General features: G+C 57.7%; 38 protein-coding genes, 1 tRNA gene, 2 rRNA genes and 1 pseudogene (2 of these 42 cut by a window edge). 20 read left to right on the top strand and 22 right to left on the bottom strand.

Features of this window, described 5'->3' with window-relative positions:
* The 3 genes from LKE65_RS03080 to LKE65_RS03070 form a co-directional block, all read left to right on the top strand.
* A 23S ribosomal RNA gene (locus LKE65_RS03080) occupies positions 1-1,158 on the top strand; it begins 1,583 nt to the left of the window's first position.
* Between the two features lie 112 nt (positions 1,159-1,270).
* Positions 1,271-1,386 (top strand): 5S ribosomal RNA (gene rrf, locus LKE65_RS03075).
* 54 nt (positions 1,387-1,440) lie between these two features.
* Positions 1,441-1,517, top strand: a tRNA-Met gene (locus LKE65_RS03070).
* 382 nt (positions 1,518-1,899) lie between these two features.
* Here the strand turns inward: LKE65_RS03070 and LKE65_RS03065 are convergent.
* The gene (locus tag LKE65_RS03065; RefSeq protein ID WP_086647105.1) at positions 1,900-2,271 is read right to left on the bottom strand and encodes an HdeA/HdeB family chaperone; all 372 of its coding nucleotides are present in this window, start codon (positions 2,269-2,271) and stop codon (positions 1,900-1,902) included.
* A 260-nt stretch (positions 2,272-2,531) separates the two neighbouring features.
* Between LKE65_RS03065 and LKE65_RS03060 the strand changes: the two genes are divergently transcribed.
* Positions 2,532-3,599: an NAD(P)H-dependent flavin oxidoreductase gene (locus LKE65_RS03060; RefSeq protein ID WP_278740415.1), complete on the top strand. Its 1,068-nt coding sequence runs from the start codon at positions 2,532-2,534 to the stop codon at positions 3,597-3,599.
* A gap of 29 nt (positions 3,600-3,628) precedes the next feature.
* Here the strand turns inward: LKE65_RS03060 and LKE65_RS03055 are convergent, their stop codons facing one another.
* The 4 genes from LKE65_RS03055 to exbB all read right to left on the bottom strand — a co-directional run bounded on the left by LKE65_RS03055 (position 3,629) and on the right by exbB (position 6,387).
* Positions 3,629-4,237, bottom strand: a complete 609-nt coding sequence (locus LKE65_RS03055) for a superoxide dismutase (protein ID WP_278740414.1) — start codon at positions 4,235-4,237, stop codon at positions 3,629-3,631.
* A gap of 117 nt (positions 4,238-4,354) precedes the next feature.
* Complete coding sequence (locus LKE65_RS03050) at positions 4,355-5,197, bottom strand: energy transducer TonB family protein (RefSeq protein ID WP_278740413.1); 843 nt, start codon at positions 5,195-5,197, stop codon at positions 4,355-4,357.
* Positions 5,194-5,631 carry a TonB system transport protein ExbD gene (gene exbD, locus LKE65_RS03045; protein ID WP_278740411.1) on the bottom strand — a complete coding sequence of 146 codons (438 nt, stop codon included), beginning with the start codon at positions 5,629-5,631 and terminating at the stop codon, positions 5,194-5,196. Before exbD ends, LKE65_RS03050 begins: the two co-directional genes overlap by 4 nt.
* 15 nt (positions 5,632-5,646) lie before the next feature.
* Entirely contained in the window at positions 5,647-6,387 is a 741-nt protein-coding gene (exbB, locus tag LKE65_RS03040) for a tonB-system energizer ExbB (protein WP_278740409.1), read from the bottom strand.
* Between the two features lie 469 nt (positions 6,388-6,856).
* Here exbB and LKE65_RS03035 point away from each other — a divergent pair, with 469 nt between their 5' ends.
* Together LKE65_RS03035 and LKE65_RS03030 are read left to right on the top strand one after the other, a co-directional pair.
* Positions 6,857-9,160, top strand: a complete 2,304-nt coding sequence (locus LKE65_RS03035) for a TonB-dependent receptor (RefSeq protein WP_086647100.1) — start codon at positions 6,857-6,859, stop codon at positions 9,158-9,160.
* A 76-nt stretch (positions 9,161-9,236) separates the two neighbouring features.
* Positions 9,237-9,899 carry a tetratricopeptide repeat protein gene (locus LKE65_RS03030; RefSeq protein ID WP_179290166.1) on the top strand — a complete coding sequence of 221 codons (663 nt, stop codon included), beginning with the start codon at positions 9,237-9,239 and terminating at the stop codon, positions 9,897-9,899.
* Here the strand turns inward: LKE65_RS03030 and LKE65_RS03025 are convergent.
* The 12 genes from LKE65_RS03025 to LKE65_RS02970 all read right to left on the bottom strand — a co-directional run bounded on the left by LKE65_RS03025 (position 9,896) and on the right by LKE65_RS02970 (position 27,251).
* The gene (locus LKE65_RS03025; RefSeq protein WP_278740406.1) at positions 9,896-11,173 is read right to left on the bottom strand and encodes an MFS transporter; all 1,278 of its coding nucleotides are present in this window, start codon (positions 11,171-11,173) and stop codon (positions 9,896-9,898) included. The two genes, LKE65_RS03030 and LKE65_RS03025, sit on opposite strands and share 4 nt — an antisense overlap.
* Positions 11,174-11,505: 332 nt before the next feature.
* Positions 11,506-13,194 carry an aspartate-alanine antiporter gene (gene aspT / locus LKE65_RS03020; protein WP_278740405.1) on the bottom strand — a complete coding sequence of 563 codons (1,689 nt, stop codon included), beginning with the start codon at positions 13,192-13,194 and terminating at the stop codon, positions 11,506-11,508.
* Between the two features lie 95 nt (positions 13,195-13,289).
* Entirely contained in the window at positions 13,290-16,019 is a 2,730-nt protein-coding gene (locus tag LKE65_RS03015) for a beta-eliminating lyase-related protein (protein WP_278740404.1), read from the bottom strand.
* Between the two features lie 74 nt (positions 16,020-16,093).
* Entirely contained in the window at positions 16,094-17,080 is a 987-nt protein-coding gene (locus tag LKE65_RS03010) for a hypothetical protein (protein WP_278740403.1), read from the bottom strand.
* A gap of 769 nt (positions 17,081-17,849) precedes the next feature.
* Positions 17,850-18,863, bottom strand: coding sequence for a DNA polymerase III subunit delta (holA, locus tag LKE65_RS03005; RefSeq protein ID WP_278740402.1), 1,014 nt, complete (start codon positions 18,861-18,863; stop codon positions 17,850-17,852).
* 18 nt (positions 18,864-18,881) lie between these two features.
* Complete coding sequence (locus tag LKE65_RS03000; protein WP_086647093.1) at positions 18,882-19,577, bottom strand: hypothetical protein; 696 nt, start codon at positions 19,575-19,577, stop codon at positions 18,882-18,884.
* On the bottom strand, positions 19,577-22,195 hold the full coding sequence (gene leuS, locus LKE65_RS02995; RefSeq protein WP_278740400.1) for a leucine--tRNA ligase: 2,619 nt from the start codon (positions 22,193-22,195) through the stop codon (positions 19,577-19,579). Before leuS ends, LKE65_RS03000 begins: the two co-directional genes overlap by 1 nt.
* A 71-nt stretch (positions 22,196-22,266) precedes the next feature.
* A complete protein-coding gene (locus LKE65_RS02990) occupies positions 22,267-22,803 on the bottom strand; it encodes a DUF3576 domain-containing protein (RefSeq protein WP_086647111.1) in 537 nt (178 codons plus the stop codon).
* 180 nt (positions 22,804-22,983) lie between these two features.
* Positions 22,984-24,999, bottom strand: coding sequence for an AfsR/SARP family transcriptional regulator (locus tag LKE65_RS02985; RefSeq protein WP_278740398.1), 2,016 nt, complete (start codon positions 24,997-24,999; stop codon positions 22,984-22,986).
* 141 nt (positions 25,000-25,140) lie between these two features.
* Positions 25,141-26,238: a lytic transglycosylase domain-containing protein gene (locus tag LKE65_RS02980; RefSeq protein WP_165926281.1), complete on the bottom strand. Its 1,098-nt coding sequence runs from the start codon at positions 26,236-26,238 to the stop codon at positions 25,141-25,143.
* A 71-nt stretch (positions 26,239-26,309) separates the two neighbouring features.
* On the bottom strand, positions 26,310-26,534 hold the full coding sequence (locus LKE65_RS02975) for a hypothetical protein (RefSeq protein ID WP_086647109.1): 225 nt from the start codon (positions 26,532-26,534) through the stop codon (positions 26,310-26,312).
* A gap of 165 nt (positions 26,535-26,699) precedes the next feature.
* Entirely contained in the window at positions 26,700-27,251 is a 552-nt protein-coding gene (locus tag LKE65_RS02970) for a DUF721 domain-containing protein (RefSeq protein WP_253530374.1), read from the bottom strand.
* A 10-nt stretch (positions 27,252-27,261) separates the two neighbouring features.
* On the opposite strand from LKE65_RS02970, the gene mutY reads away from it, so the two are divergent.
* Both mutY and hemH read left to right on the top strand, forming a co-directional pair.
* Complete coding sequence (mutY, locus tag LKE65_RS02965) at positions 27,262-28,329, top strand: A/G-specific adenine glycosylase (RefSeq protein WP_095350124.1); 1,068 nt, start codon at positions 27,262-27,264, stop codon at positions 28,327-28,329.
* Between the two features lie 80 nt (positions 28,330-28,409).
* On the top strand, positions 28,410-29,450 hold the full coding sequence (hemH, locus tag LKE65_RS02960; RefSeq protein WP_086647088.1) for a ferrochelatase: 1,041 nt from the start codon (positions 28,410-28,412) through the stop codon (positions 29,448-29,450).
* A gap of 105 nt (positions 29,451-29,555) precedes the next feature.
* Here hemH and nth read toward each other — a convergent pair whose 3' ends face one another.
* On the bottom strand, positions 29,556-30,221 hold the full coding sequence (gene nth, locus LKE65_RS02955; protein WP_165926293.1) for an endonuclease III: 666 nt from the start codon (positions 30,219-30,221) through the stop codon (positions 29,556-29,558).
* 448 nt (positions 30,222-30,669) lie between these two features.
* Between nth and LKE65_RS02950 the strand changes: the two genes are divergently transcribed.
* Positions 30,670-32,463, top strand: coding sequence for an ABC transporter ATP-binding protein (locus LKE65_RS02950; RefSeq protein WP_278740395.1), 1,794 nt, complete (start codon positions 30,670-30,672; stop codon positions 32,461-32,463).
* 39 nt (positions 32,464-32,502) lie between these two features.
* Here the strand turns inward: LKE65_RS02950 and LKE65_RS02945 are convergent, their stop codons facing one another.
* The gene (locus LKE65_RS02945) at positions 32,503-33,342 is read right to left on the bottom strand and encodes a phosphatase PAP2 family protein (protein ID WP_278740394.1); all 840 of its coding nucleotides are present in this window, start codon (positions 33,340-33,342) and stop codon (positions 32,503-32,505) included.
* 376 nt (positions 33,343-33,718) lie between these two features.
* Between LKE65_RS02945 and LKE65_RS02940 the strand changes: the two genes are divergently transcribed.
* Positions 33,719-34,918: a tyrosine-type recombinase/integrase gene (locus tag LKE65_RS02940; RefSeq protein WP_278740393.1), complete on the top strand. Its 1,200-nt coding sequence runs from the start codon at positions 33,719-33,721 to the stop codon at positions 34,916-34,918.
* A 260-nt stretch (positions 34,919-35,178) separates the two neighbouring features.
* Positions 35,179-35,331 (top strand): hypothetical protein, encoded by a 153-nt coding sequence (locus LKE65_RS02935; protein WP_253530359.1) that lies wholly within the window; start codon positions 35,179-35,181, stop codon positions 35,329-35,331.
* A 26-nt stretch (positions 35,332-35,357) separates the two neighbouring features.
* Here LKE65_RS02935 and LKE65_RS02930 read toward each other — a convergent pair whose 3' ends face one another.
* Positions 35,358-35,657 (bottom strand): hypothetical protein, encoded by a 300-nt coding sequence (locus LKE65_RS02930; protein WP_253530356.1) that lies wholly within the window; start codon positions 35,655-35,657, stop codon positions 35,358-35,360.
* A 455-nt stretch (positions 35,658-36,112) separates the two neighbouring features.
* Here LKE65_RS02930 and LKE65_RS02925 point away from each other — a divergent pair, with 455 nt between their 5' ends.
* The 6 genes and pseudogenes from LKE65_RS02925 to LKE65_RS02900 all read left to right on the top strand — a co-directional run bounded on the left by LKE65_RS02925 (position 36,113) and on the right by LKE65_RS02900 (position 40,729).
* Positions 36,113-37,102, top strand: a complete 990-nt coding sequence (locus tag LKE65_RS02925) for a baseplate hub protein (protein ID WP_278740392.1) — start codon at positions 36,113-36,115, stop codon at positions 37,100-37,102.
* 396 nt (positions 37,103-37,498) lie between these two features.
* Positions 37,499-38,185 (top strand): hypothetical protein, encoded by a 687-nt coding sequence (locus tag LKE65_RS02920; protein ID WP_278740391.1) that lies wholly within the window; start codon positions 37,499-37,501, stop codon positions 38,183-38,185.
* Positions 38,186-38,365: 180 nt separating this feature from the next.
* Entirely contained in the window at positions 38,366-39,196 is an 831-nt protein-coding gene (locus tag LKE65_RS02915; RefSeq protein ID WP_278741745.1) for an IS5 family transposase, read from the top strand.
* A gap of 24 nt (positions 39,197-39,220) precedes the next feature.
* Positions 39,221-39,514: pseudogene (locus LKE65_RS02910) on the top strand (hypothetical protein); the annotation flags it as partial.
* Between the two features lie 347 nt (positions 39,515-39,861).
* Positions 39,862-40,374: an ImmA/IrrE family metallo-endopeptidase gene (locus LKE65_RS02905; protein WP_278740390.1), complete on the top strand. Its 513-nt coding sequence runs from the start codon at positions 39,862-39,864 to the stop codon at positions 40,372-40,374.
* Positions 40,375-40,378: 4 nt separating this feature from the next.
* Entirely contained in the window at positions 40,379-40,729 is a 351-nt protein-coding gene (locus tag LKE65_RS02900; RefSeq protein WP_278740388.1) for a hypothetical protein, read from the top strand.
* Positions 40,730-41,122: 393 nt separating this feature from the next.
* On the opposite strand, the gene LKE65_RS02895 is transcribed toward LKE65_RS02900, so the two are convergent.
* A complete protein-coding gene (locus LKE65_RS02895; protein ID WP_278740387.1) occupies positions 41,123-42,202 on the bottom strand; it encodes an IS5 family transposase in 1,080 nt (359 codons plus the stop codon).
* 135 nt (positions 42,203-42,337) lie between these two features.
* Entirely contained in the window at positions 42,338-42,538 is a 201-nt protein-coding gene (locus tag LKE65_RS02890; protein WP_278741743.1) for an XRE family transcriptional regulator, read from the bottom strand.
* Positions 42,539-42,881: 343 nt separating this feature from the next.
* Between LKE65_RS02890 and LKE65_RS02885 the strand changes: the two genes are divergently transcribed.
* The 3 genes in view from LKE65_RS02885 to LKE65_RS02875 are tightly spaced (each overlapping or abutting the next) and all read left to right on the top strand, a layout consistent with a single transcriptional unit that may run on beyond the window.
* On the top strand, positions 42,882-43,112 hold the full coding sequence (locus LKE65_RS02885; RefSeq protein WP_278740385.1) for a hypothetical protein: 231 nt from the start codon (positions 42,882-42,884) through the stop codon (positions 43,110-43,112).
* A complete protein-coding gene (locus LKE65_RS02880; protein WP_278740384.1) occupies positions 43,109-43,378 on the top strand; it encodes a hypothetical protein in 270 nt (89 codons plus the stop codon). The genes LKE65_RS02885 and LKE65_RS02880 overlap by 4 nt, the downstream gene beginning before the upstream one ends.
* Positions 43,375-43,598 carry the 5' portion of a hypothetical protein gene (locus tag LKE65_RS02875; RefSeq protein ID WP_278740383.1) on the top strand. It continues 46 nt past the right edge of the window, so the window shows 224 of its 270 coding nt (coding positions 1-224); the start codon lies at positions 43,375-43,377; its stop codon lies off the right edge, out of view. Before LKE65_RS02880 ends, LKE65_RS02875 begins: the two co-directional genes overlap by 4 nt.

Genomic DNA, 43,598 nt, shown 5'->3' with positions numbered 1-43,598 from the left:
CGAGACCCACATTTGGGCAACCATTTGTGGGTGGCACAGACCAGGGGGTAGCGACTGTTTAGTAAAAACACAGGACTCTGCGAAGTCGAAAGACGACGTATAGGGTCTGACGCCTGCCCGGTGCCGGAAGGTTAAGAGGAGGTGTGAGAGCACTGAATTGAAGCCCCGGTAAACGGCGGCCGTAACTATAACGGTCCTAAGGTAGCGAAATTCCTTGTCGGGTAAGTTCCGACCTGCACGAATGGCGTAACGACTTCCCCGCTGTCTCCAGCATCGGCTCAGCGAAATTGAATTCCCCGTGAAGATGCGGGGTATCCGCGGTCAGACGGAAAGACCCTATGAACCTTTACTGTAGCTTTACAGTGGCATCAGAGACATTCTGTGTAGGATAGGTGGGAGGCTTTGAAGCAGGGGCGCCAGTTCTTGTGGAGCCATCCTTGAAATACCACCCTGAATTTTTCTGATGTCTAACCGCGGCCAGTAAGCCTGGTCCGGGACCCTGTATGGTGGGCAGTTTGACTGGGGCGGTCGCCTCCCAAAGTGTAACGGAGGCGCGCGATGGTGGGCTCAGGCCGGTCGGAAACCGGCTGTTGAGTGCAATGGCATAAGCCCGCCTGACTGCGAGAGTGACAGCTCGAGCAGAGACGAAAGTCGGCCATAGTGATCCGGTGGTCCCGCGTGGAAGGGCCATCGCTCAACGGATAAAAGGTACTCTAGGGATAACAGGCTGATCTCCCCCAAGAGTCCACATCGACGGGGAGGTTTGGCACCTCGATGTCGGCTCATCACATCCTGGGGCTGGAGCAGGTCCCAAGGGTTCGGCTGTTCGCCGATTAAAGTGGTACGTGAGCTGGGTTTAGAACGTCGTGAGACAGTTCGGTCCCTATCTGCCGTGGATGTTGGAGATTTGAGAGGATTTGTCCCTAGTACGAGAGGACCGGGATGAACATACCTCTGGTGCACCGGTTGTCGCGCCAGCGGCACAGCCGGGTAGCTAAGTATGGACGGGATAACCGCTGAAAGCATCTAAGCGGGAAACCCACCTCAAAACTAGATCTCCCTGAGGGTCGTGGTAGACCACCACGTTAATAGGCCAGATGTGAAAGCGTGGTAACACGTGCAGCTAACTGGTCCTAATCACCCAATAGGCTCACTCTCACACTATCCTTACGGATAGCCCGTGCACAGAAATCATCCATAACCACGTCACACACAAAACACCAAAACGCACCAACCGCATCCACACACCCTTACAGGGTAGTCTGGATGACCTGGTGGCCATGGCGGGGAGAGTTCCACCCGATCCCATCCCGAACTCGGCCGTGAAAACCCCCAGCGCCTATGATACTGCGGCTTAAGCCGCGGGAAAGTCGGTCGCCGCCAGGTCTTCCAGTCTACCCTCACAAAACTAAGCCAAAACAAAATCAGCACTCTCTCAACCGCGGGGTGGAGCAGCCCGGTAGCTCGTCAGGCTCATAACCTGAAGGCCGCAGGTTCAAATCCTGCCCCCGCAACCACGCATAAACGTCTGAAAAGACACGACGAACCCGCCCACTTGAGGCGGGTTTTTTTGTGGCCGGAAAAGGGCGGGAAAAACGGAAAATCATCACAGCCTCAGCAGCTAGATCACCGTGAAAAAATCTAGACGGGGGGGGGTATAGGCAGGGGGATTATGCCACTCAGGCTGCAGGCTTGTGGAAAAAGGGATATGGGACCGGATTTCCGCCATGTATAGGAATATGCGGAGTCGTTCCCGTTTTGGTTTATACACATTATCCACAGGGTTATTCACGGGGAATGTACCCTGGGTGTGAGTCAGGTTGAAAAGCGCTGCGCGCGGTAGCCGCAGGTCAGTAACGCAGCGCCGGTCGGGGTGGGAAAAGGGACCACCCGCGGTGATTATTCTGCGCCCTGATGTTTTTCAATGTCGTGGAAGGCGCTTTCCACGGCCGTGTAGAACTTGGATTCCGGGTTTTCGATACAGGACTGTTTTATTTTCTCGGATCCGTACGTCATGTTGCTGACAAAGTCGTTCGGATTGGAATTGGGGTTGCTTTGAGAGAGATCGTTGCTCAGCCCGCTAATATACCCCTGTGCCCAGGCCATGAACTTTTCGTCCGAGCGGGGGTTGATATCCAGAAGCTTCAGATATTTTTCACAAGAAAAATTGCCAAGCCCGATAATACTGGTTTCAGCTTTTGCCGGATGCGAGACAAATAGAGCGAGGCTTAAAAGAAAAACGGTTTTTACGGTGTTATTCCGTAGCATCATGGCTCTTTCCTTCTGGTGCTAATATGCCTGTTGGGCTTTGCAGTGTGCCCTATGGCATATTTATGTTAAAAAATCTCTATGTTCATAATGCAGAGCCGGGTCAGGTCAGGGTTTTTTCTGTTTTAGAAAGAAAACCCATACATTTTATACATAGGTAATTATTCTATCGATTTTTTTCTGATGATTGTTGGGCCGTGCTTATGGTGCGGTTACGCAGGATAAGCCGGAGTGGCCCGGCGCGCGGCAAAAGGAGGGCAGATATGTCTTTTATCGACCAGCTTGGCCTGAGTGTTCCGGTGTTACAGGCACCTATGGCCGGTGTTTCCACACCAGCTCTGGCGGCCGCAGTCAGCAATGCCGGGGCGTTGGGGGCCATTGGGCTTGGCGCAACGGATGCAGCTGGCGCACGAGGCATGATTGAACAGGTGCGCGCACGGACCGAGCGGCCTTTTAACGTCAACCTGTTTGTGCATGCCACGCCACAGCCCGACCCGCAGCGGGAGGCCGTCTGGCTGGATTGGCTACGCCCTTTGTTTGCACAGTATGGGGCATCCGCGCCAGCGGCATTGGCTGCACCTTATACCAGTTTTGAAGATGACCCGGATATGCTGGCCATGTTGCTGGCGCTCAGGCCTCCGGTCATCAGTTTTCATTTTGGTCTGCCGACTCCAGCCAAAGTGCAGGCTTTGCGCAGCACTGGCGCCATTCTGCTGGCCAGCGTGACCAGTCTGGCGGAAGCCCGCTTGGCCGAAAAGGCGGGTATGGATGCCGTAATTGCCCAAGGTGTGGAAGCAGGCGGCCACAGAGGGGTGTTTGATGCCGAAGCCCCGGATGATGCTCTGGGAGTGTTTGTCTTAACGCGTATCCTTGCCCGTCAGGGGCGTTGCCCTGTGGTGGCCGCTGGTGGCGTTATGGATGGCGCAGGTGTGGCCGCAGTGCTGGAACTGGGGGCCGTGGCGGCCCAGATGGGTACGGCGTTTGTGGCTTGCCCCGAATCTGCCGCGGACCAAGCTTACCGGCAGGCGCTGCTGGGGCCAGCCGCATACCACACCCGGTTGATCACGGGTATTTCCGGCAGACCCGCGCGTGGGCTGGCTAACCGCCTGAGCGCCTGGCTCGAGCAGGAAAATGCTCCTCTGCCGCCTGCTTACCCTATTGCCTACGCTGCCGCCAAAGCCCTGAACACCGTAGCCAGAGCTGGGGGGGAAGCAGGGTTTGGCGCGCACTGGGCGGGGCAGGGCGCACCATTGGCCAGAGCTATGCCCGCTGCCCAGTTGGTCAGTACCCTAAAGGCCGAACTGGAGCAGGCCCGCACACCGTGTGGGTGAGTGAGCCTGCGCCAGAGGTGGGTGAAGGTTCAGGCTGCTTTTAGCTGGGCTTCGGCAAACTCATAATTGGCCAGTTTGTCGAGGTAGTTTGTAATGTAATCTGGGCGGCGGTTGCGGAAATCCAGATAATACGCGTGTTCCCACACATCCAGCCCCAGCAGGGCCTGCCCCTGCCCTTCGGCCAGCGGGTTGGAGCCGTTGGCGGTTTTGGTTACGGCCAGCTTGCCCGACGGGGTCAGCACCAGCCATGCCCAACCTGACCCGAACTGCGAGATGGCGGCTTTTTTGAAGTCTTCCTTAAATGCTTCGATACTCCCCAGATCCTGCTTTATTTTTGCTTCCAGCGCGCCGGGAATGGCACCACCATTGGGGGAGAGATTGTTCCAGAACAGGATATGGTTCCAGTGCTGCCCCGCGTTGTTAAACACCGGAGCCAGATCGGCCTTGCCTTTGGCAGCCAGAATAATCTTCTCAAGTGATTTGCCCTGTAGCTCCGGTTTGCTGTCCACAAAGCCATTGAGCGCCGTAACATAGGCCTGATGGTGCTTGTCGTGGTGCAGTTCCAGAGTTTCCTGGCACATGCCTTTGCCAGCAAGGGCGTTATAGGAAAAGGGAAGAGCTGGCAGTTCAAAAGCCATAACGGTTTTCCTTTTATGTCGCGTTTTGGGTGCGCTGCCATGTGGGCGGCGTGGCGTTTGCGCCCTGTGTGGCGCAAAGCTGCTCCTGTCTGGTAACTCCCGCCCCGGCGGCTGGTTTCAGTCACTATTCTGTTTGAGGTCAAACTCTACGGGAACGGTCAGGGTAATCCGCTCACCCTGTACACTTTCTGGCGGGCTGGGCAGGGGTTCTGCCCTGTGGACAAGGGCCAGTGTTTCGGCATCCAGCAGGGCATGGCCGGAACTGCCCGCCAGTCTGGCGGACAGCACGCGGCCTTTGCGGTCCATGGTAAAAGTCAGCAGTGCTGTGCCCTGTTGAGCGTTGGCCTGTGCCTGCGCGGGGTAGCGTTTGTATTTTTCCAGCCGGCCCAGTAGCAGGCCCTGCCATGTGGCAGGCTCGTGCGTGTTCTGGGCAGAGGCCAGCCCGGGCGGGGGGGCTGCCTGCGTGCTGGCCGGGGCCGCCGCAAAGGCTGGTGGGGCGGTGGTTTGTTCCGCTGTTTTGCGCAGGTCTGGGGCGGGTGTGGGCAGGCGTGGTGCAGGTGTGTGTTTTTTAACAATCTTGTGGAGTTTTTCCGGCATCGGCACGGGCACCGGCGGGTTGGGGGCCGGTGCTGGCGGGGCGGAAACTTCCGGCGGCAGCTCGGGTGCCGGATCGGGCTGGGAGAGGGTCTGCTGCGGCCCCGGTGGTGCATCTGTCGGGGGGGCGGGGATGGAGAGCGGGCTGGGTGCTAGGTCCATGGCAATAGCGGGGGGAGCCGCATCCTGCATAGGAGCGGTGGGTGCTGGCAGCAGCAGGAGCCAGCCAAGAACACCCCCGCCAATGGCGCTGACCCCTAGAAGGGAAACCCCCCATAACCGTGCCTCGCGGCGCTGCTCCCTGCGTAGCCGCTCGGCCTTCCAGTGGTGGAAAGAGAATGGGAGGGGGGAAGCCGAGGCGCTCATGGAACCTGTGCGCCTTCTTCCTGCCCTTGCAGGTTGACCAGAGCCACCTTGAGGAACCCGGCCGTGCGCAGCTTGTCCATGACGCTCATAAGGGTTGCGTAATCCACGGTTTTGTCAGCGCGCAAAAAAATCCGCTCGTCCTTGTTCCCGTTTGCTGCGGTATTCAGGGCGGTGGGCAGGTCGTTCTGGGCAACGCTGTTCTCCCCTACAGCCAGGGTCTGGTCGGCTTTTATGGTGACAAACACAGGGTTGTCTGGCCGGGGGGCGGGCTGCTGTGTGGACGATGGCAGGTCCACGGGTACGTTTACGGTTGTCAGCGGGGTCGTGACCATAAAAATGATCAGCAGAACAAGCATGACATCAATAAACGGGGTGACGTTAATCTCGTGCGCCTCATGGAGGGTGTCATCTGTATGGCGCAGGCGGATGGCCATGGCTGTGGCTCCCTTTTATTCTGCGCCGGTCGCGCGGCTGCCAAAGCGCACCACGCGGCCCTTGTCCAGCAGGCTTTGCATCCGCCCCAGATCGCGCGAGACCAGACGCATGACAAGGGAGGCAATATCCCCCACCTGTGCCCGGCATGCGGCCGACTGGCGGGCCAGATGGTTGTAAATAACAACGGCGGGAATGGCCGCAACCAGCCCCAGAGCTGTTGCCAGCAGGGCTTCTGCAATGCCGGGTGCCACCACAGCCAGACTGGTGGCCTTGCTGGCGGCAATGCCGGTAAAGGATGTCATGATCCCCCAGACCGTGCCAAACAGCCCCACAAAAGGGGAAGTTGCCCCTATGGTGGCCAGCAGGCCGGTGCCACGCAGCAGGCGGCGGCTTTCTGTCGCTTCCAGCCGTTCAAGGTGCAGAACAATGCGTTCTTTCAGCCCTTCCGTATCGTCAGGAATATCCTGCGAGCGGGCACGCTCTGTTTCGGCTGCCATAACCAGCGTGTGGGCAATGCGGCAGTCGCGCGTATGGGCTTCGGCCCCGTCCAGCGTGTCGGCTTCTTCCAGAATGGTTTCAGCCTGTGTCAGGCCTTTTTTCGTGCGGATGAGCTCGATGGATTTGGCGAGCAGTACTGTCCAGCTGAGCAGGCTGGCCAGTATCAGAATGACCATAACGCCCTGCACAATGGGGCCTGCGCCAAGGAACATCTCCCACGGGGAAAAATTCTGCGAAAGTTGCGGGGCAGAGGGCATGGTTCCTACCTGTTCAGTAACAATCCAGATATTGGCAGTAAGGGGAAAACGCCTTTTATTTTCTGTAGTTATGGCGTTTTTTCTGTCCCCGAGCGTACCGGGACTATGGTTTTTGCGCAGCTCACCCCTGAGCGGATGAGGCCTCGCGCGGTGCCTGAGCAATGCCTAAACGCGATTTTAATTGCAAGTGAGAATCTTTATCAAATTGGAAAAATCCAGAATTAGGCCGTCTGGTCCAAAAAATGGCGTTTTGCATTTAGCCTGATTATGTAAGGGGGAACCAAAAAAACAGCACCAGATTGGTATGTATTGGTTGTGGTAAATTTAACACAATCATCATATCAAGGCAATTATCGTTATTGATAATCATTTGCATATCAGACCTGATTAAAATTATGTGGCGGTGTGTTTCAATCAGATTCTGAAAGCGTTCCGTCTCATCCCAAGGGCGGAACGGGGAGTATAGTGCATGGGTTACTCACAGCGGCCTCCAGCACAGGGCAAAACATTGCGCACCGCCATGGCCATTGGTGTTTCGGTGGGGTTTGGTTTTGCCGCAGGGGAGGCCGAGGCACAGGACCTGCCAGGTGGGGCGGAGCCATCCTCGTCTGATCATGCCATCAAACTGCCAGCCGTGCGTGTTGGTGGCCACGCCACGCAGGATGACCAGAACGGATACCAGTCTGGCAATACCAACAGTCAGATACTCAATATTTCCAGAATGCCAGATAGTGTGCGGGATACGCCGCAAACGATCAGTGTTGTCCCTCAGGAGCTGATCAAGCAGCAGCGTGCCTTTACACTGGACCAGGCCCTTAGCAACGTGCCGGGCATTACCATGTCTACCGGTGAGGGCGCAGGCGGGCTTAACGGTGACCAGTTCCGCATCCGGGGTTTGCAGGCGCGGGGTGATATGTACACCGATGGCCTGCGCGATTTTGGCACCTACACGCGCGATATGTTCAATACCGAGAGTGTAGAGGTCATCAAAGGGCCGTCGGGTGAGTATTTTGGCGCGGGCAATGTGGGCGGGGTGATCAACCAGACCCAGAAGCACGCCCATCTGGGCAAGTCCTTTAGCTATGACCAGTCTTTTGGTAGCGGCCCCCTCTTCCGCGGGGAAGGGGACATCAACTACCAGATCAATAATGACATGGCCATTCGGGTGAACGGCATGTTCAACCGGCAGGATATTGTGGACCGGAATAACGTCAGCGCCAACCGCTATGGTGCCGCGGTGGATTTTGGTGTTGGCCTGCGCAGCAAAACCTCGTGGCATCTGACATGGCAGTGGCTGGGGAGTGACAGCAACCCGGATTACGGGGTTAGCATGTTGCAGGTAAACGGCATTTACCGCCCGATTACCCAGTACGGCCTGCCGCGCAATACCAGCTACACCCGCAGTTTTGACCGCGACCAGTCCAATATTCATACCATTACATCGGTGCTGAAATCCGAGGTCAACAGCTGGTTGACCATCAGCAACGATACGCGGCTTAGTCTGTACGAGCGTGACTATGCCGCCACCACCCCCGCCGCCTGTAGTGGGGCCTGCGCAACGGCGTTCCTTAATGGGGGCAACCCGACCCTGCCTTATGGTGCGGGTGGCGGTGCTGCTTACCGCCAGCAGGGCTGGGGGGTACAGAACGTGTTTATGGGGCGGGCACGCTTTAACACCGGTTTTGTCAAACATGACCTTAAAGCCGGGGTGGATATAAACTATACAAGCGATTCCCGCTGGCCGGGCAGTTATGCCAACCGCAGCAACGACCAGAGCATTCGCAACCCGCAATATCAGGCCAGCGGCACAACGCTCCGCTTCCCCGATGCAGGGTATGGCAACGCCAATGCGCGTGATCTTGGCCTGTTTATTGCCGATAAAATCCAGTTGACCAAACAGCTTGCCCTGTTTGGCACCGGGCGGTGGGATTCCTTTGCCAGCACGTACTATTCCCGCGCCACACAGGCGAATGGCCGTGCGGAGCAGAAGTCCGACCGCTGGAGCCCATCGGGCAGTATTGTGTATTCACCTTTCAAAATTGCTTCATTCTACTTCACATTTGCCCGCTCGTATAAGCCGGTTGGCACGGATGTGTCCTCTCAGGTCACGCTCAGGGCCACCACGCATGACGTGGCGCAAAAGGGGGTTGATCTTTCCCCCCAGCGGAGTGACCTGTTCGAGTTTGGCAGCAAGGCAGACTTCCTGAACAAAAAACTTGGGACAACACTGGCCTTTTTCCAGATCAGTGAAAACAACTCCCAGTACACCGACGTCAATGGGGATCTGACGACCGGCTTCGGGGATGCCGGGAGTGGTCGCCGTATCCGTGGTGTTGAACTGAGCGCAACCGGAAAGATTACTGACGACTGGCAGGTTTTTGCATCCTACTCCTATATGGATGGCAAGGTGACCCACAGCGCAACTTCCAATGGCAAAACCGCACCGCAGGTGCCGCATAACACCATGTCGGTCTGGAGTTCGTACGACCTGTCCCGCGCACTCCTTAATCCGAACTGGGGTGACCTCAAGGTTGGGGGCGGGGTGCAGTATGCATCAGGTTACTGGGCTGGCCCGGATACGACCAATACCGCACGCATGCCGCACAACTTCAATTTTAACGGGATGTTGTCATGGGAATACAGGCATTATCGTGTTTCGTTCAATGCCAACAACATTACCAATCACCTGAACTACGCGTCGTCCTTCTCGGGGAGTCGGGCTGTGCCGGCTGCCGGGCGCACCTTTATTGGCAACGTTGGTGTTACGTTCTAACCCTATGCCAGAACGTGCAGGTCAGGGTGCTGGGGGTGTGCCACGTGCTGGGGTGAATACCCCCGGCAGGCCCCTGGTGCCGGCTACCATAAGGCCCGCGGGTGGGGGAGCTCCGTCCTCCCCCGCTATGGGGCAGCTTGTGCTGGCACAGATTTATCTGGACCGTGGGCAGATGCAGGCGGCCTTCAGTATGATTGAAGTTGCTGCCAGAAGTGGCTCTGCCCCGGCCCTGAACATGCTTGGCCGTGCCTATGAGCGGGGCTGGGGAGTAACCCCCAATCCGCTTTTGGCCATGCAGTATTTTGAAATGGCCGCACAGCAGAATTACGGCTGGGCGTTTTTTAATATGGCGGATCTGTACATGGCAGGGCATGGCCTGCCGCGTGACGTGGAGCGGGCTTATGCACTTTACGTGAGGGCAGCGCAGGCCGGTGTTGCAAAAGCCCTGAACATGATTGGACTTTTGCATGAGGATAATAACCCGCCCAGCATAGCCGTGGCCCGCCAGTATTACATGGCGGCGGCAGAGGCGGGGGATTGCTGGGGGGCGCTGAACATGGCCCGGCTGGCCTTGCAGGCAGGCGATATTCCAGCCGCACAGGCGTTTTTTTGCCAAACGCTCGAAACCGGGTTTGATGCGTGTTTTATGGCCATGCAGAAACTTCTGCCCTTCATGCCCGCCCCCTACGGAGCGGACCTGATGGAGCGCACCAACCAGCGCCTGCGCAGGCAGCCCTAGCGGCTGGTGCGGCGGCGTGGCCCCGTTTCATGCAGGAAAAAGGTCAGCACCCCTGCCAGCACAATACCCGCCAGCCCAAAGCTGAACGCCTGCGAAAACTGCACGCCAGTCAAAGCCTGCCCGTGGCCCAGATGCTGCAAAAAGGCTGCAAACAGGGGGGAGGCAATGGCGCTCATGACAAACACCAGAAAATTAATGGCTCCGGTTGCACTGCCTTTTACCTCGTCGGCGTTGACCTCCTTGATAATGGAATAGGGGATCATGGCGGCACCGGAGGACACACCCAGCATAAAGGCCAGAACATAAGGGGGGAATGTGTTGCCTGGCAGGTAAATAATGGCAGCAACTGTCAGCGCCATAACCACAATGCCACCCAGCAGCACGGGTTTGCGGCGGCCTATGCGGTCGGTCAGGTAGCCAAGGGCTGGGCAGCCCACCATCCAGCCAACCGGCACCATGGCGGCACGCATCACGGCCTCATGGTACCCAATGTGCCAGCTCTGGGTTAAAAAGGTTATGCCCCATGTCATGCTGCCAACGGTTGTTGGCAAAAACAGCAGGCCAGAACACAACCCGCACAAATAGGATTGCGGGTTGGAGAGCACGCTCCTGTAAGGCGCGAACATGGACCCTGCCGGGTGGTGCGCTGCGGTGGCACTCTTGTGCTCGCCCGGGGTCAGGAAAAAAATGAACACGGCCACAAGGGCAATTAGCCCGCCTGTATCAATCCAGAAAAAATGCCAGTTGAGCACACCATGGATCAGCCATGCCACGGTAGACTGGCCCATGGCACCCCCCATCATGCCCGCGCATTGGGTAACCCCCACGGCAGTTGCCAGATGCTGTTTGGAAAAGCCACGCGCGGCAAGGTACACGGCCCCGACAAACGCAAAGGCCGAGCCCGCACCCTGCATCAGCCGGCCCAGACCCGCCATCCACTCATTGCCCCAGCCAAACAGGCATGTGCCCGTTGCCAGCACCAGTGCCCCAAAGGAAATGGTGTATTTGGCCCCCCATCTGTCCACCGCGGCACCCGAGACAATGGAGCACAGGGAATAGGTGTAATAGTAAAGTCCCAGCAGGGAGCCCAGCCCGACGGTTGTCAGCCCAAAGGCGGACACAAGCTCGCCCACCATCACGCTGGGGGCAGAGCGGGTGGAATACTGCAACCAGTAAAACACCAGGCACAAAAACCACGCGACAACATAGGCGTTCTGGTTGGTTATGGCGGGTTTGTGCGTGGGGGAAGGAACCGGTTGCGGGGCCGAGGGCATGCGATTATTCCGTTAATTCATATTTAAATTAAGTATTTTGTGGCGCACTTATAAAAAGGATTTCCCGGGCTTTTACAAGGTAAGGCACGCTGCCCCCATCGGCCCGGCGGGGGCAACTCAACTTCGGGCGATGCACGGGCAGGTGCGCGCGCAAGGGCTGCGTGCTTGCGCGAGCTTTGTTTTATCGGGGGGAGGTGTCTGGCCGGTAAGGGGGTGCTCTGCCCGTATGGGGGCCAATATGGACCAGCCAGACACAAAAAGATTGGCGCGCACAAAGCGCGCCCGCCTGTGCCGCGCCGTATTATGTGCGGCGCGGTATGGGGGTAATATGCTCAGGCAAGCAGGAGTACTATGACCAGTCCCCACATGGTCAGCAAGGTGTTGCTGACCGCGTAAGGCACTGTGTAGCCCAGCATGGGCACGTTGCTTTTGGCCACGTCGGCCACCATTGCAACCGAGGCGGTGCTGGTGCGCGCGCCCCCACAGCACCCCAGATTGATCGCGGGGTCAAAGCGGAAGATGTATTTGCCAATAAGCGGGGCAAGCAGCATGGGCATGGCGCTGGCAAACACACCCCAGAAAAACACGCTAATCCCGGCCTCCTGCAACCCCTTGATAAAGGTTGGACCGGCAGAAATGCCTACAACCGCAATAAAGATGTTCAGGCCCACCGTGTTCATGAACCATACGGAGGCCGAAGGCACGCTCCCCAGCTTTGGGGTAACACCACGCAGCCAGCCCAGCACCAGCCCCGCGATCAGCGCCCCACCGGAGGAGGACAGGGTAATGGGCACGCCGCCCACAGGCAGCACAAGCGAGCCCAGAAGCCCCCCTACAAAAATACCGCCCCCTACCAGCACCATGCTGGTGGCATTGGTTGGGCGGTCGGCATAACCCACATTCGCGATTACGTCGGCCACATGCCTGCGGCTGCCGGTAATGTTGATAATATCCCCACGGTTGATGGCCGTCTGGGAGAGAACGGGTATTTCCACATTCATGGAGCCACGGCGGATGGCGTTAATGTAAATGCCACGCGCATACGGGGCGGTGGACAGGTCAACAAGGCGCTGGCCGCCAAGCTGCTTGCTGGTAACCACCACATCCACCGTTTCCACCGGTATTTCAATCAGTTCCTGGTCAGCCACTTCTTCGGCATGGTTGGACCAGTAAACCAGTGCATCATGTGGGCCGGATACGGCAACAATATCGCCCTCACGCAGCAGGGTTGTGGGCGTGAAGGGAATAATCCTTCCGTCCCGGCGCAGGTTTTCAAGAAAAATGCGCGTATCCTGCGCTTGTTCTGCTTCCGCTACGGTTTTGCCGGCAATCAGGCCGGTGGTTTTCAGCCTGTAAGCACGAATAATATAGTTGTGCCATGCGGTATCGGCATTCTCGTTTATGGGGCGGATGTTCATCTCGCGCTCATAGCGCTCACACTCCTGCGCCAGATTGATGCGCAGGAGCTTGGGCCCCAGAAATGCCAGCATCCAGCCCGTGCCCACCGTGCCGAACAGGTAGGTGACCGCGTAGGCAACGGGTATGGCGTTCAGTTCGGCCTGAATCTGCTCTGTTGGTAGCCCGCTACGGTTGATGGCATCGGTCGCCAGACCAATGGAGGCGGAAATGGTTTGCGAACCGGCCAAAAGCCCTTCCGCCATACCCGGCCCATAGCCCGAGACAATAGCCGCCACATACACACACACCAGACACAGGGCGGAAATGATGATGGCAAAAATAGCCTGTGGCAAACCGTCATTGGCAATGCCGCGCACAAATTGCGGGCCAACACCAAAGCCTACGGCAAACAGGAACATGATAAAAAAGACGGATTTAACTTGGGGCGAAATGGCAATGCCCAACTGCCCGACCAGCACCCCGGCCAGCAGCGTGCCCGTAACGGCCCCAAGGCTGAAACTGCCGAACTTGAGCGACCCGATCCAGAAGCCGATCGCCAGTGTCAGAAAGATTGCCAGCTCCGGAGAGGCGCGTAGCGTCTCTGCAATCCAGTGCACTGTCATGTGTAAGCTCCTTTACCCGCAAGTGCGCCTTGCAGAGCCTGTGCAAAAACCATGCTCCCGCACGTAAGGTGCGGGAGCGGGCAGGTTAGGGGGGATCAGCCTTTGTTTTTGCCGGGAACACGCTTGAGCAGCTTGAGGCCCAGAGCTTTGTTAAAGCCGTGGATTTCCTTCACATCCAGCTTGCGCATGAAATCCACAATGCCCTGCGTAATAACCTGCCCCGGCACCATGATGGGAAAACCCGGAGGGTAGGGAATAACAAAGTTGGCGGAAACAAGAGCCGGACCAGATTGCAGGCGTTTGGCAATTTCTGGGCTATCGAGCGGTATGTATTCGCACTCGGCTTCATTATACGCATCATAAAACGCGCGGCGGATGTCCCCGTGCAGGGTGGGGTCTTTGGGCTGGTCGCGGTAGCGGTCATCAAAATGACTGAAGTTGGGCAGCTCGGGCAGGTCATCCACCAGCGCGTGCACCCTGTTTTCAAACGTTTTCTGATACCCTTCGTCGTTATCGGCAATTTTTTTGTCAATGTCGGTGGCAATGTCCACCAGAACCCGGATCAGCAGGGCAATGTCGGAGCGGGTGTTGTTGATGTTGGACTGAAGCAGAACGCTGTTGCGTGACGTTTTGTTGAGCTGGATATTGAACTTGTCGGCCAGAGTGTTCTTGAATGTCGTGCCGTCAAAGCCCGCCGCCCCGCAGGACAGGGTCATGCGTGTGGGGTCAAGCAGGAACTCATCGGTCTTGATGGACTGTAGAGCCTTGTCCCAGCTTATGCTGGGGTCATTGTAATCCGTCAGCCCGGACTGGCGGAACGCTCCGGGGATCATTTCCGCACTGTTGAGCACCCGGAAGTATTTGGAAATCAGCTTGTGGCTGTTGACCTGTTTGCGAATTTCCAGTGCGATCTGCAAGGCGTTGCTGACCAGCCCGTAACCTTCAAGCTGCATCTGGCGGCGCGCAATATCCAGTGATGCAATAATCTGGAGGTTGGGGCTGGTGGAGGCGTGCGTAAACACGGCCTCATGGAACTGGGACTCCACATGTTCGAAGTCCACATCCTTGACCAGCACAATGGAGCCCTGCCGCAACGCGGACATGGATTTATGCACCGAGTTGGTCTGGTACACCCGCAGCCGCACCGCACGCGGGTCGGGTACAAGGCGTGTGTTCAGCAGGGTTTCATCATCAGGGGCGTTGCCCAGTGTGCTGGCCTGCTTGTCCCATGCCTGCTGGGCCTCTGGCCGGGTGAGGGATTCGGTCAGGGCCGCAGCGGCGCCCATGGCCGTGCGCTGGCGCAGCAGGGGTGACCAGTGGGCAAAGCCAAACCAGGCCTCGTCCCACAAAAAGATCAGGTCGGGTTTAATGGCAAGGCATTCTTCCATAACCCGGCGGGTGTCGTACACATGGCCGTCAAACGTGCAGTTGGTCAGGTCCACCATTTTTACACGGGCCAGATCACCATGCGCTTTAAGGGCCAGCAGGGCCTGCTTGATCGTGCGCAGCGGCACACCCCCATACATGGAGTATTCCACCAGCGGGAAGGCTTCCACATAATAAGGCTGTGCGCCTGCCAGCACGCACCCGTAATGGTGGGATTTGTGGCAGTTGCGGTCCAGAATAACAATGTCGCCCGGTGCCAGCAGGGCCTGAAGCACCATCTTGTTGCTGGTGGACGTGCCGTTGGTTACAAAAAAGGCGTGGTCGGCCCCAAAGGCCTGCGCCGCCATGGCCTGCGCATCCTTGATATTACCTGTCGGCTCCAGCAGGCTGTCCAGCCCGCCGGTGGTGGCGGAGCTTTCGGCCAAAAACAGGTTGGGGCCGTAAAACTCGCCCATGTCGCTGATCCAGTTGGACGTAAAGACCGACTTGCCGCGGGCTATGGGCAGGGCATGGAACGTGGCAATGGGGCGCTGGGCATAGCGTTTGAGGTTGTCAAAAAACGGCGTTTTATACCGGTTGCGTATGCCTTCCAGAATGGACAGGTGCAGTTCCAGAGGTTCTTCCATCTGGTAGAAAATACGGTTGAAAAACCGGCTCTCGGGCTTGCCTGCCAGTGTTTCGATATTTCTGTCGCTCAGCAGGTAGATGTCCATTTCCGGACGGATTTTTTTAATGGCCTGCGCAAGCTGCAACACCAGTGTTTCGTCGTCCCCAATGGTCGAGAAGTCGATCACACTCTGAAAAGCCGCCAGAAGCGGGTTTTCGGTCAGGCTTTGCGCGGTAAACCCTTCGTAAAGGACTACGGCCCCAATATCGGGGTTCAGCAAAATCCCTGTCAGGGCGTCCTGTGCGTTGCCCACAATAACCGGCTGGTAAATAAAGTCGTCTTCCGCACGGCGCACACCGCGTGCTTCTTCCTGAATAAGCGGCCAGCGCGAGCGGGCATGGGGCACCACGCTCAGGACCTCAAAATAAGGTGTGCTTTTCAGGTGCGTTATGGCCTGCGGCAGGCGGTTAAGGGGTTCATCATCATGGTCATCCATGTTCCACGCAGAGGCATCGCGGTGGTATTTGCGCGAGACAATGGTGGTGGAAATACGCTGGGCAAGGCGCAGGAAGGCCTTGTTGTCGTCATCACTCAGGCAGCTTTTCAGCCGCTCAAGCAGCTGTGCGCCCGGATAGGCAAAAAACCGCTCAACCTCATCCAGTTTTTCCAATGAACTGGAAAGACTTTTTTTAATATCTGCCGCATTGGTCGTGGACCATTTGCGAGCCAGATCAAGGACCAGAAGCCACCGGTCCGCGCGCAGGGCAGGAGTTGCCAGTGTGGTGCTGATAAGCGAACGCACAGGCTGATCGCAAGGAGTGCTGGAGGTCATGCAGATTTTTCCTGTTTTGTAAAAAACTGAAGAAAAATGGATTTATTTTGTGGATGTTAGGGCAGGGTGTCCTGTCATTTGTTGACAGGAATGGTCACCACGGCTCCGGGGTTCAGGGTTGTTTTGGACAGTTCCAGAAGCATCTGGGTAATTGTAAACGCCAGTTTGCTTTCAAAATCCCCGCGATCAATCCAGTAATAATAATGGTCGTACAGAATGGATACAAACGCGTTATCAGGCTGCTTGTGCCCCGAATGTACATTCATCAGGGGTTTGGCCCCATTATTGCCCGCCACATCAACGGATTTGCGGGTATTACCGGAGGAAACCTCATCATCAGGAATTTGAATCTGGTAGGCGATCTGGCCAAGAATACTCAGCATGCTTCTGGTCAGCATTTTGATTTGCCCCGGACTGGGGGCACCAACACCATATACAACTTCCATCCGCTCAGATTTGGGCGAAAAGTTAAGCTGTTTTTTGGTTTTTTCCGCAATGGCTGCAAGGTTTGGGTCTGCTGTTGATGAAATACTCATGAAAACACGGCTGTTTTCAATTTCTTTACCATTTGTGCCAGATGCCTGCTGGAGCTGAATGTTCAGCAGGCCCGCTGCCTGTAAAAGACGCAGGTCATGCAGAAGGCTGAAAAAATCTGCACTATGGGCATCAACCTCGGCATCAATATCCCCCGCATTGCGTGAAAATGGCCGGTTATTACTGAAAAGATCAATGGACTGCACGGACAGCCGCAACAGGACATCTATAGGCAACCCGCCCATGGCCAGCGGCAAAAGGCTGGCGGGGGGCAGCGGGCGTAAAAAATTATGGGCGTAGGCATCACCCGTTACGGGCTGAAAGGTAAAGGTCGGGCTTTCCTGCAACTGTGCGGCTATGCCCCCGTTGGGGCGAATGGGAAAAGTGTCTGATGCAACACCAAGAAAACCACTGCGCTGCAACTGGTAGCCTGAAATAAGCTGTGTTGTGTCCAAAAATCCGGGTGTATCTGCATAACGCAGGCGCACAAGGTTGGAGAGTGTCTGCCGTTTACTGGCTTCGATCATGGAACTTGCATACTGGTCCTGATCTTTTCCGAGCTTATAGCTTCCAATACTATAACAGCCACTTGTGAATAAAATAAGAGAGCAACACAATATTCTTTCAGCTACACGTTTCATGTGTCACCTTTCAGAATGCTGGATGGTCTCAAACATTCTATGACTAAGATATAATGGACTTTTTTAGAGCATTATTTCTTTTACCCGGCAAGGTGGAATGGAAGAATAACTTTTTTGTGACGATATTTTCAAATGTATTTTGTTTAGTATTTTATAACTTGTTATTTAATGCCAAACATTACTTTGCGGGTGGTCGCAGTATGCACCCCGCCATGCGGCAGGGCACGTGCGTTGATCAAAGCATAACGCACAGGGGCATGCAGGCTGACCGGGAAAAGGGGAGTGTGTGTTGGTGTCCGCGGCGGGATTCGAACCCACGGCCCCAGGATTCATCCCACTACAGCTTTCACTGCCGCTGCGTTGCCGAAGCGTTTGTGGGCTGGACTGTCCCTTTACCATAGACCTGTAAACAACAGGCCTTTAGGCACCGCCCGTCCAGTCTCTACACCTTCCGTTCCTGTGGAACGGCTTGGCTCGGGATTGGCAAGGCCCTTGCAGGCCGTAGCGTTCCCCGACTTTGAGCGGATTCACCATAATGTTTCCAGTTATGGTGCCCAATTAAATAGGAATCCTGTGCTCTATCCTACTGAGCTACGCGGACACACCGCTTTTGTATACTGAATGCCCCCTGAGCGGACAAGGGGAAAAGCAGGCGCTAGCGGCGGCTGTACAGCGCTGCGCGGGCTGCCAATGTTGCAATGTGGCGGCGGCAGAGCAGCAGGTCGGGGGCCCCGGTCTGCTTGCAGGCCAGCTCCAGTGCCTGTAGCTCTGCCAGCTCTTTGCTTAACGCTGGTAAGGACCAGAACTCCAACGCACGGCTAAAACTGGCCGTACGCTTGAAAAACACGGGGGGACGCAGGGTTTTAAGTGCGTCACTCCGGCTCTGCCCCGCCGCCATGGCGGCCCGTACCCTGCGCAGGCGGTGCATGTGGCCCATAAAAGCACGGATAATGGCAATGGGGGCAGTGCCTTCGGCCAGTGCACGCTCGAGCGCGGTATCGGTTTCTGTCCGGTTGCCCTCTGTTGCGGCAAAGGCTGCATCTTCAACCGATACGCTTCCGGCATCGCCAATGCAGGCGCGCACGTCCTCCAGCGCCAGAGTGCCGGTGTCCCCCGCGTAAAGGGCCAGTTTTTCCACCTCGCTGCGGGCTGCCGCGCGGTCCGCCCCCAAGCGGCCTGCCAGCCAGTGCAGGGCATCGCTATCAATTTGTACATGGTGGGCGCCCAGCATCTGGGTAATGGAGGATTCCAGATTACGCCCTTCTTCGGGGTAGCAGCCAATGCTGGCGCATACGGGCAGTTTTTCCATGAGCTGGCGCAGCTTGGAGCGGGAGGCAAGGCCCGGAGCTTCCAGTATAACCAGTGTGTCCGTGTTCTGGGCCAGAACATGCTCTACGGGTTTGAGCAGCGTGTCCGAGGCATCTCGCACACGCACAACCCGGCGGCCGCCCATAAGGGAGAGAGCCGTGGCTTCCTCTTCCAGTCTGTTGTGGGTTTCGCGGTCCAGCAGGGCTATGCGGAAGGGGTCGTCCAGCGTGCCAGCCAGCCGGTGCGTGGCCTGTAAGGCCCGTTCGCGGATCAGCCCCGTATCTTCCCCATGGAGCAGGATCACGCGCCACGCTCCGGGGTCGTTGAGAACACGGGCAGTGCCGCGGGCGTCTATTTTCATGACCAGCCCGCCCGGTGGCTAGAAGTTGGTATCAATGGGGGCACGCCCCGTGGCCATGTTGGGAATGGCGTCCGGGCCTTCCTGCTCCATGGGGGTGCCCTGATCGGAATCGGGAATAAGGTTGGGGGACGGGTAGAGTGCTTTGGGCTGGTTATCGGGCACATCCGCCGGGGTGGCGTGGGTTTTGAACCAGGTGGCCACCTGCTGGGTAATCTGCTCGCCCAATGCCTGCGCGATGCGGCCCATCGTGCTTTCCATGTTCAGGGTCTGGGCAAAATACTGTTCGTAGGTGTTGGTGTACCCATCCAGCGTCTGGGCGTATCCCTGCGTGATCAGCTGTGGGGTCTGCTCAATGGTGAGCAACTGCCAGTGCGCGGTGGCAAGCATACGGGTCCGCCCGGTGGTGTTGTCGCCATGAATGTCAATGGCTTCACCACTAATGGTGGGCTGGACCACCAGCTTGTATTTGCGCGGGTCTTCTGGCCCATCACCCGCCATCTGGGATTGCAGCGCCAGACGGATCTGCTGGCCAAAGCGCTGCGGAATATTGGCAACGTAAATATCTTTAAGCTCGGCTGTAACATCAACCGCGCCTTTTTCCTCCCCGTATAAAGGCTTGAAGCCGCAGCCACTCAGCAGCAGCGGAGCCGCCATAAGGGCTGTGGCGGCCAGTGTGGCCTTGCAGAGAGAAAAAAGGGAGCGGGTCCGGGTCATCAGCCTGCCGTTACAAAGTTAACAATGCGGTTGGGCACATGCACGCGTTTGACAATGCGCTTGCCCTCCAGCAGCCGCGCCACGTTGGGTTCGGCTTCTGCCCGTGCCAGTACGGCGGCGGGGTCCTCATCGGGGAGCGCTTCTACAGTGCCGCGCAGCTTGCCCAGAATCTGCACCGCTATGGTGACCTGCGTTGCCGCCAGCAGGTCAGGTTGGGGGGCAGGCCATGCCTGCGTTGCCGCAAGCCCTGCGGTGGGCTCAAGGCTTGCAAACATTTCTTCGGCCAGATGGGGCATCATCGGGGCGCAGAGCAGGCACAGAATATGCGCTGCTTCGCGCCGGGCAAAGTCCATGCCCGCAACGCTGGCCGCTTTTTCCGCATCCGCCAGAGCGGAGGTCAGTTCATGAATACGCGCAACGGCTACGTTAATGGCAAAGCTTTCCAGCGCTTCGGTCACGGCGGCAAGTGTGCGGTGCGTGGTGCGGCGCAGCGTATCGGCCTTGCGGTCAATATCAGCGGGGCAGGTGGTGGTGGCGGGCACGCTGGCGGCAACGCCACAAACCGTGCGGAACAGGCGCTGGGCAAAGCGCGCAGCCCCGGCCACACCGGCCTCGGTCCATTCCATGTCACGCTCGGGTGGGCTGTCGGACAGGACAAACCAGCGTGCGGTATCGGCCCCAAAGCGCTCGATAATAGCCACGGGGGCAACCGTGTTGCGCTTGGACTTGGACATTTTTTCCACCCGGCCCACGGTCACGGGGTCGGTGGTGCCGCGTTTGACCACACCTTCGGGCGTGCGTTCCACTTCCTCGGGGTAGAGCCAGTGGCCTGCGCTGTCCTTGTAGCTTTCGTGGCTGACCATGCCCTGAGTAAACAGGCCAGCAAATGGCTCGTCCACGTTCAGGTTGCCGGTGCGGTGCATGGCGCGGGTAAAAAAGCGTGCGTAAAGCAGGTGCAGAATGGCGTGTTCAATCCCGCCAATATACTGGTCCACGGCCAGCCAGCCATCGGCGGCATCCCGCACGGTGGGGGCTGCGGCATGGGGGGCCGTAAAGCGGGCAAAATACCACGAGCTGTCCACGAACGTGTCAAACGTATCGGTTTCACGCGTGGCGGGTTTGCCACAGCATGGGCAGGTGGTGTGCTTCCACGTGGGGTGGTGGTCCAGCGGGTTGCCCGGTTTGTCAAAGGTGACATCCTCGGGCAGTTTGACGGGGAGCTGCTCGTCGGGCACCGGCACCGCGCCGCAGGTGTCGCAATGAATGACCGGTATGGGGCAGCCCCAGTACCGCTGGCGCGAAATGCCCCAGTCGCGCAGCCGCCAGTTGACAACACCTTGGCCCACGCCAAGGTCCTGCAAACGTGCAATGGCGGATTTGCGGGCCTGTTCGGTGCTCTGTCCGTCCAGAAAACCGGAGTTGATCATGGTGCCATCGCCGGTAAAGGCATGTTCGGTAATGGCAAAGTCTGCCTGATCCTTGCCTTCTGGCAGCACCACGGGGGTCACGGGCAGGTTGTATTTGTGGGCAAAGTCGAGGTCGCGCTGGTCCCCCGACGGGCAGCCGAACAGCGCACCCGTGCCGTAGTCCATCAGCACAAAATTGGCGATCCAGATGGGAAAGCTCTTGTCCATGAACGGGTGGTTCACGCGCAGGCCCGTGTCAAACCCGCGTTTTTCAGCTGTTTCCACCGCTTCGACCGAGGTGCCAAGGCGGCGGCATTCAGCCACAAACTCCGCAGCCTGCGGGTTGCGCTCGGCAACCCACTGAGCCAGCGGGTGGTCCGGGGCAATGGCCAGAAAGGACATGCCAAACAGCGTATCCGGGCGGGTGGTAAACACTTCCACCGCGTTCAGGTTGGTATCCAGCCCCGTGGGGGGTTCATGCAGTGAGAAGGTGAGCTTGGCCCCTTCGGAGCGGCCAATCCAGCGTTCCTGCATGGTGCGCACGCGCTCGGGCCAGCGGTCGAGCGTTTTCAGCCCGTCCAGCAGGTCCTGGGCAAAGTCGGTAATGCGCAGGAACCACTGGGAGAGTTTTTTCTTTTCAATCGGTGCGCCAGAGCGCCAGCCCTTGCCATCCACCACCTGTTCGTTGGCCAGAACGGTCTGGTCCACCGGGTCCCAGTTGACCCAGCTTTCGCGCCGTTCAACCAGCCCGGCCTGCATAAAGTCGAGGAACAGCTTCTGCTGCTTGCCGTAGTAGTCGGGCAGGCAGGTTGCAATTTCACGGTCCCAGTTGAGGGAGAAGCCGAGCCGTTGCAGGGTGGCGCGCATGGCGGCAATGTTGTTGAGCGTCCATTCCTGCGGGTGCACGCCGCGTTCGCGCGCTGCGTTTTCGGCTGGCAGGCCAAAGGCATCCCACCCCATGGGGTGCAGCACGGCAAAGCCACGGGCGCGCTTGTAGCGGGCAATCACATCGCCCAGTGCGTAGTTGCGCACATGCCCCATGTGGAGCTGCCCCGATGGGTAGGGGAACATTTCCAGCACATAATATTTGGGCTTGTCCGCCGGAGGGACATCCGGAACGGTAAAAATATCGGCTTTTTCCCACGCCTTCTGCCATTTTGGCTCGACTGCGTTGAAGTCATAGGAGGGGGATGGGCTGGAAGGCTGGGACATGGAATGAGAATCTACGCTTGCAGGCTATAAGGAAAAAATAAGGACGAACACCGTGGCCAGAGCCGGGTGAGTCAGTCCTGATTGCCGTTATCGGCGCGGAGTTTGCGCGCGCGGGAGAGAATGCGCGTGGCAATGTCGGACGCGGTATTGGGGGCGGGGGGAGTATCCACCCATGTTCCGTCCTGCTTGAGCTGGCGGAACACGCTCAGGCGCAGCGCATCGGAGCGCAGGCGGCGGTCCAGCACAAAAGCGGTAATCTTGAACCGTTCGTCATGCGTGGCGGGGGGCGTGTACCAGTCTGTCAGGATAATCCCGCCTTCCGCATCGGCCGTAGCCACGGGCATGAAGGAGAGTGTGTCCAGTGCTGCGCGCCACAGATAGGCGTTTACGCCGCCTTTAAGGCTGGCTTCCCCGCCAGAGGCCCCGCGATCTTCGGCCAGCAGGTGGTTGTGCGGGGCGGCAAGGCCGGTCCGGGTCCGGTCGGAGCTGGAGCAGCCGCTTAACAGGCATATCCCCGCAACGGCTGTTGCGGCGCTCATCCATTTAAGGAGCAGCATGGGATGGGGGCGGCTGGCAGCGGCATGGCTGGGCATGAGACGGCGAAGCATGGCGTTGATGTGGCTCCTTGGCACGTGGGTATCCGTCTTTCCCGGTCCGCCGGATAAAAAAGAAGTCAGGTCTGGCTGGCGGCACAGGTGGTCCTGTCCGTCTTCATATCCTTTCAACTCTTTTCCGCCAAGCGTCTGCGTGGCCTGTCTGCTCTGGTGGTGGGGGGGGGGGGCGCGTGCTTAGGGCAGGGTCAGGTGCAGTGCGTGGCAGAGTTTCTGGCGCAGGTGCGCGGGCAGATAAGCGTAGTGCCCCTCTATGGCCGAAGCGCAGAGCGGGGTGTGCAAACGGTGCAGCCGCTGGCGGTAATCCTGCGCTAAAGACTGGTGCCCCAGCATGTTGGCCGCCGCAAGGGCGGGGACCAGAATGGCCGAACGGTCGGGCGAGGTGGCCAGAATGCCGCGGGCGTGGAGCAGGGTTTCCTCGTACTGGTCGGCTAAAAAGCACGACAGAATAAATTCCTGATCAGGGGCGCTAAAAAGCGGCACGCTGGGGGCCATGCCAAAAAATGACGTGTAAATGCGGGCCGCGGTTACGGCGTCCCCCCGGCACAGGGCGTCCAGCCCATCGGGCAGGGCCAGCATGCTTACGGGGGAATCGGTGGGCAGGGCTGCGTGCATCTGGGCCAGCAGAAAGCGCGCCTCCTCCGGCTGGTTGGCGTAAAACAGGCCAGCGGTCAGCAGGTAGCGGGTGGCAATGTTGCTGGGGAACAGGGTGAAGTTCTGCTTGAGCATGGTGACCATGGGCTGAATGTAGTCAGCCACGGGCATGTGCCATTCATCATACATGCGGATGAGCAGGTAGTGCGCATGCACAAAAAACAGAAACTGGTTTTCAGGCGCGCGTTGTTCCGCTTCCGCCATCAGCCGTTCTATCGTGTCATACAGGCGTGGGTCGGCGCGCATGCTTAAGGTTAAGGCACGCAGGCCCATCCCGAAGGGGGAAAGGGCCGCCACAGGTACGCTGGCCAGCCTGCGTGCTTCCGCCTTGAACAGGCTGAGAATAAGCACCGAGGCAAACCGGTTGGACAGGGCGCGCAGGGTTGTGGGGGTCAGGCTTATCCTGTGGCCCCATACGATTGTGTCGTTCAGCCGGGTGTCAAACGCCTGTAACAGGCAGGTGCTTTTGCCCTCGCTTACCCCGGTTATGGTAATCCCGACCAGAAAATCCCACTGCCCGCGGCTGGGGAGCGACTGGAAGGGCGTTGCTGCAAAGCATTCGGTCTGCACGCTTATGTCCAGCACGCCGTGCATGGCAATATCCAGCCCCAGCTCATCACGGAACCGCTCGGCCAGAGCCACGCTTTCTGGCGTGCTGCCGGCTGTGGGGCAGGCCAGAAACACCGTGGCCCTGAGCATGCGCAGCGGGTCATCCGCCACAGGGGAGCGGGAGAGCGCGGAAGAGGTATGGGGCAGCGGAGGCAGCGTGCCTTGGGCCCCCTGCGTGTTCTGCTGGTGTGTGGCACGCACCTTTGCAATCAGGCGCATGGTTTCCTGCCCCGGTGTGGTGGCAATGGTGTGGCGGAATGTGCGCAGGCAGTTTTCGGCCCCCAGCAGGGCGGTACCTTCCTCCTTGCTGTACATGGCGGCCTGAATATGTGCGCGCCATGCGCCTTCGTTCAGCGGGTTCAGGCGGAGCAGCCTGCGGGTTGCGGCCATAACCGTGGCGGGCTCGGTTGTGCTGGCCAGCAGGGCTTCGAGCTGTGCGGTCTTGTAGTCGAGCAGGCGGTTGCGTTCTTCCTCCAGCCATGTGGCAAAGCCGGGGTCAACCGCGCTCAGGTCTTCCAGCAACGGGGGCAGGGGGTCGGGCAGGTCCATGACCGTCTGTGGTGTGGCGCGGAATACGCGCTCGGTATCAATGTCGGTCAGGTTGGGGCGTATGGCCAGTGTGTGGCGCTGAACGTCCAGCACCTCCGGCCCAAGGGGGTGGAGGACATCCATCAGCCGGTGGATTTCCTGCCGTAGGGAGGCGCGCGCCTGCTCTGGGGCGCGCTTGCTCCATAACAGCTCGGCCAGCCGGGTGCGGGCTACGGGCCGCCGGTTGGAAAGTGCCAGAATGGCCAGCAGCGCCTTGGTTTTGGTGCCCGTAGGTAAAAGGGAAAGCCCCGTACTGGACAGGACGCGCATATGCCCGAGCAGAAAAATATGGAGCAAAGGGTTGTCTGGTGGTGCGCCTGTGGTGTCGGGGGATGCGTGCATGGGCAGAAGGTCCGTTAATTACCAGTAAGACACCGATCACGAACATTAAAGTTATTCCTGCCGGTCAGAAAAAAATGCTTTTGTATTTCCCTGTAAAAAGAAGGTTTTAGCAAACAGTAAATTTAACAGTGGTGTAATATTCTAGGGCGTTATGGCAATACATGAAAGCCCCTGCTGGCGCAGGGCAGAACATATGGTGTCTGTCTGCCCGGAGGGAAGCCCCGCCAGCCGGGTGCGCCATACCGGTGCCCGGCCTGTGGGCGTTACCTTTTCCACCCGGTTGAGGGCATGGCTGAGTGCGGGGGAGGATTGCCGCGCCAGTGCAATGGCATGCATGGCCCGTGCCGGGGTGGAAAAAGCCCCGATCTGGATAATGGCATTGCCCCCACTTCCCGCAGAACGCCAGACAATACCCGGACCGGCCAGAGGGGTGGAACTCACGCTCCGGTAAGCTGCGGGCTGGTAGCCTGCGGGCTGCGGGGTGGAGTCGCCTGCAAGCTGCATGGTGGAGCTGTCATCCTGCTGGGCAGGGCTGTCCGCTCCGGCGGAGGGTGGGGGGAGTGTCTCATCCTCCAGCGGTGGTGCGCTGGCCGGGCCATAGGGCTGGGCGGTGTTCTGGACCACCTGCACGGGGGCAATCTGCTGCGGTGCCAGGTTGGGCTCGGTTTGCACAGGCAGGGTGCTGGGGGGCACGGGGTCGTTCAGGTGGGGGGTAATGGCCGCCATGTAGGTGCGGGCGTAACCGGGTAGGGGAGCCCCGCGTGAGCGGTGGTTTTCCATGCATTGTGGCCCGCAATTGTACGCGCCCAAAAAGTCGGGGGAGCCAAAGCGGTCGTATAATTCGCGAATATAGCCGGTCCCGGCCATAATATTGTCGTGCGGGTTATAGGGGTCGGAGCCAAGGCGGTAACGCTGCGCAAGCTGGGCGTATGTATCTGGCTTGATCTGCATAAGCCCGACCGCACCATGCACGGAACGGGTAAGGTGCCCGTTCATGTACTGGTGCCCGCCCGATTCCTGCTGCATCACAGCGCGGATCCAGGACTGGGGAACGGAAAACCGGTCCGAGGCTTCGTGAATATAAGGCCCCCACGGATTAAGGGCCGACCCCGGCGCATTATACGATGTTTTACCCGGCCCCGCGCAGGCGGACAGCACAGCCAGCCCGCCTAGAGCGATAAGGGAGAAGGCCCTGCGCCAGATGCGCTGGTCCGCACAGGTAAAAACACGTGGCAGCATGGCACGCATGGTGCCCGTTCAGGCGGGCAGATGCAAATGGTCATGCTGGCCGGGGTACGCCCTGCCGGATGCTATTTGCCGTGCTGGCGCATGCCTGCGGTTATGTCGTTCATAAGGGCCGGGTTTGTGCGGCGGATCTGGCCTGCACGCAGCACGCTGGCTGCGGTGTAGCACGGCCGGGTTGTCCAGTTTTCCAGAAACTGGAGGTCAGACAGGGTTTCTGGCCCATGCTGCCGCAGTGTTTTCAGGGCGGCTGGGGTAGTAATCCCTGGCGTGGTGCCGGGTTTACGCAACATAATCATAAATCCTGTTAGTTAGGCTGCTCTGCTCTTGACTGTTGCACAGGTGCGCCACTGCGCATCGGGTGCGGGGCCTTAGAACACCCACAATGTGTCAATTTCAAGCGCTAAGCGGTTTTGTCATAAAACCATGACAATAAAAGAAATAACCCGTTATATTTGTTAGGTTTTTTTTATCGGGCTTTGTAAAATTTCCGTGCCCAGCCGCTCCAGCGCCATGCGCAGCGACTCATCACCCATGTCGGGCAGGGTGCAGGTGGGGGTGGCTCCCCTGCGGGGGGGCAGCCTGCGGCGTGTGCCTGCCGTGGGGTCCTGCACAAAGCGCAGCCGGGCAACCAGTGGCTCCCCGCACCATGTGTTGATCCGCGCCACAAGCATGTCGCCCTGATGTTGCAGTTCCATGGCGGCGGGGCCGGTGCAGGCCACGGTCAGCGTGGCGGCGCTCAGTTTGCGCGGGGAGGTAACAGCCGCATGGGCCGGGCCAACAACATCGGCCCAGCGGGCAAACAGCATGGCCCCTGTGGGGGAGCGGCGGCGGAAGGCGGGCGCTGTTACATTGGGGAGCAGGGCGCCCAGTGTGCGGGCCTTCATTACACGGCGGGGGGGCTGTGGTGGTGCTTCTTCCTTTGCGCGCGTGCGTGCGGCGGGCTTGCGGGGGGTGCTGGCCTGCCGTGCGGGGGTACCCGCCTTGCCCGAATGAAGTTCCTTCGCCATAACAGCCTCCGTGATTACGCCACCCGCCCACGCCCTGCTGCACTGGTACGACCGACACCGCCGCACCCTGCCATGGCGGTGCACGGAGGGGGAAGCACCAGACCCGTATCGTGTCTGGTTGAGCGAGATCATGCTTCAGCAGACAACGGTCAAGGCTGTCGGGCCATATTATCTCAGATTTGTGGAAAGATTTCCAACAGTTCAGGCGCTGGCCAGTGCCCCAAGGGATGATGTGCTGGCCGCCTGGGCCGGGCTTGGTTACTACTCCCGCGCGCGCAACCTGCATGCCTGCGCACAGGCCGTTGCGGCCCTTGGGAGCTTCCCCCGCACGGTAGAGGGGTTGCGCGCCCTGCCCGGCATTGGGGCCTACACGGCTGCCGCCGTGGCGGCCATAGCCTTTGGCGTGCCGGTTGTGCCGGTGGATGGCAATGTGGAGCGTGTTACGGCGCGCCTGTACAATGTGCAGGACCCGCTGCCGGCTGCCCGTAAAACGCTGGCGCAACTGGCCAGCGGGCTGAATACGGATGCCCCGGCCCGTGCCCGGCCGTCCGATTTTGCACAGGCTTTGTTTGATCTTGGGTCTTCTTTGTGTTCCCCCCGCCAGCCTGCGTGCGGGTTATGCCCGTGGCAGGGTGTGTGCGAAGGGTATGCACAGGGTACGGCGGCCACCCTGCCGCGTAAGGCCCCCAAGGCCGAACGCCCCGTGCGGTATGGTGTGCATTTTATGGTCATGGACCGGGCCGGGAACGTGCTGCTCCGCAAACGCCCCGAGACAGGCCTGCTGGCCGCCATGACCGAACTGCCCGGCACCGAATGGCGCGCAACACCATGGACTGAGGCCGAGGCACTGGCCCATGCCCCCGTTGCCGCGCAGTGGAGCAATGCGGGCGCAGTCAAACACGTGTTTACGCATTTTACGCTGAACGTGGTTGTGTATGCCGCGCAGGTGGAGCGCTTTTCCAATCAGGATGTGGGGGAAGGGTTTTTGTTGCCTGCGGCACAGACCAAAACCGCATCGCTGCCATCAATTATGCAAAAATGTATGTCAACAGGGTACAACTTCCTGCATCGTGCATGAAAAGACGGAGTGTTCTGGCGCACAGCACCCGGTAGGGCGGCCCGTGCGGGTCGGGCCGTAAAAAAGAAAAAAGAGGTTGCATGGTTTTCCACCATATTCCGCCACAGGCCCATCTGCCCGCTCAGGGCCAGCCTCCATATGGCAGGCCGGGTGTGCTGCTGCTTAACCTTGGCACGCCCGAAGGCACGGGGTACCGCGCCGTGCGCCGCTACCTGTCCGAGTTCCTGTCCGACCGCCGGGTGATCGAAGGCTCGCCCCTGTTCTGGCAGCCTCTGCTTCAGGGCGTTATTCTCACCACCCGCCCCACGCGCAGTGGCCGCGCCTATGCCCGTGTGTGGGATGCCGAACGGAATGAAAGCCCGTTGCGCACTTACACCCGCCATCAGGGTGAAAAACTGGCCAGACAGTTCGAGGCCGATGGTGTGCCAGTGGCATGGGGCATGCGCTATGGCCGCCCCAGTGTGGCGCAGGCGCTCCGCTCGCTTATGGAGCAGGGGTGTGACCGCATTGTGTGCCTGCCCCTGTACCCGCAGTACAGTGCAACCACCACGGCCACCGCCAATGACCAGCTCTTCCGGGTGTTGATGAAGCTGCGCAACCAGCCTGCCATCCGCACGGTGCCATCCTTCCCCGATGATCCGGATTTTATTACCGCCGTGGCCTCCTCCATCCGCGAGGAGCAGATACACGCGGAGCAGCCGTTCCAGATGGTGGTGGCCTCCTTCCACGGGTTGCCGCGCCAGTATGTGGATAAGGGCGATTCGTATCTGGCGGAATGTACCCGCACCGTGGCCGCCCTGCGCGCCGAACTGGGGATGGATGAAGCCACCCTGCCCATGACCTTCCAGTCCCGCTTTGGGCCAACCAAATGGCTGGAACCCTACACCGCGCCCTTTATTGCGGGCCTGCCTGCAAAGGGCATCAAGCGTATTGCGGTGGTAACCCCCTGCTTTATGGCGGACTGCTTGGAAACACTGGATGAAATTGGCCACGAAGTGCGCGAGGAGTTCATGAAGGCGGGCGGCGAGTCCTTTACTCTTGTCCCCTGCCTGAACGACAGCCCCGCCAGCATCAGCCTGCTGGAAAAACTGGTCCGGCGCGAACTACAGGGCTGGCTGTAGCGAGGGTTTGCCCCCGCGCCCCTGTCAAGGCCGGGGTGTGGTGGTTTGCCGGGCGTGGCTGCGGGGTTCTCCGCACGGGCTAGCCGTGCAGATGGGGCTTTCGTGTTATGGCGCGGCGCGTGGGGTTTTGGGGCGCGGCAGAGGGGTCTTGTCAGGGAACAGGCAGCTCTGTTGTGCCGCGCACCGCCAGCACTCGGGCTTGCGCGCCTTGCACACGTACCGCCCTTGCAGAATAAGCCAGTGGTGGGAGTCGCGCACCATGGGGAGCGGGATACGCGCTTCCAGCTTTTTTTCCACCGCCTCTACCGTGCGGCCACGGCCAAGGCCCGAGCGGTTGGCCAGCCGGAACACATGCGTATCCACGGGCACTGTGGGTTGGTTAAAGGCCACATTCAGCACCACATTGGCGGTTTTGCGGCCAACACCGGCCAGTTTTTCCAACGCCTCCCGCGTGTGGGGGATCTGCCCGTCATGCTCGGCCAGCAACTGGCGGGAGAGTTCCACAACGTTTTTGGCCTTGTTGCGCCATAGCCCGATGGTGCGGATCAACTGGCCCACCTGCTCGTCCCCCAGTGCGGCCATGGCCTGCGGGGTGGGGGCTGCGGCAAACAGGGCCGGGGTTACGCGGTTGACCGAGGCATCGGTCGCCTGAGCAGACAGCACAACAGCCACCAGCAGTGTAAAGGGTGTGGTGTAGTGCAGTTCCGTCTGGGCATCGGGCCATGCGCGCGACAGGTCGGTCAGGAACTGCTGGACCTCTGCCTTTGTCATGTCCCGCAAGGCGGTCTGGGGCGCAGTCTGGGCTTTGGGGCTGGCGGCTTTGGCGCGGGGTTTGGCTGTGGTTCCGGGGGCCGGTTTGCGGGCACGCGGGGTGCTGGCCGGTTTTGCCGTGCGCCTGCCGCTGGCCTGTGGCGCCAGTGTGGCCTGTGCGGGAGTGTCTTCTGCCGGTGCAGGTTCAGGCGTATGGCCCGGCAGAGGGGCATTCTGCCCGGCAGCATGTCGCACGGGGGCATCCTGCTTGGGGGCTGGCTGTGTGCTGACCCTGTTATGGGTGGTCTTGCGGGGGGCTTTGGGGGGCATGGGGCTGCTTGTTGCAAATGGGCTGGGGCGGCCATTTTTCCAGCCGTAGCGGGTTTGCGCAATATCGCGCCATCACGCTACAGGCTAAACACCTGCGCTGTTGGCGTGGGTGCACACGCTTTTTTCGGGTTTTTGGGTCATGGTCACTTCTGCTTCCAGCACAGCCTCTGTCGCGCGCAAAACGTCTTTGTTTGTGGACGTGCTGGGCTTTGTCATGCGCCTGTGGCTGGCTTTTCCCCGGCCTCTGGCGGTTACTGTGGGCACGGTGCTGCTGGCTACGCTGGCCGATGTGCTCATGCCCCTTGCCGCAGGCCGGCTTGTGGCCGATGTGGCCGAACCCGCCAGCCAGCCTACCCGGCTGGAAGATGCGCTGTGGATGCTGGCAGCCCTTGCCGCCTGCGGGTTTGGCAGCGTGCTAGCCAAACGCTACGCCTATCTGGGTATTACGCGGCTGACCACGCGGGTCATGCAGAAAATCGGCACGGAATCGTTTGCACATGTGCAGCGCCTGAGTACCGACTGGCACGCCAACACCTTTGCAGGCTCCACGGTCAGGCGGCTCACCCGCGGGATGTGGGCGGTGGACATGCTGGACGACACGCTCCTGCTCATGCTGCTGCCCGAGTTCTGCCTGCTGGTGCTGACAACCCTTGTGCTGGGCTGGCACTGGCCTGCCATGGGGGTGCTGCTTGGTGTTCTGTCGGTGCTGTTTGTGGCGCTGTCCTGCACCTTGACGCTGTATTATGTTGCGCCTTCCGCACAGGCCGCCAATGCGGGGGACAGCAAGGTCGGCGCAGCCCTTGCCGATGCAATGACCTGCAATGCTGTGGTCAAGGCATTCGGGGCCGAAACGCGGGAGGAAGCCCATCTGGCCCGGATACTGGACCAGTGGCGCACCGCAACCGCGCGGATGTGGATACGCGGCACGGATAGCGCCAATATTCAGGCCGCTGCCGTGGTGGTCATGCGTCTGTCTCTGGCGGCTGCGGCTATCTGGCTGTGGTGCAAGGGCCGGGCAGGGCCGGGGGATGTGGCTTATGTGCTGACCATGACCTTTCTGGTGCAGGGCTACCTGCGGGAGATCGGGCAGCAGGTTTCCGTAGTGCAACGTTCGGTGAACGAGATGGAAGAACTGCTTCTGCTCTGGCGCACCCCTGCAGGGGTGGCAGACCCCGCACAGCCGGTTGCGCTGCATGTAACACATGGGGAAATCGCGTTCGAACACGTGACATTCCAGTATCCGGGGCAGCAGACACCCCTTTTTACCGACCTGTCAGTGCATATTGCACCGGGGAGCCGGGTGGGTCTGGTCGGGCCTTCGGGGTCGGGGAAGTCCACATTTACCAAGCTGCTTTTGCGGTTATATGCCCAAAATAGCGGCCGTGTTCTGGTTGATGGCGTAGATACACAAAGGGTGCGTCAGGCCGACCTGCGCCGCCAGATTGCCCTTGTGCCGCAGGAGCCAGTTCTGTTCCATCGCTCGCTGGCCGAGAATATTGCCTATGGCAAGCCGGATGCGACGCCCGAACAGATTGTGCAGGCGGCCCGTCTGGCCAATGCGGCAGATTTTATAGAACGCCTGCCCGAAGGCTACGCAACACTGGTGGGTGAGCGGGGCATCAAGCTCTCAGGCGGGGAGCGCCAGCGTGTGGCTATAGCCCGCGCCTTTTTGGCCGATGCCCGTATTCTGGTGCTGGATGAAGCCACGGCCAGTCTGGATTCCGCATCCGAAGCTCTGGTGCAGGAGGCCATGGAACGGCTGATGGAAGGCCGCACGGTGCTGATTGTAGCACACCGCCTTTCCACCGTTGTAGGGCTGGACCGCATACTTGTGTTTGAACACGGCCAGATTGTGGAAGACGGCACCCATGCGCAACTGGTCCAGCAGGAAGGCGGGCTGTACCAGCGGCTCTATAACCTGCAAAGCCTGTAGAATGAAAAACCGGATGACATGAGGTGTGCGCTCGTCATTTCAGGCAAGTTTATTAGCTAGGGGAATGGCCACACAGGCCACAAGAGCGCCACTCAGGACATCCATCAGGTAATGCCCACCTACGGGAATGGTGGATATGGCCATAATGCAATTTACAGCAGCAAAAGGGTAAAAACTGCGTAACCCGCGGTTGTAATAAGTAAAAATAATAGCAAGAACAATATGGTAAGATGGAAAGCTATACAGGCCCTCCATGTGGTCGAGCGAGAATGTATGGGGTGCCACGCTGTCTCTAAGTGCTAGAAAAGTATAAACATATTCACTTCCCGGCACACCTTTGCTGTAATATCCGAATGCATAAAATGGCCCGAGTGATGGAAAAACTATCACGATAAAACTGGAAATAAATATCGCGGCAATAGCAGACAATAGCATTCTTCTATTTCTTTTTTGGTCCCCATAAAAAGAAAATATAAGAATGTTGATAACAATCTGAACAAGAAGAGTGCCGTAAAACAGGGCAAGAAAATTATATAAAATGGGATGAGACCGTACGAAACTAAAACAGGCGGGCCAGTCAAATCCGGCAAGGCGGTCTAGAGTGATGAGGGTTTTATCGATCGTTGGCCCCCCTGCCGTGCAAGCAAGGTAGGTCTGGATGGATCCCAGTAAGGAAAAAAGAATCCACGCCTGAACGTAAAGAATAGCTTCTACAATAATTTTGCTAGGTCGCAGAAAGGAATAAAAAATTGCGATGGGAGCAGAAACAAGACAAATAAGAAAAGGTCTTGCAAAGCCGGTAAAATCAAGTCCGGCAAAGTGGCAGCCTGCAATATCTGTCAGCGCCATGACCAGAATAAGGAATGGAATAAGAAACATTCAGAATCTAAACTATGCCATTGTGTTATAGTCTAGCCTGAATGGCATAAAAAGGCCGGAGCCTATAGGTCACAGGCCAGAAAAATCCAATCTATCAGGCCGACCTGCGGGCATACATTGTTGTTGCCACCCAACACAGACAGGCTGAGCAAGACCATACGTTTATGGTCTGCAGTAACGTTGCAGCAGAATAAATGTGATTTCAGGAAGGCTTTGGCGGAGGGGAAGTCCGCCTAACCCACGTCCCATACCGTTCCATGTCGTTCCAAAACCTATTGGTTTACCAGCGCATTACGCCCCTTTCCGTCCACGGTTGTTTCTGGACGTTCCCCCACATTCCATGTTTTAAGGGGGGTAATAAGAGGGGTAAAAGACAATGAGCCGACTCCCACCCAACCGACTGACTGCCTTGCAGGTATCCAAACACAAGAATGGCGGCCTATGCGACGGGGGCGGTCTTTGGCTCATGGTGGTGGGAGGGTCCCGCATTTGGGAGCTACGCTTCAAATCCCCCATAACAGGCACCCGCCGCCAGATGAGCCTTGGCAGCGCGCACAGTCTATCCTTGGCCGATGCACGGGTGCGGGCTTCTGAGTGCCGTAAGTTGCTGGAAAGCGGACTGGACCCCATTGCAGAGCGGGAAAAGGACAAGGCTACCCGTAAATTGGAAGTGGGTGTGACGTTCGAAGATGTAGCAAGGCGTTACATCAAGGAGCAGGCTCCAGCATGGAAAGACCGCAAGGCGGCGGACACATGGAGTGGCTCTTTGTCGTTGCATGTATTCCCTGTATTCGGAGGGAAAGCCGTCAAGATTGTGGACACGCAGGACGTGCTGGCGGCCCTCCGGCCGATCTGGACAGAAAAGACCGAAACAGCCGGGCGACTGCGTGGCCGCATTGAGCGCATTCTGGACTATGCCCGCGCCCAAGGATGGCGGGAGGGAGAAAACCCGGCTCGGTGGCGGGGGCACCTGTCTGCAACATTGCCCGCTCCCTCCAAACTGATGAAGGTGCAGCACCACAATGCAGTTGCTTGGCGGGACATTGCTGCCGTGATGGCAGCCCTACGGCCTTCAGAGGGGATCGCGGCCAAAGCTGCACGCTTCTGTTGCCTGACAGCTGCCCGGTCTGGTGAGGTCAGAAATTGCCTATGGTCGGAAATTGATGAGGCCGCGCGCCTATGGGTCATACCGGCTGAGAAGATGAAAGCAGGCCGGGAGCATCGCGTTCCTCTGTCTGATGATGCCATAGCCATTCTTGATGAGATGCGCCCCTTGCGTGATAGCGCAGGCAGCGACCTTGTGTTTCCCGGCCAACGGAGGGGCAAGCCTCTGTCTGATGTGGCCCTCTCCAAAGCCCTGCACCTTGCCGCTGGCACGAAAGACGTGACGGTGCATGGCCTGCGCTCGACCTTCCGTGACTGGGCTGCAGATACCAATGCCTGCTTGCGGGATGTGGCCGAAGCAGCCCTTGCACATGCAGTTGAGAACAAGGTGGAGGCCGCATACCGCAGGAGTGATCTGCTCGACCAGCGCCGCAGCCTTATGGAAGTATGGGCCAAGCAATGTAGAGAGTAATTCCCTCGCGCGCACGCGCTCAGCCGCGTTGTTCTGGACGAAAGCACTTTGATTAGTTTTCAAACGTTGGCAGTTTTCTGCGCTGTGCAGAGTGATTAAATCAAACCCGCCCATGAATTTCTTGAGTCCATAAAAAAGGGGAAAAGCGCTCCCCCTCGCGCGCGTATTGTGCAACTTGGGCCAGCCAGGACATTACCCGATTGCTGAACGTCTCGTGCATGCGCGTGCATTGTGTAACTTTCCGCCTACGGTATCTATCCATGACGACCAGCATTTCCTCTCCGCCCTTGTGGCGCCAAAAGAGGACGGATGATGCACTGGCAGGATCGGTCTGCCAGCCAGCCGGGAATGGTATTGCTTGGAAGGATGATGGCCAGATCGTGGGTGGTCGCCACGCTGCTACAATCAGCTGAAAGGTATTGATTGCTAAGGATCCCCTTTATCTCACGACCAGACCATAATCCAGCAAAACACCGACCAGTTCGGAGGATAAGAACACTTTCCCGTTGGGAGGAGTTTTTGAGAGCCCAGTAAGAATAATGTCCTGAATTTGTAGCAGCATGATGTAAGAGGAAATCATTTCTGATGTCTTATTATGCACCACGTTTGTATCGTATTGTGCATTTATAATATGATCTGTGTATTCTTCTATTTTTATTTTTACAAGAAACTGAGTTCTCTGGACGTTTCTAAGAAGTTGCCGAACCTTCTCTCTTTTTTTGGAAACGTCAATTTGCATATCGTATCACACGCTGCTGTTTTATTTATGGGGAAACGTTATAGGCGTCATGCGGTAACATTCGCTGTTTCGAACACCAAATATATAAGATTTTAGTATAAATTCTTTTTCAAATATCCTTCTCTGGAATAATGAAAATAACGACTTCCCAGCCCTCCGCATGGTGTTCCAAGCGTACTCCCTTGCATGTCCGATCGAAAACGGGCGTTGTTTCCCAAAAGACCCATATCCCCCCGTTACTTCACAGATCAGTAAGCACACCATAACAAGTGCAGCGGATATTTTGTGCCCTCTGAGGGGCGCAGGATTAGGCAATAAATCGCGCACCGATCGCCGAGGAAAGGTGCCTTGCTTTCTTGTACAAATGATCCCGCCACATTATGGTTCTCAAAACGTTCTTTTGCTGTTGAGGGCATGGGTTTTGTCACGAGAACTTGCATGCCGGGAGGAGATAAATGTCTGAAACCATTATTGCTACAGGCCATCATTCAGAGAGACGTCTCCACCAGCGCAAACTTGATGTGAAGTTTGACCTTGTCACCGGAGGCTTTGGCCCCGATGGCAAGGATAGCCTGATGCTGTCAGGCCACCGAGTGCGCGCTCATATCACGAATGCAGGCATGGCCGCTGGGTCGTCTCTTTCTCTGCGTATCGAGGGGATGACATTAAGCAAAATGAACCGAATGTCTGTCATCCGCGCGCGGATGACATGGCAAAATGCCAACAAAATTACTCTGCTTGCTGGAGACGATACATCTCCTAAGTCAGTGATCTTTTCCGGATACGTTACCGCTGCGTTCGTGGATTTTACTGGCGCACCAAATGTGGCCTTTCAAGTCGAGGCCAATAACCTGTGTCTATCAGCCGTTACAGCTATGCAGCCCATATCATTCAATGGCCCTGCGGCATTTCAAACTATTGCCTCCGCCATTTGCAACGCGATGGGATGGACGCTCCTAAACCATGGCGTGAAGGCCGTGTTTCCAAGCTATTATGGGTGTGGCGACCCAAGAAGCGCGATGGAGCGCCTGTGCCTGTCGGTAAAGGCGGATTTTCATTTGGATGAAGATCAGAAGACTCTTCATATTTGGCCGCATGATTACGCTTATAAAGCCGATGATGAAGGGGTTGATATGCCCTATATCAGCGCAAAAAGCGGTCTTATCGGCTACCCAGCCTACAGTGACGCGGGCGTCCTGTTCGAGTGCCTGTTCAACCCAAAAATTCGGTACAACTCCCCCCTTCAGCTCAAGAGCAATTACGCCCCTGCTGGATGGGTCAATAACCAGAATGGACAGGTTCCAGCCCAAACCTCACCTGCCAATGGCATCTGGTTGCCATACATCATCGAACACAATCTGGAATCAGAGGTGCCGGACGGCCAGTGGACAACCTTTGTGGGAGCAACGCGCGGTGACAACCCAACAAACCTCAAATTTGGGTAATGTTGACGTATTGATGAAATAGCCCGTGCCCGTGCGCACGAAGACGAGATACACGTGGGGCGTCTGGTCGCGGCTTAGCGCTGGGTATCTATTTTTGCGGTGTTCCACGTGTTCCGGTGTTCCACCGCGCTGCGCCCCTTGAGAAACTGCGGTTTTTCAGGGAGGCAGGGTGGAACACCTTGGACAGTGGTCGGTGTTCCGGGTGTTCCAGTATGGTTTTGGTGTGGGCGGAGGGGCCGTTTTCGGTCGGGCACGCAGAACGTCCGCGTTTATGGTTTATCTTGTAGAGAGAGAACCGTGTGATATACGCTGCAACCCGCCCATATTAAAACGGGACGTGTCAGGGTGCGTTGTGGTGGCGTGTCTTTAGGCCGCTTTTGCCACGAGGAGGTGCGTATGCCGGATGGCAGCAATATCATAGGCCGGGGCGTTTATCCGGTAGCTACGGCGGCAAAACTGCTGCGTATGCCTTCCGCCCGTATTCGGTCGTGGGTATATGGCAATGGCTCCTCTCCGGTGCTTGTATCCGACCTTCCCCCAGAAGGTGGCCAAGATGCCCTCAGCTTCATCAATCTCATCGAGGTTCTGTTCCTGTCAGAGTTGCGGGGGCAGGGCATAAGCCTGCAATCCATTCGCGCCATGATTGAAAAAGCCCGGAAACTGATGGGCACGGAGCACCCGTTTGCTATCCGGCAATTCCACACCGATGGGAAAGCAATCTGGATAGAAACCGCTGAGGCCACCGGAGACCGCCGCCTTGTCGATCTTACGGACGGCAATGGGGCAATGCTTGAGGTGCTTGAGAGAAGCTTCCGCAAGTCTGTCTCTTTCGATCAGCTTACGGGCACGGCAAGCCAGTGGCGGCCTAATGCCGATCAGCCGCGTGTCATTCTTGACCCTGCCCGACGATTTGGCAGGCCGATTGACGGTGGCACAGGGATACCCACCGAGGTCTTGGCTGATGCCTTGCGCGCGGAGGGCGGTGACGTCGCACGGGTGGCGAAGTTGTGGGAGGTGCCGACTGATGCTGTTGAGCAGGCGGCTGAATTTGAACTGTGGGTTAACCGTCGGGCGGCGGCTTGAGGTTCATTTTTGATGAAAACCACCCGCCCATCATGGCGCGGGTTCTGGCCCCCTTGGCGGATATGGGCGGACATATTGCCACCTCTGTCCGCCAACTTGGCTTACTGTCTGACCGAAAATGAGTTGAGTGATTTCAGCAGGTTATGATTCATGGGTTTGCGACAACCTGAAGAGATCACGATGACCTGGACTGAAATCACCCGTGCGCAGTATTGCCGGGACGACCTGGAGTATGCAAGCGACCTGCGGGACAGGGAATGGGCGTTGATAGCGCCGCTGATGCCCGAGAGAAAGCGGCTGGGCAGGCCGCGGCGCACCGATTTGCGTCGTGTCATGGAGGCGATCCTGTACATTGTTACGACCGGCTGCCAATGGCGCCAATTGCCCCGGCACTTCCCTCCCTTCACGACCGTGCAGGGCTATTTCTACCGTTGGATCCGCGAGGGACGCTGGGAAGCGATAAACCATATTCTCGTGATCCTGTCGCGGGAGCAGGACGGGCGTGATGCCACACCGACCACAGGAATTATCGATAGCCAATCGGTTAAAACCGCAGAAAACGGCGGTCCGCGCGGTTATGATGCGGGCAAGAAGATCAAGGGGCGCAAGCGGCATATCGCCACCGACACGCTGGGCCATATCATGACCGCCGTCGTACATCCCGCCGACATCCAGGATCGTGACGGGGCATTGCTGGTTGCAGCCCGGATCCGTTCGCTGTTCCCCTGGTTGCGGCACCTGATCGCCGACGGCGGCTATGCCGGTGAGAAGCTGCGAAACGGGTTGGCGCAAATCGGGCGGTGGACGATCGAGATCATCAAGCGCTCCAATCAGGCCAGGGGCTTCGTCGTCCTGCCAAAGCGCTGGATCGTCGAGCGCAGCTTTGCCTGGCTGGGACGTTGTCGCCGCCTCACCAGGGACGTCGAAGCCACAATCTCCTCATCTGAAGCTTGGCTTATGATCGCTCATATCCGCAGAGTTCTGCGGAAAATCAATCAGGTTGCTTTTTGATTCAGACAGTTAGAGAGCACCAAGGACGTGGACTTGTTCCAGATGCTCGCCAATCCTGACGCCAAGGCAGTTCTGATTACCGCAGATAAGGCCATGTCACGCCGCCAGCATGAGATAGCGGCAATCCGTGAGACTGGTGCTGTGGTTGTGCTGTGTACCAAGGTATGGAACCAGCAAAGCGATGTAGTGGAACGCACACGGATGATGGTCTGGTGGTGGCCCATGATCCTGCATTGCTCAATGGCGGCTGATCGCGGGTCGTTTCTGGAAGTGCCCTGGGCAAACACCGTGAAGGCACTGAGGCGGTGGCGGGCATGACCCGCTTGCTTTGATTCCCCTCCGCTGGAACCAGCAGAAAACCGCCACCCTTTGAAAAACTAATCAAAGGTTTGAATGTGACACGGTTTTCGGGGTTGGCCTGAGATCCCCATAGCTTGCCGCATGAGCAAGGGTGGGTCTTGGAAGAAGGGGTCTCAGCCAACATTTAATCTAGTTATAGGCTGTATACTCGCATATGGGGGGGCACATTGAAGCCTCTTGTCAGATTGATATCTGGGCCTCATAGAACGGAAAGTTACAGCAGGAGTTGATGCTTGTAAGCCGCGTTTTGTGGCTGTTTGCCGTAGAGCTTTTGTTTTTGATGCAACCCTAGCCGGAGGAAAATCATGCCAGATTATGACCGCGCCATTAGGGAAGCAAACCGTCTGGTTGCGCGATATTATTTTGAGACCCCCCCTGTTGACCCTGAAATTATAGCTGAGGGTGAGGGAGTGGACGTGTTATATGCGCGCTTTAAGCCTGCGGTTTCAAACAATCTTTCTGGCTACTTGGATATTAAAAGTCGTGAGATAGTGGTGAATAAAGAAATTTCACCCACGCGGAAGATTTTTACGATTGCGCATGAGCTGGGGCATTTCATTTTGCATCAGGATTATGCGGCGTCTCAGAATTATCTGACGCTGCCAAGACGCGATGATTACGCAGACCGCAAGCCAGATGTTGAAAAAGAAGCAGATGTTTTTGCGGCCAATCTTTTGATGCCTGAAACAATGGTGCGCAAATACATGGAAGTCGCATCGATCCCAGAAATGGCTCGTATGTTCGCAGTATCCGATGCCGCTATGCGTCACAGGGTGAGCCAGCTTTCGCGAGTAAGAACTGGCTGGTGGCGCCGATAATCGGATGCAAGTTAAACCCTTTGATCTCAATGCTGCAAAGAGTGGCCTAGATGACGACAGAAAAGAACGGGATAGAGGCAAAGGTCACGAGTTATCTGATGCGCGTCGTGAAACTGTTGAGGTAGAGGGACGCGCAAAATTTTTCTTCATGCGTTCGATATGGTCTTGGTGTATTATCGCATGGATATCTGTTTTGATTATTTTCAATTGCAGCTTGGCGTTGTTTATAGGGATAGGATATTTAGACTACACAAAATACAGGTGGTTTATTACTTCCGTGACGGTAGAAACATTTCTTCAAATCGTAGGAATGGGATATATAGCTGTAAAATTTCTGTTTTCTTCTGGCAAATAATCTACAGTTGCAGGGCTGAGTCACAGGGCGGTCTCAAATAAAACCCCTTCAGGGCGAATCCGGAATCCCTTTTCTCTTTAATTTTTTACGGATGACAAACAGTTCTGAGTAATGCCGCAAGTAACGGCTTTCCATGTTTTACCTCCAATTGCCCGACAATGTGCTCTGTCACATCACGGAGCAGTTCTTGCTGATGATCCAGCCCCTAGATACAGCTAGTCCGTAACTCTCGAATGCATTGTTCCTGCCGCTCAATAATCTGGAGGGTTCGAAGAACCGTTGATTGATTTCCCTTTTGCCTGATTTCAGGTTTTTAGCGAGTTGATTGCTGGTTCGTGGACCTGATTTTCACTCTGTGTATTGAGCAGAGTGAGGGTCTCATGCCCTGGATTGCTACGCGATCGCGTTAATCCGCTCCAGGAGGAGAAAGCGACGCATATTATAGACGATATTGGCCAGCCCGATCCTCATGGTGGCTCGCGTTATGCCAACAGTTCGTATGAACAGTCCTGTCTGCGATTTCTGATCGGCAAAGACATGCTCGACACGCGACCGGATAACGGATTTTCCTGCATTCGATTTCTGGATATGTCGTGGCATGGGCTTGAGATGAGGCTTTTTCCTGTGAACCTTCGAGACAAAGCCATGCTTTTCCATGAAGTTCTCATTGGCTTTTGAGCGGTAGGCTGTATCTGCCCAGACATCAGACGCCGTATTGCTGCGATCAAGAAGCCCCTCACGTAGTCTGGCACCATCGCTGGCAGCGGCATCCGTCGTTTTCCATTTGCGGATCAGCCGAAATTTCCGGTCGATGGAAATATGCGATTTATAGCCAAAGAAAGGGATGGCGAGATCCGTAGACGGGATCGTCCCGTCATCCTGACGCTTTGCTTTGGTGAACTTCAGCGTCCATCGCGCATGACGATCTTTATGGGACAGCTTTGACGGCTTGTCCTGCCAATCCTGTGGGATCCGTCCTTCCCGCAGATCGGCCTTCTCCTCATTGGTATTGCGCTGCTTCGGGGCCGCTACCAGTGTCGCGTCCAGGATCTGGCCTGACATGGGGAGATAACCGGCATTCCGCAGGGTCGCATCAAAGCGGTTGAACAAAACATCAATTGCTCCCGCCTGTGTCAGACGTTCCCGGAACAGCCAGACGGTCCTGGCATCAGGCACGCGGTCAGACAGCCCTAGACCAAGGAAGCGCATGAAGGACAGGCGGTCGTTGATCAGGTATTCCGTCCGTTCGTCGGACAAATTGTTCAGCGTCTGGATGACCAGAATTTTGAACATCAGCACCGGATCAAACGGAGGACGACCGCCTTTGCTGCCGTCTGAATAGGCCAGAGCCTTGTTCAGATCAGAACGGAAGACTTCAAAATCCACAGTCCGGGAAAACGCTTCAAGCTGGTCACCCAGCCCGCTCAACCGGGCAAGCCGCTCTTCAACATCAAAGAAACCCAACTGCTTCATCTTCCATACCCCCCAAATCAACGCAGAGGGAATGGAATCACACAGAGAGGCCCAAAACCAGAGGGTTTTTCGAACCCTCCAGATTCAAAAGTGGGTTCAATGGCAAAACTTGCGAATTTGCGCAAGTTTGCAAATTTATCGTTTCAACCTGACCCCAGCCCCACCACCGTTTTCAGCAATGAACTCCACGCCTGCGGTCTCTAGAGCTGTGCGAATGGCTTCGATCGTACGGGGGTAAAGTGATTCTCCGCGTTCAAGCCTAGTAATGGTGTTGGTAGAGACCTGCGCAAGCCCGGCCAAATCCCGCACACCTAGATTAAGGCCCGCGCGGGCCATCCTGCACTGTTCTGGGGTCATATAAACTTCGCTACACCGTGTCGATATTGGGTTGACCAAGAGGCAAAACTTGTGGACAGTGTAGCAACCTTGCGTTTCTTGGCAAGGTGGCCGGACGGGAAGGTGGAAGCTCCCGCGCCCGGCCTAACCACAACCGAAGCGGAGTTTCGGCAATGGCTAACCGTGCCTATAGCACGCCCATAAGCACATGGGCATTCCACATCGTATGTACAAGGCTTCCCGCTCTCATGGCCCCGGCCTTGGTTGCGCTGGCCCTGCTGGGGCTGGCAACGCCTGATCCGGTCATATCGGGCCGGGCCGTACATGCGCAGGGGGTGGCACAATGACCCCTCTGGAGCGCGCAGCCTATGGCCTGAACTGGCAGGCCGACCACCAACGCCGCGTTGCCGTGATCTGTGACGCCCTGACCGATTACCTCAGCAACAAGGCAGGCGGCCCCGATAGCGGGGACGCAGACCTGTGCGGAGGGGTGGCCCTGTTCCTGTCGGCTTATATCCGGCATGGCGCAGACGTGGCCGCAGAAGACGCCAAGCACGCGGAGGCTGGGGCATGACAAGTATATTCCCCCTTACCGGGTTTGAGCATGACGCAGTGCTTAATCTCCGAGACACAGACACCATACTGCACACGGCCCAGATGCTGTCTGCTCTTGTGGTGGAAGTGACTGCTAAAGGTCTTAACCCATCGCGCGAAATGGCTGAGCCCGATGCCCTGCACTGGTTGAGCCTGCGCTTGCAAGACCAACTCGATCTACTGTCCGCCCATACCGGACAAAAGGATGCCCCCCGATACATGATGCAAGAGGGAGCGCGTCCATGACCCCAGATGAAGCGTGGGCCGTCTTCGGTGTGTCTGACCCGATTAAACACGGGAAGGCATGGGCCGAGTCCGTGTGGGGCGTTGATGGCCTGCCCATGTCCCGGGCTGTTCAGCTTGTGCCGCAGGAGGCGGACGCTCTGGGCAAAACCATGACAGAGCGGGGCGGCACACCGCTGGTTGAGCATTACTGCAGCGCCTTCACCATTTCAGCCAAGGCCCG

This window comes from Acetobacter fabarum (assembly GCF_022483405.1).
GTDB classification, from domain to species: Bacteria; Pseudomonadota; Alphaproteobacteria; order Acetobacterales; family Acetobacteraceae; genus Acetobacter; species Acetobacter fabarum.
This window is presented reverse-complemented; position numbering and strand designations above follow the sequence as displayed.

What these genes read in the sequence shown, in the direction of transcription:
- LKE65_RS02935 (WP_253530359.1), top strand. Translation starts at nt 35,179, where the DNA reads ATGACGACCAGCATTTCCTCTCCGCCCTTGTGGCGCCAAAAGAGGACG.
- LKE65_RS03060 (WP_278740415.1), top strand. Translation starts at nt 2,532, where the DNA reads ATGTCTTTTATCGACCAGCTTGGCCTGAGTGTTCCGGTGTTACAGGCA.
- LKE65_RS02985 (WP_278740398.1), bottom strand. Translation starts at nt 24,999, where the DNA reads ATGCACGCATCCCCCGACACCACAGGCGCACCACCAGACAACCCTTTG.
- LKE65_RS03035 (WP_086647100.1), top strand. Translation starts at nt 6,857, where the DNA reads ATGGGTTACTCACAGCGGCCTCCAGCACAGGGCAAAACATTGCGCACC.
- LKE65_RS03065 (WP_086647105.1), bottom strand. Translation starts at nt 2,271, where the DNA reads ATGATGCTACGGAATAACACCGTAAAAACCGTTTTTCTTTTAAGCCTC.
- hemH (WP_086647088.1), top strand. Translation starts at nt 28,410, where the DNA reads ATGGTTTTCCACCATATTCCGCCACAGGCCCATCTGCCCGCTCAGGGC.
- LKE65_RS03050 (WP_278740413.1), bottom strand. Translation starts at nt 5,197, where the DNA reads ATGAGCGCCTCGGCTTCCCCCCTCCCATTCTCTTTCCACCACTGGAAG.
- LKE65_RS02940 (WP_278740393.1), top strand. Translation starts at nt 33,719, where the DNA reads ATGAGCCGACTCCCACCCAACCGACTGACTGCCTTGCAGGTATCCAAA.
- LKE65_RS02885 (WP_278740385.1), top strand. Translation starts at nt 42,882, where the DNA reads ATGACCCCTCTGGAGCGCGCAGCCTATGGCCTGAACTGGCAGGCCGAC.
- LKE65_RS03000 (WP_086647093.1), bottom strand. Translation starts at nt 19,577, where the DNA reads ATGACCCGGACCCGCTCCCTTTTTTCTCTCTGCAAGGCCACACTGGCC.
- LKE65_RS02970 (WP_253530374.1), bottom strand. Translation starts at nt 27,251, where the DNA reads ATGGCGAAGGAACTTCATTCGGGCAAGGCGGGTACCCCCGCACGGCAG.
- LKE65_RS02920 (WP_278740391.1), top strand. Translation starts at nt 37,499, where the DNA reads ATGCCGGATGGCAGCAATATCATAGGCCGGGGCGTTTATCCGGTAGCT.
- LKE65_RS02915 (WP_278741745.1), top strand. Translation starts at nt 38,366, where the DNA reads ATGACCTGGACTGAAATCACCCGTGCGCAGTATTGCCGGGACGACCTG.
- holA (WP_278740402.1), bottom strand. Translation starts at nt 18,863, where the DNA reads ATGAAAATAGACGCCCGCGGCACTGCCCGTGTTCTCAACGACCCCGGA.
- LKE65_RS02980 (WP_165926281.1), bottom strand. Translation starts at nt 26,238, where the DNA reads ATGCTGCCACGTGTTTTTACCTGTGCGGACCAGCGCATCTGGCGCAGG.
- LKE65_RS02990 (WP_086647111.1), bottom strand. Translation starts at nt 22,803, where the DNA reads ATGCTTCGCCGTCTCATGCCCAGCCATGCCGCTGCCAGCCGCCCCCAT.
- LKE65_RS02945 (WP_278740394.1), bottom strand. Translation starts at nt 33,342, where the DNA reads ATGTTTCTTATTCCATTCCTTATTCTGGTCATGGCGCTGACAGATATT.
- LKE65_RS03015 (WP_278740404.1), bottom strand. Translation starts at nt 16,019, where the DNA reads ATGACCTCCAGCACTCCTTGCGATCAGCCTGTGCGTTCGCTTATCAGC.
- LKE65_RS02895 (WP_278740387.1), bottom strand. Translation starts at nt 42,202, where the DNA reads ATGAAGCAGTTGGGTTTCTTTGATGTTGAAGAGCGGCTTGCCCGGTTG.
- LKE65_RS02975 (WP_086647109.1), bottom strand. Translation starts at nt 26,534, where the DNA reads ATGTTGCGTAAACCCGGCACCACGCCAGGGATTACTACCCCAGCCGCC.
- LKE65_RS02925 (WP_278740392.1), top strand. Translation starts at nt 36,113, where the DNA reads ATGTCTGAAACCATTATTGCTACAGGCCATCATTCAGAGAGACGTCTC.
- LKE65_RS02880 (WP_278740384.1), top strand. Translation starts at nt 43,109, where the DNA reads ATGACAAGTATATTCCCCCTTACCGGGTTTGAGCATGACGCAGTGCTT.
- exbD (WP_278740411.1), bottom strand. Translation starts at nt 5,631, where the DNA reads ATGGCCATCCGCCTGCGCCATACAGATGACACCCTCCATGAGGCGCAC.
- exbB (WP_278740409.1), bottom strand. Translation starts at nt 6,387, where the DNA reads ATGCCCTCTGCCCCGCAACTTTCGCAGAATTTTTCCCCGTGGGAGATG.
- LKE65_RS03010 (WP_278740403.1), bottom strand. Translation starts at nt 17,080, where the DNA reads ATGATCGAAGCCAGTAAACGGCAGACACTCTCCAACCTTGTGCGCCTG.
- LKE65_RS02905 (WP_278740390.1), top strand. Translation starts at nt 39,862, where the DNA reads ATGCCAGATTATGACCGCGCCATTAGGGAAGCAAACCGTCTGGTTGCG.
- aspT (WP_278740405.1), bottom strand. Translation starts at nt 13,194, where the DNA reads ATGACAGTGCACTGGATTGCAGAGACGCTACGCGCCTCTCCGGAGCTG.
- leuS (WP_278740400.1), bottom strand. Translation starts at nt 22,195, where the DNA reads ATGTCCCAGCCTTCCAGCCCATCCCCCTCCTATGACTTCAACGCAGTC.
- LKE65_RS02930 (WP_253530356.1), bottom strand. Translation starts at nt 35,657, where the DNA reads ATGCAAATTGACGTTTCCAAAAAAAGAGAGAAGGTTCGGCAACTTCTT.
- nth (WP_165926293.1), bottom strand. Translation starts at nt 30,221, where the DNA reads ATGACAAAGGCAGAGGTCCAGCAGTTCCTGACCGACCTGTCGCGCGCA.
- LKE65_RS03025 (WP_278740406.1), bottom strand. Translation starts at nt 11,173, where the DNA reads ATGCCCTCGGCCCCGCAACCGGTTCCTTCCCCCACGCACAAACCCGCC.
- LKE65_RS02900 (WP_278740388.1), top strand. Translation starts at nt 40,379, where the DNA reads ATGCAAGTTAAACCCTTTGATCTCAATGCTGCAAAGAGTGGCCTAGAT.
- LKE65_RS02890 (WP_278741743.1), bottom strand. Translation starts at nt 42,538, where the DNA reads ATGGCCCGCGCGGGCCTTAATCTAGGTGTGCGGGATTTGGCCGGGCTT.
- LKE65_RS02950 (WP_278740395.1), top strand. Translation starts at nt 30,670, where the DNA reads ATGGTCACTTCTGCTTCCAGCACAGCCTCTGTCGCGCGCAAAACGTCT.
- LKE65_RS03055 (WP_278740414.1), bottom strand. Translation starts at nt 4,237, where the DNA reads ATGGCTTTTGAACTGCCAGCTCTTCCCTTTTCCTATAACGCCCTTGCT.